This is a genomic window from Nonomuraea sp. NPDC001684, from assembly GCF_053596515.1.
This window is the reverse complement of record NZ_JBSFGJ010000015.1, coordinates 1-54,734: the sequence shown is the minus strand read 5'-3', so window position 1 is coordinate 54,734 and position 54,734 is coordinate 1. Positions and strand designations below refer to the sequence as shown.

The 54,734-nt window shown below is 69.8% G+C and carries 61 protein-coding genes and 2 tRNA genes (1 of these 63 running past the window's edge); 28 read left to right on the top strand and 35 right to left on the bottom strand.

What is annotated here, in order from left to right:
• A protein-coding gene (locus tag ACWCSD_RS05540) for a glycosyltransferase family 4 protein (RefSeq protein ID WP_449913242.1) crosses the window boundary here: on the bottom strand, positions 1-1,617 show its 5' portion. Its footprint begins 57 nt before the window's first position; the window shows 1,617 of its 1,674 coding nt (coding positions 1-1,617); its start codon is at positions 1,615-1,617; its stop codon lies beyond the left edge, outside the window.
• 56 nt (positions 1,618-1,673) lie between these two features.
• Between ACWCSD_RS05540 and wecB the strand changes: the two genes are divergently transcribed.
• A complete protein-coding gene (wecB, locus tag ACWCSD_RS05535) occupies positions 1,674-2,804 on the top strand; it encodes a non-hydrolyzing UDP-N-acetylglucosamine 2-epimerase (protein WP_358290661.1) in 1,131 nt (376 codons plus the stop codon).
• A 54-nt stretch (positions 2,805-2,858) separates the two neighbouring features.
• Positions 2,859-4,895: a glycosyltransferase family protein gene (locus ACWCSD_RS05530; RefSeq protein WP_449913240.1), complete on the top strand. Its 2,037-nt coding sequence runs from the start codon at positions 2,859-2,861 to the stop codon at positions 4,893-4,895.
• Positions 4,896-4,898: 3 nt separating this feature from the next.
• On the opposite strand, the gene ACWCSD_RS05525 is transcribed toward ACWCSD_RS05530, so the two are convergent.
• The 3 genes from ACWCSD_RS05525 to ACWCSD_RS05515 all read right to left on the bottom strand — a co-directional run bounded on the left by ACWCSD_RS05525 (position 4,899) and on the right by ACWCSD_RS05515 (position 7,388).
• Positions 4,899-5,546, bottom strand: a complete 648-nt coding sequence (locus tag ACWCSD_RS05525) for a hypothetical protein (protein ID WP_397154824.1) — start codon at positions 5,544-5,546, stop codon at positions 4,899-4,901.
• Positions 5,547-5,653: 107 nt separating this feature from the next.
• Positions 5,654-7,177 carry an SPFH domain-containing protein gene (locus tag ACWCSD_RS05520; RefSeq protein WP_449913238.1) on the bottom strand — a complete coding sequence of 508 codons (1,524 nt, stop codon included), beginning with the start codon at positions 7,175-7,177 and terminating at the stop codon, positions 5,654-5,656.
• Positions 7,178-7,187: 10 nt separating this feature from the next.
• Complete coding sequence (locus tag ACWCSD_RS05515; protein ID WP_358290673.1) at positions 7,188-7,388, bottom strand: hypothetical protein; 201 nt, start codon at positions 7,386-7,388, stop codon at positions 7,188-7,190.
• A gap of 134 nt (positions 7,389-7,522) precedes the next feature.
• Here ACWCSD_RS05515 and ACWCSD_RS05510 point away from each other — a divergent pair, with 134 nt between their 5' ends.
• The 6 genes from ACWCSD_RS05510 (at position 7,523) to ACWCSD_RS05485 (ending at position 13,429) form a co-directional block, all read left to right on the top strand.
• Positions 7,523-8,983: an NAD(P)-binding protein gene (locus ACWCSD_RS05510; protein ID WP_449913236.1), complete on the top strand. Its 1,461-nt coding sequence runs from the start codon at positions 7,523-7,525 to the stop codon at positions 8,981-8,983.
• Positions 8,980-9,837, top strand: a complete 858-nt coding sequence (locus ACWCSD_RS05505; RefSeq protein ID WP_449913234.1) for a PrsW family intramembrane metalloprotease — start codon at positions 8,980-8,982, stop codon at positions 9,835-9,837. The genes ACWCSD_RS05510 and ACWCSD_RS05505 overlap by 4 nt, the downstream gene beginning before the upstream one ends.
• Before the next feature lie 164 nt (positions 9,838-10,001).
• Positions 10,002-12,113 (top strand): sensor histidine kinase, encoded by a 2,112-nt coding sequence (locus tag ACWCSD_RS05500; protein WP_449913233.1) that lies wholly within the window; start codon positions 10,002-10,004, stop codon positions 12,111-12,113.
• Positions 12,110-12,517 (top strand): roadblock/LC7 domain-containing protein, encoded by a 408-nt coding sequence (locus tag ACWCSD_RS05495; RefSeq protein WP_352318060.1) that lies wholly within the window; start codon positions 12,110-12,112, stop codon positions 12,515-12,517. Before ACWCSD_RS05500 ends, ACWCSD_RS05495 begins: the two co-directional genes overlap by 4 nt.
• Positions 12,514-12,876 carry a DUF742 domain-containing protein gene (locus tag ACWCSD_RS05490; protein WP_352357593.1) on the top strand — a complete coding sequence of 121 codons (363 nt, stop codon included), beginning with the start codon at positions 12,514-12,516 and terminating at the stop codon, positions 12,874-12,876. The genes ACWCSD_RS05495 and ACWCSD_RS05490 overlap by 4 nt, the downstream gene beginning before the upstream one ends.
• Positions 12,857-13,429, top strand: a complete 573-nt coding sequence (locus tag ACWCSD_RS05485; protein WP_352318064.1) for a GTP-binding protein — start codon at positions 12,857-12,859, stop codon at positions 13,427-13,429. The genes ACWCSD_RS05490 and ACWCSD_RS05485 overlap by 20 nt, the downstream gene beginning before the upstream one ends.
• A gap of 47 nt (positions 13,430-13,476) precedes the next feature.
• Here the strand turns inward: ACWCSD_RS05485 and ACWCSD_RS05480 are convergent, their stop codons facing one another.
• From ACWCSD_RS05480 to ACWCSD_RS05450, 7 genes are all read right to left on the bottom strand, one after another.
• A complete protein-coding gene (locus ACWCSD_RS05480) occupies positions 13,477-13,851 on the bottom strand; it encodes a DUF742 domain-containing protein (protein ID WP_358290686.1) in 375 nt (124 codons plus the stop codon).
• Entirely contained in the window at positions 13,848-16,082 is a 2,235-nt protein-coding gene (locus tag ACWCSD_RS05475; protein WP_397154835.1) for a sensor histidine kinase, read from the bottom strand. The genes ACWCSD_RS05480 and ACWCSD_RS05475 overlap by 4 nt, the downstream gene beginning before the upstream one ends.
• A 56-nt stretch (positions 16,083-16,138) precedes the next feature.
• Positions 16,139-16,822 (bottom strand): DUF998 domain-containing protein, encoded by a 684-nt coding sequence (locus ACWCSD_RS05470; RefSeq protein WP_449913230.1) that lies wholly within the window; start codon positions 16,820-16,822, stop codon positions 16,139-16,141.
• 181 nt (positions 16,823-17,003) lie between these two features.
• Positions 17,004-17,813 (bottom strand): hypothetical protein, encoded by an 810-nt coding sequence (locus ACWCSD_RS05465; RefSeq protein WP_397154839.1) that lies wholly within the window; start codon positions 17,811-17,813, stop codon positions 17,004-17,006.
• 178 nt (positions 17,814-17,991) lie between these two features.
• Positions 17,992-19,518, bottom strand: coding sequence for a xylulokinase (locus tag ACWCSD_RS05460; RefSeq protein ID WP_449913229.1), 1,527 nt, complete (start codon positions 19,516-19,518; stop codon positions 17,992-17,994).
• An 84-nt stretch (positions 19,519-19,602) separates the two neighbouring features.
• A complete protein-coding gene (locus tag ACWCSD_RS05455; RefSeq protein WP_357965933.1) occupies positions 19,603-19,791 on the bottom strand; it encodes a hypothetical protein in 189 nt (62 codons plus the stop codon).
• A 130-nt stretch (positions 19,792-19,921) separates the two neighbouring features.
• The gene (locus tag ACWCSD_RS05450; protein ID WP_397154845.1) at positions 19,922-20,371 is read right to left on the bottom strand and encodes a MarR family winged helix-turn-helix transcriptional regulator; all 450 of its coding nucleotides are present in this window, start codon (positions 20,369-20,371) and stop codon (positions 19,922-19,924) included.
• A 63-nt stretch (positions 20,372-20,434) separates the two neighbouring features.
• Here ACWCSD_RS05450 and ACWCSD_RS05445 point away from each other — a divergent pair, with 63 nt between their 5' ends.
• Both ACWCSD_RS05445 and ACWCSD_RS05440 read left to right on the top strand, forming a co-directional pair.
• On the top strand, positions 20,435-20,944 hold the full coding sequence (locus ACWCSD_RS05445; protein WP_358290701.1) for a VOC family protein: 510 nt from the start codon (positions 20,435-20,437) through the stop codon (positions 20,942-20,944).
• Between the two features lie 44 nt (positions 20,945-20,988).
• A complete protein-coding gene (locus tag ACWCSD_RS05440; RefSeq protein WP_352318077.1) occupies positions 20,989-21,219 on the top strand; it encodes a hypothetical protein in 231 nt (76 codons plus the stop codon).
• Positions 21,220-21,344: 125 nt separating this feature from the next.
• On the opposite strand, the gene ACWCSD_RS05435 is transcribed toward ACWCSD_RS05440, so the two are convergent.
• Both ACWCSD_RS05435 and ACWCSD_RS05430 read right to left on the bottom strand, forming a co-directional pair.
• The gene (locus ACWCSD_RS05435) at positions 21,345-22,625 is read right to left on the bottom strand and encodes a TIGR04013 family B12-binding domain/radical SAM domain-containing protein (RefSeq protein WP_397154847.1); all 1,281 of its coding nucleotides are present in this window, start codon (positions 22,623-22,625) and stop codon (positions 21,345-21,347) included.
• A gap of 15 nt (positions 22,626-22,640) precedes the next feature.
• Positions 22,641-23,219 carry an NADPH-dependent FMN reductase gene (locus ACWCSD_RS05430; protein ID WP_397154849.1) on the bottom strand — a complete coding sequence of 193 codons (579 nt, stop codon included), beginning with the start codon at positions 23,217-23,219 and terminating at the stop codon, positions 22,641-22,643.
• A gap of 79 nt (positions 23,220-23,298) precedes the next feature.
• On the opposite strand from ACWCSD_RS05430, the gene ACWCSD_RS05425 reads away from it, so the two are divergent.
• Together ACWCSD_RS05425 and ACWCSD_RS05420 are read left to right on the top strand one after the other, a co-directional pair.
• Positions 23,299-23,637 (top strand): winged helix-turn-helix transcriptional regulator, encoded by a 339-nt coding sequence (locus ACWCSD_RS05425; protein WP_397154851.1) that lies wholly within the window; start codon positions 23,299-23,301, stop codon positions 23,635-23,637.
• Between the two features lie 161 nt (positions 23,638-23,798).
• Complete coding sequence (locus ACWCSD_RS05420; RefSeq protein WP_449913226.1) at positions 23,799-24,992, top strand: MFS transporter; 1,194 nt, start codon at positions 23,799-23,801, stop codon at positions 24,990-24,992.
• Here ACWCSD_RS05420 and ACWCSD_RS05415 read toward each other — a convergent pair.
• Complete coding sequence (locus tag ACWCSD_RS05415) at positions 24,949-25,488, bottom strand: hypothetical protein (RefSeq protein ID WP_449913225.1); 540 nt, start codon at positions 25,486-25,488, stop codon at positions 24,949-24,951. The genes ACWCSD_RS05420 and ACWCSD_RS05415 overlap by 44 nt on opposite strands.
• Positions 25,489-25,652: 164 nt before the next feature.
• Between ACWCSD_RS05415 and ACWCSD_RS05410 the strand changes: the two genes are divergently transcribed.
• From ACWCSD_RS05410 to ACWCSD_RS05395, 4 genes are all read left to right on the top strand, one after another.
• The gene (locus ACWCSD_RS05410; protein WP_449913223.1) at positions 25,653-26,768 is read left to right on the top strand and encodes a S1 family peptidase; all 1,116 of its coding nucleotides are present in this window, start codon (positions 25,653-25,655) and stop codon (positions 26,766-26,768) included.
• Between the two features lie 163 nt (positions 26,769-26,931).
• Positions 26,932-27,309: a VOC family protein gene (locus ACWCSD_RS05405; protein ID WP_352357622.1), complete on the top strand. Its 378-nt coding sequence runs from the start codon at positions 26,932-26,934 to the stop codon at positions 27,307-27,309.
• A 2-nt stretch (positions 27,310-27,311) separates the two neighbouring features.
• The gene (locus ACWCSD_RS05400) at positions 27,312-27,680 is read left to right on the top strand and encodes a VOC family protein (RefSeq protein ID WP_449913220.1); all 369 of its coding nucleotides are present in this window, start codon (positions 27,312-27,314) and stop codon (positions 27,678-27,680) included.
• Between the two features lie 284 nt (positions 27,681-27,964).
• Positions 27,965-28,525: a DoxX family protein gene (locus tag ACWCSD_RS05395; RefSeq protein ID WP_449913219.1), complete on the top strand. Its 561-nt coding sequence runs from the start codon at positions 27,965-27,967 to the stop codon at positions 28,523-28,525.
• Positions 28,526-28,612: 87 nt separating this feature from the next.
• Here ACWCSD_RS05395 and ACWCSD_RS05390 read toward each other — a convergent pair whose 3' ends face one another.
• On the bottom strand, positions 28,613-29,311 hold the full coding sequence (locus ACWCSD_RS05390; protein ID WP_449913218.1) for a hypothetical protein: 699 nt from the start codon (positions 29,309-29,311) through the stop codon (positions 28,613-28,615).
• Between the two features lie 119 nt (positions 29,312-29,430).
• Between ACWCSD_RS05390 and ACWCSD_RS05385 the strand changes: the two genes are divergently transcribed.
• From ACWCSD_RS05385 to ACWCSD_RS05375, 3 genes are all read left to right on the top strand, one after another.
• Positions 29,431-29,748 carry a hypothetical protein gene (locus tag ACWCSD_RS05385; RefSeq protein ID WP_449913216.1) on the top strand — a complete coding sequence of 106 codons (318 nt, stop codon included), beginning with the start codon at positions 29,431-29,433 and terminating at the stop codon, positions 29,746-29,748.
• 1,160 nt (positions 29,749-30,908) lie between these two features.
• Positions 30,909-31,883: a DUF4360 domain-containing protein gene (locus tag ACWCSD_RS05380; RefSeq protein ID WP_449913215.1), complete on the top strand. Its 975-nt coding sequence runs from the start codon at positions 30,909-30,911 to the stop codon at positions 31,881-31,883.
• A gap of 163 nt (positions 31,884-32,046) precedes the next feature.
• Positions 32,047-32,319, top strand: a complete 273-nt coding sequence (locus ACWCSD_RS05375; protein ID WP_397154868.1) for a tyrosine-type recombinase/integrase — start codon at positions 32,047-32,049, stop codon at positions 32,317-32,319.
• Between the two features lie 72 nt (positions 32,320-32,391).
• On the opposite strand, the gene ACWCSD_RS05370 is transcribed toward ACWCSD_RS05375, so the two are convergent.
• Positions 32,392-32,480 (bottom strand) — tRNA-Ser (locus tag ACWCSD_RS05370).
• A 164-nt stretch (positions 32,481-32,644) separates the two neighbouring features.
• Positions 32,645-33,205 carry a YceI family protein gene (locus tag ACWCSD_RS05365; protein ID WP_352318104.1) on the bottom strand — a complete coding sequence of 187 codons (561 nt, stop codon included), beginning with the start codon at positions 33,203-33,205 and terminating at the stop codon, positions 32,645-32,647.
• Between the two features lie 94 nt (positions 33,206-33,299).
• On the opposite strand from ACWCSD_RS05365, the gene ACWCSD_RS05360 reads away from it, so the two are divergent.
• Positions 33,300-33,791 carry a MarR family winged helix-turn-helix transcriptional regulator gene (locus ACWCSD_RS05360; protein ID WP_358290806.1) on the top strand — a complete coding sequence of 164 codons (492 nt, stop codon included), beginning with the start codon at positions 33,300-33,302 and terminating at the stop codon, positions 33,789-33,791.
• A 14-nt stretch (positions 33,792-33,805) separates the two neighbouring features.
• Here the strand turns inward: ACWCSD_RS05360 and ACWCSD_RS05355 are convergent, their stop codons facing one another.
• A complete protein-coding gene (locus tag ACWCSD_RS05355; protein WP_358290809.1) occupies positions 33,806-34,336 on the bottom strand; it encodes a SigE family RNA polymerase sigma factor in 531 nt (176 codons plus the stop codon).
• A 215-nt stretch (positions 34,337-34,551) separates the two neighbouring features.
• Here ACWCSD_RS05355 and ACWCSD_RS05350 point away from each other — a divergent pair, with 215 nt between their 5' ends.
• Entirely contained in the window at positions 34,552-35,499 is a 948-nt protein-coding gene (locus ACWCSD_RS05350; protein ID WP_397154871.1) for a hypothetical protein, read from the top strand.
• Entirely contained in the window at positions 35,496-36,311 is an 816-nt protein-coding gene (locus tag ACWCSD_RS05345; protein ID WP_397154873.1) for a MauE/DoxX family redox-associated membrane protein, read from the top strand. The genes ACWCSD_RS05350 and ACWCSD_RS05345 overlap by 4 nt, the downstream gene beginning before the upstream one ends.
• Before the next feature lie 103 nt (positions 36,312-36,414).
• Here the strand turns inward: ACWCSD_RS05345 and ACWCSD_RS05340 are convergent, their stop codons facing one another.
• The gene (locus ACWCSD_RS05340; protein ID WP_352318114.1) at positions 36,415-37,596 is read right to left on the bottom strand and encodes an ATP-binding protein; all 1,182 of its coding nucleotides are present in this window, start codon (positions 37,594-37,596) and stop codon (positions 36,415-36,417) included.
• 220 nt (positions 37,597-37,816) lie between these two features.
• Between ACWCSD_RS05340 and ACWCSD_RS05335 the strand changes: the two genes are divergently transcribed.
• Genes ACWCSD_RS05335 through ACWCSD_RS05325 form a run of 3 tightly spaced genes read left to right on the top strand, consistent with a single transcriptional unit; the run spans position 37,817 to position 39,932 of the window.
• A complete protein-coding gene (locus ACWCSD_RS05335) occupies positions 37,817-38,302 on the top strand; it encodes a SigE family RNA polymerase sigma factor (RefSeq protein ID WP_449913214.1) in 486 nt (161 codons plus the stop codon).
• Entirely contained in the window at positions 38,299-39,462 is a 1,164-nt protein-coding gene (locus ACWCSD_RS05330; protein WP_449913212.1) for a TolB family protein, read from the top strand. The genes ACWCSD_RS05335 and ACWCSD_RS05330 overlap by 4 nt, the downstream gene beginning before the upstream one ends.
• A gap of 11 nt (positions 39,463-39,473) precedes the next feature.
• Positions 39,474-39,932, top strand: coding sequence for a MaoC family dehydratase (locus ACWCSD_RS05325; protein WP_364327787.1), 459 nt, complete (start codon positions 39,474-39,476; stop codon positions 39,930-39,932).
• Here ACWCSD_RS05325 and ACWCSD_RS05320 read toward each other — a convergent pair whose 3' ends face one another.
• The 7 genes from ACWCSD_RS05320 to ACWCSD_RS05290 all read right to left on the bottom strand — a co-directional run bounded on the left by ACWCSD_RS05320 (position 39,933) and on the right by ACWCSD_RS05290 (position 45,939).
• Positions 39,933-40,142 carry a hypothetical protein gene (locus tag ACWCSD_RS05320; RefSeq protein ID WP_352365768.1) on the bottom strand — a complete coding sequence of 70 codons (210 nt, stop codon included), beginning with the start codon at positions 40,140-40,142 and terminating at the stop codon, positions 39,933-39,935.
• Positions 40,143-40,174: 32 nt separating this feature from the next.
• On the bottom strand, positions 40,175-41,713 hold the full coding sequence (locus ACWCSD_RS05315; protein ID WP_449913209.1) for a radical SAM protein: 1,539 nt from the start codon (positions 41,711-41,713) through the stop codon (positions 40,175-40,177).
• Complete coding sequence (locus ACWCSD_RS05310) at positions 41,710-42,441, bottom strand: prolipoprotein diacylglyceryl transferase (RefSeq protein ID WP_358290828.1); 732 nt, start codon at positions 42,439-42,441, stop codon at positions 41,710-41,712. The genes ACWCSD_RS05315 and ACWCSD_RS05310 overlap by 4 nt, the downstream gene beginning before the upstream one ends.
• Before the next feature lie 3 nt (positions 42,442-42,444).
• Positions 42,445-42,732, bottom strand: coding sequence for a hypothetical protein (locus ACWCSD_RS05305; RefSeq protein ID WP_358290831.1), 288 nt, complete (start codon positions 42,730-42,732; stop codon positions 42,445-42,447).
• A gap of 394 nt (positions 42,733-43,126) precedes the next feature.
• Positions 43,127-43,357 (bottom strand): hypothetical protein, encoded by a 231-nt coding sequence (locus tag ACWCSD_RS05300; protein WP_358290834.1) that lies wholly within the window; start codon positions 43,355-43,357, stop codon positions 43,127-43,129.
• A gap of 492 nt (positions 43,358-43,849) precedes the next feature.
• Positions 43,850-44,476, bottom strand: coding sequence for a response regulator (locus ACWCSD_RS05295; protein ID WP_397154882.1), 627 nt, complete (start codon positions 44,474-44,476; stop codon positions 43,850-43,852).
• Complete coding sequence (locus ACWCSD_RS05290) at positions 44,473-45,939, bottom strand: sensor histidine kinase (protein ID WP_449913206.1); 1,467 nt, start codon at positions 45,937-45,939, stop codon at positions 44,473-44,475. The genes ACWCSD_RS05295 and ACWCSD_RS05290 overlap by 4 nt, the downstream gene beginning before the upstream one ends.
• A gap of 461 nt (positions 45,940-46,400) precedes the next feature.
• Between ACWCSD_RS05290 and ACWCSD_RS05285 the strand changes: the two genes are divergently transcribed.
• The 3 genes from ACWCSD_RS05285 (at position 46,401) to ACWCSD_RS05275 (ending at position 47,924) form a co-directional block, all read left to right on the top strand.
• On the top strand, positions 46,401-46,946 hold the full coding sequence (locus tag ACWCSD_RS05285; RefSeq protein ID WP_449913205.1) for a hypothetical protein: 546 nt from the start codon (positions 46,401-46,403) through the stop codon (positions 46,944-46,946).
• A gap of 57 nt (positions 46,947-47,003) precedes the next feature.
• Positions 47,004-47,076: transfer RNA gene (locus tag ACWCSD_RS05280), tRNA-Arg, on the top strand.
• Positions 47,077-47,465: 389 nt separating this feature from the next.
• Positions 47,466-47,924: a DUF4265 domain-containing protein gene (locus ACWCSD_RS05275; RefSeq protein WP_449913204.1), complete on the top strand. Its 459-nt coding sequence runs from the start codon at positions 47,466-47,468 to the stop codon at positions 47,922-47,924.
• Positions 47,925-47,966: 42 nt separating this feature from the next.
• Here ACWCSD_RS05275 and ACWCSD_RS05270 read toward each other — a convergent pair whose 3' ends face one another.
• The 9 genes from ACWCSD_RS05270 to ACWCSD_RS05230 form a co-directional block, all read right to left on the bottom strand.
• Positions 47,967-48,437, bottom strand: coding sequence for a hypothetical protein (locus tag ACWCSD_RS05270; protein WP_449913202.1), 471 nt, complete (start codon positions 48,435-48,437; stop codon positions 47,967-47,969).
• Between the two features lie 515 nt (positions 48,438-48,952).
• Positions 48,953-50,251, bottom strand: coding sequence for a site-specific integrase (locus ACWCSD_RS05265; RefSeq protein ID WP_449913201.1), 1,299 nt, complete (start codon positions 50,249-50,251; stop codon positions 48,953-48,955).
• Complete coding sequence (locus ACWCSD_RS05260) at positions 50,251-50,433, bottom strand: helix-turn-helix domain-containing protein (protein WP_449913199.1); 183 nt, start codon at positions 50,431-50,433, stop codon at positions 50,251-50,253. Before ACWCSD_RS05260 ends, ACWCSD_RS05265 begins: the two co-directional genes overlap by 1 nt.
• A complete protein-coding gene (locus tag ACWCSD_RS05255; RefSeq protein ID WP_449913198.1) occupies positions 50,423-51,757 on the bottom strand; it encodes a replication initiator in 1,335 nt (444 codons plus the stop codon). Before ACWCSD_RS05255 ends, ACWCSD_RS05260 begins: the two co-directional genes overlap by 11 nt.
• 241 nt (positions 51,758-51,998) lie before the next feature.
• Positions 51,999-52,160: a hypothetical protein gene (locus ACWCSD_RS05250; protein WP_449913197.1), complete on the bottom strand. Its 162-nt coding sequence runs from the start codon at positions 52,158-52,160 to the stop codon at positions 51,999-52,001.
• Positions 52,161-52,162: 2 nt separating this feature from the next.
• Complete coding sequence (locus ACWCSD_RS05245) at positions 52,163-52,501, bottom strand: hypothetical protein (protein ID WP_449913196.1); 339 nt, start codon at positions 52,499-52,501, stop codon at positions 52,163-52,165.
• A 10-nt stretch (positions 52,502-52,511) separates the two neighbouring features.
• Entirely contained in the window at positions 52,512-53,177 is a 666-nt protein-coding gene (locus ACWCSD_RS05240) for a DUF2637 domain-containing protein (RefSeq protein WP_449913194.1), read from the bottom strand.
• Positions 53,178-53,199: 22 nt separating this feature from the next.
• Positions 53,200-54,534 (bottom strand): FtsK/SpoIIIE domain-containing protein, encoded by a 1,335-nt coding sequence (locus ACWCSD_RS05235; protein ID WP_449913192.1) that lies wholly within the window; start codon positions 54,532-54,534, stop codon positions 53,200-53,202.
• Positions 54,527-54,734, bottom strand: a 208-nt coding sequence (locus ACWCSD_RS05230; RefSeq protein WP_449913190.1) for a hypothetical protein, incomplete at its 5' end; no start/stop codon positions are given. The genes ACWCSD_RS05235 and ACWCSD_RS05230, both read right to left, overlap by 8 nt.

Genomic DNA, 54,734 nt, shown 5'->3' with positions numbered 1-54,734 from the left:
GGTCCGCTTCGCGGCGACTTCGGCGCGTCCGGCCTCGCCCATCTCCGCCCGTCTGGCCGGGTCCTCGCGCAGGCCGGCGATCGCCTTGGCCAGCTCGGCCGGGTCGCCGGCGGGCACCAGCAGACCGGCCCCGTCGGAGCCGACGAGCTCGGAGAGCGCGGGCAGATCGCTCAGCACCACCGGCTTGCCGAGCGCCATCGCCTCGACCGGCTTCAGCGGCGTGACGAGCCGGCAGACCCGCAGGTCCTCACGCGGGCAGGCGAAGATGTCGATGGCGTCCTGGGCCTGGAGCGCCTCGTCGGGGCCGACCCGGCCGGGCAGGACGGCGTCGCGCAGCCCCAGCTCCTCGACCAGGGCGAGCAGGTTCTCCCGCTCGGCGCCGTCGCCGACGATGAGCACCCGCACCGGCGTGCGGTCGTCGCGCAGCAGCGCGGCGGCGCGCAGCAGGGTCGCGAAGCCCTCGTAGGCCACGATGCTGGACACCGAGCCGACCACGATCTCACCGGGGGCGATGCCGTACGCGTCGCGGAACGAGGCGCCGTCGTAGTGAGCCGACAGCAGGGTGTCGTCGACGGCGTTGGGCGCCAGGTGGATGCGTTCCCTGGGCACGCCGCGCTCGACGATCTCGGTGGCCATCGTCTCGGCCAGCGTGACGACCGCGTCGGCCTCGCGCATGAGGAACGCCTCGCGCTCGCGCTGGAGCACGTGCCGCTGGCTGCCGACCCGGATGGGGTCGCGGGAGGCCCACGTCTCCTCCAGGAAGCCGCGCACCTCGTAGACGAACGGGGTGCCCGTCCGGTCGCGAACGGCGTGCGCGACCGAGCCGTTGCGGTGGTCGGTGGCGGCGTGCAGGACCTGCGGGCGCAGCTGCTCGACCAGCCGGGTGACGCCCTCGGCGCCCTTGACCATGCGGCCGCGCATCTCGAACGGCACCTCGCCGTGCCCGTCGGGCAGCAGGCGGTAGTACGGGATGCTGTCGATCTCCTCCTGCGCGGGCGCGTCGGCGTGCCCCTGGAGCATGGGCCAGCCCCAGCTCGTCACGACGTGCGGGTCGAGCCCGGCCGCCTTCTGGGAGGTGACGATCCGGTGGGTGCGCACGGTGTAACCGGCCTGCGTGTACGGCAGCGCGTTGGTGACCAGGTGCAGCACGCGGCCCTCGACGCGCCCGGCGACGGCGACCTTCGGTCCCGGCGGGATCGGGTCGGGGCTGATGGCGGCCAGCTCACCGCGGTAGTAGGCGGCCCTGCGCTTGACGAAGGGGTATTTGGTGTACGCGTCGAGCACTTCGGCGGCCTGGGAGACCCGGCCGGCGTCCCAGTGGGCCTTCGCCTCGTTCCACGGCGCCTTGATCATGCGCATGCCGAGCTTGCGGACCATGCGCCGGGCGCCACGGGCGGCCGGCCAGGCCACGCTGCCGACGATCGGGCGCAGCTTGGGCGGGAGCGCGTCGGCGGCGGCCTGCGCCACGCGGACGGGGTCGGACTTGACCTTGGTCACGACGACGCGGGAAACGATGACGGGGTGCTGGACGAAGCCTTTGAGAAGTCCCCCGACGCCGGCCCGGGCGGACTTCGCGGAAACCTTGGAGGAGTCTTGACGACTGGCGTCGGATGCCACGCTGGGACCGTACCATAGGCAGCGTTTTTTCCCTTCCGCTATGAAAGGCGAGGTCAATGAGGGAGAACCCCCTGGTCCTGCACGTTTTGGGTGCTCGTCCCAATTTCGTGAAAGCGGCCCCGGTGGTGCGTGCACTCGGTGAACTCGGCGTGCGGCAGGGCATCATCCACACCGGTCAGCACTACGACGCGCTGATGTCGGACGTCTTCTTCGCCGATCTCGGCCTGCCCGAGCCGGTGGCCAACCTGGCGGTGGGCTCCGGCACGCACGCCAGGCAGACCGCGGCCCTGCTCGTGGGCCTGGAGGACGTCTTCGTCGCCCAGGAGCCCGACCTCGTCGTGGTCTACGGCGACGTGAACTCGACGCTGGCCGCGATCCTGGTCGCCGCCAAGCTGGGCATCAGGACGGCGCACGTCGAGGCCGGGCTGCGCTCGTTCGACCGGGGCATGCCCGAGGAGGTCAACCGGGTCGTCACCGACGCGCTGGCCGACCTGCTGTTCGTCACCTCGCCCGAGGCCCTCGCCTATCTGGCCTCGGAGGGCGTGCCGCCCGCGAAGGTGCACCTGGTGGGCAACCCGATGATCGACAGCCTGTTCGCCGCGCTGCCCTCGCTGGACCCGGCGCCGGTGGTGGCGCGGCTCGGCCTGCCGGCCCGGTACGCCGTGGCGACCCTGCACCGCCCGGCCAACGTGGACACCGCCGAGGCCGCCAGGGAGCTGGTCGAGGCGGTGCTGGAGGTGTCGCGGCGGACGCCGGTCGTGGTGCCGGTGCACCCGCGCGGCAAGGCGCGGCTGGCCGAGGCCGGCCTGGTGGACGGCGACACGATCAAGGTCATCGAGCCGCTGGGTTATGTGGACTTCCTCTCACTCGTCCGGGGCGCGGCGCTGGTCGTCACCGACTCCGGCGGCGTGCAGGAGGAGACGACCATGCTGGGCGTCCCCTGCCTGACGCTGCGGCCCAACACCGAGCGGCCGATCACGATCACGCACGGCACGAACCGCCTGGTCACGCCCGCGCTGCTGCCCGCCGCGGCGGAGAAGGCGCTCGCCGACGGGGCCGCCACGCCGGCCGGCGAGCTGCCGGTGCTGTGGGACGGCAAGGCCGGTCCGCGCATCGCGACGGTGATCGCGGCGTGGCTGAAGGGCGACAACCTGGCCCCCGCTTCCCAGGCCAAACGCCCCGAATAGCGGCTGAATCCGCCGTACTATGACATACCTCCGCTGAGCGATAGGCGTATCACCATGGCCGAAAACCCTGAGCCCCCCGCGTTCCAGCGACTGGGACCCGTCAACTGGCTGCCCGAGGAGCGCAAGCTCATCGAGCGGTACGAGGCCGAGGTCAGGGAGCTGCGGCGGCGGCTGGAGATCGCCGAGGCCAAGGCCGCGTACGCCGGCTGGAAGCTGGAGGCCACCCAGGCCAAGCGCACGTTCAAGCTGGGCGAGGCCCTGGGCTCGAAGAGCCCGGGGAGGATCGTCGAGGCGGTCAGGTCGAAGGACAAGGCGCCCAAGCCGCCCATGCCGGTCACCGAGGCGGTCGAGCTCGCCAACCACCGCCCCCCGCTGGTCGAGGTGCCGACGGCGAAGTGGCCGCTCGGCCCGGTCAACCGGCCCGACCTCAAGGTGGCGGTCATCCTGGACGACTTCTCCAGGATGGCCTTCAGGTACGAGTGGGACCAGATCGAGTTCGGCCTCAAGGACTGGCCGGACATCTTCGCCGACAAGCGCCCCGACCTGCTGTTCTGCGAGTCCGCCTGGCACGGCAACCAGGGCCGCTGGCGCTACCAGATGACCGGCACGAACGCCCCCAAGGAGCCGCTGCGCGACCTGGTCGCCTGGTGCCGCGCCGAGGGCATCCCCACGGTCTTCTGGAACAAGGAGGACCCGCCGAACTTCGACTTCTTCATCGACACGGCCAAGCTGTTCGACCACGTGTTCACCTGCGACGGCGACATGGTGCCGAAGTACCGCGAGGTGCTCGGCCACGACCGGGTCGACGTGCTGCAGTTCGCCGCGCAGCCGCGGGTGCACAACCCGATCCAGCAGAAGCAGGGCCGTCTGCACGACGTGGTGTTCGCCGGCATGTACTTCCGCGACAAGCACCCCGAGCGGCGCGAGCAGATGGAGGTCGTCCTCGACCCGGTGCGCGAGCTGGGCCTGCACATCTTCGCCCGCAACGGCGAGGTGGACGAGAAGTACGCCTGGCCGGAGAAGTACCGCCCGCACATCGTGGGCGAGCTGCCCTACGACCAGATGCTGGCCGCGTACCGGATGTACAAGGTCTTCCTCAACGTCAACTCGGTGCTCGACTCGCCGACCATGTGCGCCCGCCGCGTCTTCGAGCTGTCGGCGTGCGCGACCCCGGTGGTGTCGGGGTGGTCGCGGGCGATCGAGGAGACGTTCGGCGAGCTGGTGCCGATCGCGCGCGAGCCGGTCGAGTCGTACAACCAGGTGCTGCACCTGATCAACAGCCCCGAGCTGCGGGCCAGGATGGGCCACCTGGCGATGCGGGAGGTCTTCGACAAGCACCTGTTCTCGCACCGGGTGGACCAGATCCTGCAGAACCTCGGCCAGGCGACCACGCCCCGGTCGCGCTCGATCTCGGTCGTGCTGCCCACCAACCGGGCCGCGCAGATCGAGCACGCGATCTCGTCGGTGGCCCGGCAGCTCCACCGGCCGCTGCAGCTCGTCATGGTCCTGCACGGGCTGGACATCGACCCGGTGGTGGTCGCCGACAAGGCCCGGATGGCCGGCATCACGGACGTCGTCGTCCTGCCCGCCGCCCCGGAGCTGACCCTCGGCGCCTGCATGAACCTGGGCATCGCCGCCGCCGAGGGCGACCTGATCGCCAAGATGGACGACGACAACCTCTACGGCGAGCACTACCTGTCGGACCTGGTGCGCGCGTTCGACTACTCCGACGCCGAGCTGGTCGGCAAGGGGGCGCACTACGCGTACTTCGAGGGCAGCAACACCACCATGCTCCGGCTGCCCGGCCTGGAGCACCGGTACTCCTTCCTCGTCCAGGGCGGCACGTTCCTCGGCAAGGCGGACATGTTCCGCTCGTACGGCTTCGCGGACATCACGCGGGGGGAGGACACCCAGCTGGTACGCCGGCTGAAGGAGGACTCCGTCAAGATCTACTCGGCCGACCGGTTCAACTTCGTCTACTGGCGCAGCGCCGACACCTCGATGCACACCTGGCAGGCCGACCACATCAAGCTGACCCGCAACGCGCAGTTCTCCTTCGTCGGCCGCCCGGACGACCACGTGCTCATCTGAGCCTCAGCGGGTGACGCGGGCCAGGTTCTGGTCGGCCAGGCGGGCGAGCTCGTACAGGCCGGCCGCCTTCACCTTCTCGCCGACGACGAGCATGCTCATGATCAGGTGGGCCCGCCTGATCACGACCGACCCGATCTGGGCGCGCTTGTCGCCGCCGGAGGCCGTCGTCAGGTACGCCCGCGACTCGTCGCCCCTGGCCGGCATGGCCAGCTTGGCGGTGCGGTAGGTCACGTCCGCGCCCTCGACGGTGGCCTTGTACAGGGCGCACTGCGGCGGCAGCGGCGCCGGCATGGACGCCGACGGCATCGACACGACGGCCTGCGTGATCGAGCCGCGCGCGGCGGAGAAGGCGATGACGGCGGCGGGCGCCCGGGCGACCTCCGGCTTGGCCGCGTCGAGCTGGGCGGCCCCGGCGCACTCCGGACGCTCCAGCTTGGCCTGCTGGATGGCGGCCAGCCCCTCCTGGGTGGACTTGAGCGAGCCGAACGCCCCCATCTCCGGCCCGTACGCGATGCGCATGCCCTTGGGCACGGGCAACAGGGCGGCGCGCAGCCGGGCCGCCTCCACCGCCGAGGAGGACGCGGCGGGCTGCGCCGACCCGGCGGCCTGATTGTCGGCCTCGCCGGCGGAACATCCGGCGACGACCATCATGCTCAGACATACCCCCGAAATAGCCTTAAGCACGAATTCTCCCCTTGCTCTAGCGGCTTTTTCGAAAACGCTAGAGGAAGGGCCGAGCAAGGAGCCGAGTAACGTCGCTATTCACGGAATTCGGCAGGTTCGCGAGGAATTTCAGGCTCGCGAGTGGTTTTGGGCTCGCGCGGGACTTCAGGCTCGCGAGAGGTTTTGGGTCCGCGCGGGGCGTCGGGTTCGGCGCCGTTCCGGCTTCCGCCGTCGAGCAGCGCCCTGGCCAGGCCGATCCCGGTGCCGCCGAGCGTGAGCGCCTTGGCCAGCAGCTCCTCCACGCCTTGGGCGCCGTTCAGCACCACCATGTGGTCCACGTTCCCGAACGCCTTCGCGCCCGCCTCGACGACCTCCGGCCAGCGCTCGGCGAGCTGCTGGGCGATGACGGCCTCCTGGTTCTCCTTCAGCGCCTCGGCCCGCGCCCTGATCGCCTCGGCCTCGGCCAGGCCCAGCGCCCTGGCCGCCTGCGCCTCGGCCAGCCCGCGCGCCTGGGCGGCCTGGGCCTCCGCCTCGCCCGCGATCTTGGTGGCCGCGCCGGCCGCCTCGCCGCGCAGCCGTACGGACTCGGCCTCGGCGGCGGCGGCCAGCTTGACCTGGCTCGCCTGGGCCCCGGCGCGCAGCTCGGTCTCCTGGGCCTCGGCCTGGGCCTGGGCGATCCGGGCGTCCCGGTCGGCCTGCGCGAGCGTGACGGTCTCGTACGCCTTGGCGTCGGCGGGCTTGCGCACCTGCGACTGGAGCCGCTGCTCGGCGAGCTGGGCCTCCAGCTCGGCCGCCCTGGTCTCCTGGACGACGACCTCCTGCCGGGCGGTGGCCTCCGACAGCGGCCCCGCCTGCCGGGTCGTGGCCTGCGCCCGGTCGATCTCGGCCTGGTAGGCCGCCCGCTTGAGCTGCGCGTCGCGCTGGGCGGCGGCCTTGTTGGCGGCGGCGATCTGCTCGGCCTCGGTGGCCTCCTGGTCGCGCTGGGCCTGGGCGATGCGGGCGACGGCGGCCACCCTGGCGGCGTGCGGCTTGCCGAGGTTGGCGATGTAGCCGGTCTCGTCGTCGATCTCCTGGATCTGCAGCGAGTCGACGATCAGCCCGAGCTTGCTCATCTCGTCGGCCGCCGAGGCCCTGGTCTCGCTGGTCAGGCGCTCGCGGTTGAGTATCAGGTCCTCGATGGTGAGGTTGCCGATGATCGAGCGCAGGTGCCCGGTGAACAGCTCGTGGATCGCGCTGGTCATGAAGTCCTGCTGATCGAGGAAGCGGCGGGCGGCGTTGGCGATCGAGGACAGGTCGTCGCCGACCTTGTAGATGACCACGCCACGGATGTGCACGGGGATGCCCTGCTGGGTGACGCAGGAGACCTGGAGGTTGGCCGCCCTGGTGTCCAGGCGCAGCCGCCGGGCGGCCTGGAAGCCGGGCAGCACGGCCGTGCCCTTGCCGGTAATGATCTTGAAGCCCAGGCTGTCGACGCCCTCGCCCCGGCGGCGCGCCCCCAGACCGGAGATGATCAGCGCCTCGTTGGGCTCGGCGACCCGCCAGACGGCTTTGAACAGCAGAATCACGATGACGACCGCGACGACCGCGGCTCCGGCGACGATGAAGACCTCGGGGGACAACCGGCCCTCCCTAGACGAGTGCTCTGGCCACGTAAACCGTCCGCGGGGGGAAGTAGTCCACCACGACCACGATGGTTCCGAGGCCGAACTCCTCGTCGGGCACGCTGGGGTGGGCGTAGAAGGCCTCCACCCCGCCCCTGACCGGGATCATGACCTCGCCGACGAGCCCTGGGCCGATCTTTCCGGTGACTCTGCCCTGCTTGCCGACCACCCTGCTCCCCCCGCTCGCTTGCATTCCGGACGCTACTCCAAACGGGCATTCGCGGTAATAGGCCACGCAAAATGTTTCTCGAACCGCTGCGCGCCCCTGTGGGGCTTTTGGCCGAAGTGCTGATGATCGCCCTCATGAGCAGGAATCCGCGCGACCTCGGGATGGATGTGCCCATTTCCCGCCGTGACTTGTTCGACGGGATTGCGGTGAGCGCTCTGGGCTGCTCGGCGGCGAAGGCCGTTGTCAACGCCGCGGAACCGGCCGGAGGGCTGCGCGGGGACACCGCGCAGGCGGTCGCGGTGCCGCACGCGCTGCGCGACGGCCGCTTCTGGCGGCACGCGGGCCCGCCCGAGCCCACCGGCGAGAGCTACGACCTCGTGATCGTGGGCGGCGGTCGCAGCGGTCTCAGCGCGGCGGCGGAGTGGCTGCGCCGGGAGCCGAGGGCCCGCGTGCTCGTGCTGGACAACCGCGACCCCGGCGAGCACGGCGGCCCTGCGGGGTTCGGCGCGGGGCCGGCTGTGCACGTGATGTGCGACAGGGAGAGCTTCGGCGCCGACACGCTGGTCCCGGCCGGCCGGCTGGAGGAGCTGCCGCTCGCCGCGCGGGCCGTCGACGACCTGCGCATGCTGCGCGACGACCCGCCCGACTGGTTCCCCGGGCTGTCGCAGGAGGACAAGCAGGAGCGCCTGGCCGGGCTGACCTACTCCCGGTTCCTGCTGGAGGTCTGCGGCGCGCATCCCGACGCGGAACGGTTCTGCCGGACGCTGCCGTGCGCCGAGCGCGCCTACGACGGCCGGGCGCTCGGGGCGGTGGACGCCTGGGCCGCCGGCTACCCGGGGTTCGGCGGCCTGGGGCTGGACAAGCCCTCGCGGTACGCCTCAGCGGCCGGGCCCGCGACCGGGAGCCCGCCCGGTGCCGCGCGGGCGGTGCTGCGGCCGTCCAGCCCGGTGGTCTCGGTCCGGCACGGGGACGCGTCCGTGGTGGTCGCGTACTTCGACGGGCATCGGGTCAGGACCGTCGGCGCGGAGTCGGTGATCATGGCCTGCTGGAGCGCGGACGTGCCGCACCTGGTGCCCGACCTGCCCGAGCAGCAGCGGCGGGCGTTGGGCCAGGCGGCTCGGCTGCCGGTCCTGGAGGCCACCGTCCGGCTGCGCGGCGGCCGGGCGCGGATCGGGCGCACCCGCTGGACGGGCGCGTTCTGGTGCCTGAGCGAGCCCGCGCCCGAGGGGTTGCGCCTGCTGGCCACGCCGTGCCGGTCGGAGCTCGGGCCCGTGGCGGGGGCGGCGGCGGGCCGGCGGGAGCTGATGGCGACGCCCTACGACCGGCTGGCGGACGGCGTGCGCGACCAGGTGGCCCGGCTGCTGGGCCCCCGGGCCGGCGTCGAGGCGGTCACCGTCCACCGCTGGGGGCACGGGCTGCCGGTGGCGTACTGCAGGCCCTGGCACCCCTTCTACCCCGACGGCCCCTTCCCCGCCGACGTCGCCCGCAGGCGGTTCGGCCGCATCGCCATCGCCGGGTCGGACACCGAACCGGCGGCCGGCGGCGACGCGGCCGTGGTGGCCGCGCACCGGGCCGTGCGCGAGCTCACCGCATGAGGCCCTGGCTGCGGGTCTTCCTCGGCGGGCTGGTCCTGTGGCTGGCCACGGTCGCCGTCACGGCCTGGACGGCCAACTCCAACCTGGTGCCGACCGTCGTGCTCTTCGGCAGCTTCCTGATCCCGGTGACGTTCGTGCTGTGGGCGCACGGGCGCGACCGCTCGCCGGTGGTCACGGTGGAGCTGCAGTTCCGGGCGTTCGTGGTCGGCGGCGTGCTCGGGGTGCTCGGCGCGTCGCTGCTGGAGAGCTGGCTGATCCGGCCCTCGTTCCTCATGTACGCGCTGGTCGGCCTGATCGAGGAGGGCGTGAAGCTGGCCGCGCTGATGTACGTCACCCGGCACGCGGTCCGGCGCTCGCCCAGGGACGGCGTGGTGCTCGGCGCGACGGTCGGCTTCGGCTTCGCCGCCTTCGAGAGCTCCGGCTACGCCTTCAACGCCCTGTTCACCGCCGACGGCCTGTCGCTGGCGCAGCTCGTCGAGACCGAGATCCTGCGGGGCATCCTGGCGCCGGTGGGCCACGGCCTGTGGACCGCGATACTCGGCGGCGTGCTGTTCGCCGCCCACGGACGCCTCACCGGGCACGTCGTGTGGTGCTACCTCGGCGTCTCGCTGCTGCACGCGCTGTGGGACTCGATGAGCGCCATCGCCATCGCGATCACGCTGGTGCTGACCGGGCGGCCGTGGCAGTTCGAGCTGCTGCGGATCGGCCGGGTGCCGCACGTGACCGAAGGGCAGGTGCACGTGTACACGCTGGTGAACTGGGCCGGACTCATCGTGATCTCGCTGGTCGCGCTGGGGTGGCTCTGGCGGGTGCTGCGCGCGGCCCGCCGGGAGGCCGAGATCATGCCCCAATAATCACGGTAATCATCCTGTTCCTCCCACTGCGCCGGAACCATAAACGATGCTAGTCTCCTGTGCGATCTTCCGGAGGTGTATTTACACAAGGTGTGGAAATGCCCCCGACTCGAGGTTGGGACATGGGCTCGCGAAACCGGTCAATTCGGTTCAAGATCTTTTTATTGCTGCTGCTACCCCTCCTGTCTCTCAGCGCGCTGTGGGGTTTCGTCCTCAACCTGACCATGGGCGACGCACAGTCACTCCTCCGGGCCGACACGCTCTACGAAACACTCGGCGTCACCTCCACCGACCTGGGCGTTCAGCTCCAGTCCGAACGGGTGCGCTCCGCCGAGGCGCTCACTACCCGTGAACTCACCGAGGTCCTGGGCGCGCAGCGGGCCCGTACGGACAAGGCGGCCGCCGACTTCGCGCACGCCGTCACCGAGGCGGGCGACGCGGTCGGCGACGACCTGCGGACGCCGCTCGACGCCCTGACCGCCCACCTCGACCGGCTCGGCTCCATCCGCGCCGACATCGACGGCGGCATCAGCTCCCGCCTGGCCGGCGTGGACGCCTACAACCAGGTGCTGGACGCCGTCTTCGCCCTCTACGACCACCTGATCTCCGTCTCCGACCTGACCGTCTTCCAGCAGGCCACCTCCCTGCACGCCATGGGCAGCGCCCGGGAGTACATCGCCAGGGAGCACGCCCTCATCGTCGGCGCGCTGGTGGACAAGCGGCTGACCGAGCCCGAGCGGGCCGCCTTCACCGAGTACGCGGCCTCCAGGAAGTTCCTGCACGCCCGCGGGCTGGCCGGGCTCGACGTGCCGCTGCGCAGGCCGTTCGAGCAGGTGTTCGCGTCCCAGCCGTTCCTGACCTTCTCCGCGTTGGAGTCCAGGGTCGTCAAGACCGGCTCGCCGCCCGCCGACGCCGAGGCGTGGAAGAGCGCGGTGGACCGGCTCACCACCGAACTGGACCGCGACAGCGCCGCCGCGGCCAAGACGCTGGCCGGCCGGACCTCGCGGGCCGCGACCGGCACGGTCGTCGAGATCGCCGTCGCGGGCGGCCTCGGGTTGATAGCCGTGCTCGCGTCGATCATCATCTCTGTACGCTTCGGTCGCCGCCTGGCGGGCGAGCTGTACGGGCTGCGCACCGCCGCGATCGAGCTGGCGGAGGTGCGCCTGCCCGACGTCGTGGACAGGCTGCGCAAGGGCGAGGACGTTGACGTGCGGAAGGAGGCCAGGGCCATCAGGGTGAGCGGATCGGCGGAGATCACCGACGTGGGCCGGGCCTTCGCGTCCGTGCAGCGCACGGCGGTGACGGCGGCCGTCGGGCAGGCCGCGCTGCGCCGCGGGGTCGGGCAGGTCTTCCTCAACCTCGCCAGGCGCAAGCAGGGCCTGCTGCACCGGCAGCTCGGGCTGCTCGACGGCATGCAGCGCCGCACGCACGACCCCGACCGGCTGGAGGAGCTCTTCCGCCTCGACCACCTGACCACCCGCATGCGGCGGCACGCCGAGAGCCTGATGATCCTGTCGGGCGCGCCTCCGGCGCGGGCCTGGCGCAGGCCGGTGCCGGTGATCGACATCGTCCGGGCCGCGGTCGCCGAGGTCGAGGACTACACGAGGGTCAACGTCGAGGCCATGCCGGTCAGCGCGTTCGACGGCGGCTCCGCGGCCGACCTCACGCACCTCGTGGCCGAGCTGATCGAGAACGCCACCATCTATTCACCGCCGGACACCGTGGTCCAGATCCGCGGCGACGTGGTCAGCAACGGCTACGCCATCGAGATCGAGGACAAGGGGCTCGGCCTGTCGGCCGTCGAGTACGCCGCGATCAACAAGCTGCTGTCCGCCCCGCCCGAGTTCGACCTGGCCGACAGCGACCGGCTGGGCCTGTTCGTGGTGGCCAGGCTGGCCGAACGCCACGGCCTCAAGGTCCAGCTCCGCCGCTCGCCCTACGGCGGCACCGCGGCCATCGTGCTCGTGCCGCGCTCGCTGGTCGCCGACCAGGCCGCGCTGACCTCAGGCGACGACGACGGCCGGCCGGCGGAGCCGCCGAGCCGGACGAAGAAGGCCCTCGCGGTGGTCACCTCGGGCACCCACGCCGGACTGCCCAGGCGCGTGCGCCAGGCGAACCTGGCGCCGCAGCTGAAGGAAGAACCGCCGGAGCCGGAGCCGCAGGCCGAACGCTCTCCCGACGAGGTACGCGATCTGTTCTCCGCGTTCCAGCGGGGAACCCAACGTGCCCGAGAAGAAGCCTCCGAGGAGGAGCCCATGAGCAAGGGGGACGCATGACTGCGCAAACCACCAACACCGGTGAGCTGAACTGGCTGCTCGACGACCTGGCAGGCAGGGTCGCCGCCGTCCGCCAGGCGGTCATCCTTTCCACCGACGGCCTGGCCGTCGGGTACTCCAAGGGATTGACCCGCGAGGACGCCGAGCACCTGTCGGCCGTGGCCGCTGGCTTCCAGAGCCTGGCCCGCGGCACCGGGCGCCATTTCGGCGGCGGCGACGTGCGCCAGACCATCGTGGAGATGGAGAGCGCGTTCCTGTTCGTCACCGCGGCCGGCCAGGGCACCTGCCTGGCCGTGATCGCCGAGGCGAACGTCGACGTCGGGCACATCGCGTACGAGATGGCGATGCTGGTCAAGCGGGTGGGCCAGCACATCACCACCAACCCGCGCGCGGGAACGGCATGACCGACGCCCCCCGCTGGTACGACGAGGAGGCCGGGCCCGTCGTCCGGCCCTTCGCCCTCATCCGAGGCCGGACGCGCTCGTCGGGAGACGCCTTCGACCTCGTCGCGTCCGTGCGCGCGCTCGCCGACCAGGCGGACGACCTCGGGCCGGAACAGCAGCTCATCCTGCGGGCGGCGCGGAGCCCGATCTCGGTGGCCGACCTGGCCGTCGAGCTCGACCTGCCCGTAGGCGTCGTCCGGGTGCTGCTCGGCGACATGCGTGACCACGGCCTCATCTCGGTGACGTCGCCCTCGGCAACGGGGTCGCGTTCGAATGAGCGCATTCTCAAGGAAGTGATCAATGGACTCCGTGCTCTCTGAGGACCCCGTCGCGCTGAAGATCCTCATCGCGGGCGGGTTCGGCGTCGGCAAGACCACCCTGGTCGGGTCGATCAGCGAGATCAAGCCGCTGCGCACGGAAGAGGTGCTCTCCGACCGCGGGATCGGGGTCGACGACCTCGACGGCGTGGAGGCCAAGACCACCACCACCGTGGCGATGGACTTCGGCCGCATCACGATCCGCGACGGACTGGTCGTCTACCTGTTCGGCACCCCCGGCCAGGAACGGTTCTGGTTCATGTGGGACGAGCTGTCCTACGGCGCGCTGGGCGCGGTCGTCATCGCCGACACCCGGCGGCTGACCGACTGCTTCCCGTCGGTGGACTACTTCGAGCAGCGCGGCACGCCGTTCGTGGTGGCCGTCAACTGCTTCGACGGCGCGTCCCAGCACAGCGTGGACGACGTGCGCATCGCGCTCGACCTCGACGACGACGTCCCCGTGATGCTGTGCGACGTGCGGCGCAGGGCCTCGGCCAAGGAAGTGATGATCACCCTGGTCGAGCACTCCCTGCGGACGCTCACCGCCGCCAACTAGGACGCGCGGCCCGTCGCGAACCCGGGCGGGCGCGGCCCGCCGCCGGGCTAGAGCGCGCGCAGCCCGTTGATCACCTCGCGGAGCAGGCTCTCCGTCGGGGTGGCGGTCTTGTCGCGCGGCGGGCGCACGTCGATCAGGTCGTACTCCAGCAGGTCGCCGAGCAGCACCCGGATCACGCCCACGGGCAGCCCGAGCTCCGAGGCGACCTCGGCGACGGGCCTGGAGTGACCGGACAGGCAGCTCATCAGCCGCCGGTGCTGGCCGCTCAGCTCGGCCTTGGCCGGCGCGGGCCGTCCCGTCGAGACGACGGTCGCCAGCAGATCGAGGGCCGGGGACGAGGGCCTGGTGCGCCCCCGCGCCACGGCGTACGGCCGGACGACGGGCCCGGCCTCCTCGTCAACCCACTCGTGCTCGCCGCTCACGCTCGGGAACCCCCATCCTGGTCGCTTTCCTGCCGCCCCCGCTGCCATCCGGACTGGAGTGAGGAGAGCAGCGCCCTGGTCTCCTCAGGAGAACGCTCGTCGGCCACGGGCGCCACGGGCGCCGATGGCGTCGGCGCGGCCAGGGGCGCCTGCCTGAGCCGCTGCCGCTGCGGCAGGCCCGTCTGCCGGTCGCGGCGGGGCAGGTCCTGTCCCTCGCCCGGCGCGGGCCCCGCGCGCTTGCTCGTGCGCACCCGGCGCGGCAGCTCGCCCGGCCCGGTCGCCTCCCCCGCGTCGACCGGCCGCTCGGACCGGAGGACGGAGACGGACACGGGCTCGAACTCCATCGGCCGCACCGGCGTCGCCATGGGCTCGACCAGCGATCCCGGCACGAGCACGATGGCGGTCGTGCCGCCGTACGGGGACAGCTTCAGCGTCACCTTGATGCCGTGCCGGGCGGCCAGCATGCCGACCACCGCGAACCCCAGCCGCTCGGTCTGCGCGGGGTCGAACTCGGGCGGGCTGGCCAGCCGGTCGTTGATGGACTTGCGGGTCTCCTCGTCCATGCCGAGGCCGCGGTCCTCGATCTCGACCGCGAAGCCCCTGCCGACCATCTCGCCGCGCACCGAGACCTCGTTGGCGGGCGAGGAGAACGACGTCGCGTTCTCGATCAGCTCGGCGAACAGGTGCATGAGGTCGGCCACGGCCGAGCCGGACACGCCGCACTCGGGCATCGGGTAGACCCGGACCCGGGTGTACTCCTCGACCTGGGCGGCGGCGCCGCTCAGCACGTCCTCGACCGGGATGACGCCGCGCCACCTGCGGCCCGCCGTGCCGCCCGAGAGCAGCACCAGGCCCTCGGCGTGGCGGCGCATGCGGGTGGTCAGGTGGTCGAGCCGGAACAGGCGCTCCAGGGCCTCGGGCTCCTCGGTCTGGTGCTGCATCTCGTCCAGCATCCTGAGCTGGCGCTGGAGCAGCGACTGGCTGCGCCTGGCCAGGTTCCGCAGCGCCTCGGACACGCCCTCGCGCAGCCTGGCCTGCTCGACGGCGGCGTCCACGGCGGTGCTCTGCACGCTGTCGAAGGCTGCGGCGAGGTCGGCGACCTCGCTGGTGGCGTTGTCGCCGACCTTGATGGGCGGCGCCTCGGCGTCGATGTCCACCCGCTCGCCGGTACGCAGCTTCGTCACCACGTCGGGCAGCCTGACCTCGGCCAGGTCCAGCGCCGTACGGCGGAGGGTGGCCAGCTCCCTGGTGATCCTGCGGCCCACCCGGACGGAGATGAAGATCGAGAAGGCCACCGCGATGAGCCCCAGCGCGCCCGCGATCGCGGCCCTGACCACGATGACCACGCCGGCCGGCTGCATCCGGCCCAGCAGCTTGTCCCCGGTGTCCCAGACGGCCTCGCTGTACTCCTTGAGCACCTGGTCGGCGATGCCGCGCCAGAGATCCATGTCGGCCGGCTGGCCGGCGACGAAGCTCCGCAGGAGGCTCTCCATGGTGATGTACCTGGAGGAGTAGAACAGCTTCTCGAACGGCGCCCGCAGCTCGGTGTCGAGGTTGGCCAGCGCCTTGGGGAACAGGAACGTGCGGGTGCCGTCGATGCCGGCCAGCAGGTGCACGTCGTGCATCGAGGGGCGGCCGTTGGAGGCGACGACCAGGGCGTTCTCGCGGCTGAGCAGCTCGCGCACCTCGTCGGCCGCGATCAGGCCGTGGGCCTGGAGGGACAGTTCGAGGTCGGTGCTGACGGTCAGCCTGGAGTACAGCAGGTGGACCTCGTCGGAGACCTTGGCGTACTCGGTGACCAGGTTGCCGGGGGTGATCCTGCGCTCGTCGACCTTGCGCCGGACCTCCGGCAGCCGGTCGACGGTGTCCAGGACGACCTGGAACTGCTTCCTCATGTCGTCGGTCATCGCCGACTGGGCGTCCTCCGACAGGCCCTGCTCGCGCAGGGTCTTCCTGCTGGCGTCCACCTTGGCGCGGGCCTTGGACAGGGCCGCCTGCTCGGTCGCCGTGCCCGCGAGGCGTTCGGCGGAGGCCAGGCGTTCGGTCTGGAGGCTGGAGACCAGGCCATCGGCGTTGTTGATCACACTCGACCAGATCGCATCGATCTTGAAGAGGTTCAGCGCCTCACCCGTGGTCGTGCTCGCGGCGAAGCCCCAGAGCGCGATCAGGGAGATCAAGGGGATGACGAGCAGCGTCGAGATCTTGAATCGGATGGATCTGCCCGATGCCATGACACCTGCTCCCGCATAGAAGATCGCGGGAGAGAATAGCATCGAAACGGACGAGATTAAGATCGACTAGCGATAAATCTGTGATATGTCGGGAAATTTGCGTCTACTGGGTGCTTCGGGGCACGGGCCGGCGACCACGTCAGCCACAGCGCCCACGCCGCCAGCAGGCCGAGCAACGACACCTCGGCGCCCAGCAGCAGCCGCTCGACCAGGCCGATCATGACCCGCTCCCCCGGCAGGGCCACGTACGTGATCGCCAGCAGCCCGAACCCGCCCGCCAGCGCCACCCACTCCACGGCCCGCGCGACGGGCTTCCAGTGGACGTCCGCGGTCAGCCTGGGCACCAGCAGCGCCCCGGCGGCCGGCAGGCTCACGAACGCCGCGATCGACACGTACCGGTGAACCTGGGCCGCGACGTCGAGATCGAGACCGAGAGGGACGGTCGGGATGACCGCCACCACGACCAGCGCCGCCGACCACACCATGAGCAACTTCTCCGGCAGCCCCCGGACCGGCGCCCCCATCCTCCGCAGCGCGGTCAGCAGCGCGAGCGACCCGAGCCCGAGCACCGCCATCGCGACCTCCGTGACGCCCCCGCGGTCGGTCACGGCGTACTCGCTGATGGTCACGTTCATGGGGTCGAGGTAGGGGTCGGGCCCGAAGTGGCCGACCAGGATCGCGACCACCGAGAACACGATCGATGCACAGGCGATCAGGGGGTAGAGCCTCGTCGGGGTCATGAGGGCCCTCAGACTCACGCTCCAGGGCGCTCTCGCGACTCTCACTCTGCTGTTCGGCACTGCGGTCATGTGCCCAACTCTCGCGCCCACAGGCGTGCCGGCACATCCGGTGGCACCCCCGAGCCGTCCCTGAGTCGACCCCTGAGTCCCCCTCCCCTGCCCCCCGGGTGGACGGTGTCCCTCAGTCGGAGGCGACGAACAGGCGGAGCACGCGATCGGGACGGCCGACGGGCGTCCAGGAATCATCGAATCCATCGTATTGAAATACGCTCATGTCCCGAGCCACTCGGAAAACGGTGTCGTCCGTGACCGCGCAGGACGCACTGTGCTCCCCGATGCGCTGCCAGTTTCCGGCTGCGTCCTGGAATTGATATACGCCACTGAAGTCGGCGGCGGTGGCGAACAGCCCGAAACCTCCGGCGAAGATTTGCAGGACACCTCGGGGAGGGGCGCCGAGGTTGTCCCAGGCGGTTCCGGAGCCGGTGTATCTGAACACCGTGTTGTTGAGCGGGTCCGTACGGTAAACCGTATCCGCGATCGCGTATGCGCCGCCTTTGGGGCCGATGCGTTCCCAGTCGTTCGGATTGCCGCTGTAGAGGAAGGTGTCACCCTGGAAGTCGGGCATCTGGGCCACGACGCTGAACCCACCGACCGCCAGGAAGCCGGAGTCTCCGACCTTGCTCCACAGCGGCGTGTCGCCCTCGAAGCCGTCGAACTGGAGTATCCGGCTGCCGTCCCGAGGCGTCTTGTAGACGGTGTTGTCGGAGACGGCGTAGGTCGCTCCGATCTCGCCGACGGAGAACCAGTCGAAAGGGGTGCCGCTGTAGCCGAACGCGGTGCCCGTCTCGTCGCCGGCGCCCTCGACGAGGGTTCCCCACCCGCCGCCGAAAGGCCCATTGACGGTGACCGGTCCTCTGATCTTGGTCCAGGAAGTGCCGGAGCCGTCGTATCGGAAGACGCCGTTGATATCGTCCGCGGCGTCGATGGTCACGGCATTGAGAGTGAGGGCCACGGATCTCTCCGTTTCTCGCAGGAAGGACACCCGTGGTTCCAGGTATCTCGCTGATCGCAGCATCGCTTCGCACGTCCGCGACCAGCAACTCCGACACGCATCGGATTTCTAATGACTTGTCCACCGCGAGGCTTTTTTCGCCCAATAACAAGAGCCCTCAGTCGAGCACGTGGGACGTGGCCCTGGCGTAGCGGGCGCGGATCTCCGGGACGGCCGGGGCGTCGTAGGTCTCGGTGTCCTCGGTCCGCCAGTCGGGGGTCGTGAGGAGGCCGGCGGCCTGGCGGGCGGCGCCGTCGGCGACGTACTCGCCGGGCGGCGGCACCGCGATCGGCACGCCGAAGACGGTCGGCGCGACGCGGCGTACGGCCTCCGAGCGGGCCGCGCCGCCGATCAGCAGCACCCGCTCCGGGCGGGTGCCGAGCGCGTCGAGGGCGTCGGCGAGGCCGCACAGCATGCCCTCGACGGCCGCGCGGGCCAGGTGGGCCGGGGTCGAGGTGGCCAGCGTGAGCCCGAGGACCGAGCCGGTCGCGGTGGGCCGGTTGGGGGTGCGCTCCCCCTCCAGGTACGGCACCAGCGTCAGGCCGCCGGCCCCCGCCGGGGCCCGGAGCGCGAGGTCGCTCAGCTCGTCGAGGCCGACCCCGGCCAGCCCGGCGGCGGCGTCGAGGACCCGGGCGGCGTTCAGCGTGCACACCAGCGGCAGGAAACGCCCGGTGGCGTCGGCGAACCCGGCGACCGCGCCGGTGGGGTCGGCACTGGGCGTCTCCGCGACCGCGAACACCGTCCCGGACGTGCCGAGCGAGACCACCACGTCACCCGGCCCGGCCCCGACGCCGAGGGCGGCCGCCATGTTGTCGCCCGTGCCCGGCGCGAGCAGCGGCCCGGCCGACGCCGGGTCGCCCGCGCGGTCGGCGGGCCCCAGCACCCGGGGCAGCAGCGGGACGGCGCCGAAGGCGGCCTTGAGCAGGTCGGTGCGGTAGGCGCCGGTGGCCGGGGACCAGTAGCCGGTGCCCGAGGCGTCGCCCCGGTCGGTGGTGAGCAGGTCGAGCGGCGGCGGGGGCGCGTCGTGCCAGGCCGCGAGATCGAAGCCCGAGCCCGAGCCGCCCCGAGGACCCGAGCCGCCGTCCCGGCCGGAGCCGTTGCCGGGCCCGGAGCCGTTGCCGGGCCCGGAGCCACCGCCCCGCCCGGAGCCGTCGCCCAGGGCGAGCGCGCCCGCCAGGCGCCAGGTCAGCCAGTCGTGCGGCAGGCAGACCGCCGCCGTGCGGCGGGCGTTGTCCGGCTCGTGCTCGGCCAGCCATCGCAGCTTGGCCACGGTGAACGCGGCGACGGGCACCGAGCCGACCGCGTCGGCCCAGGCCCCCGGCCCGCCCAGCTCCGCCACCAGGTCGGCGGCGGCCCGGGCGGAGCGGGTGTCGTTCCAGAGCAGGGCGTCGCGCACGACCTCGCCCGCCTCGTCGAGGCAGACCATGCCGTGCTGCTGCCCGGCCACGCTGATGGCGGCGACGTCGGCGAGCCCGCCGGCCTCCTCGATCGCCCGCAGCAGCGCGGTCCACCAGTGGGAGGGGTGGATCTCGGTGCCGGCCGGATGGGCGGCGCGGCCCTGCCTGACCAGCGCGCCCGTCTCGGCCTCGCGAATGACGACCTTGCAGCTCTGCGTGGAGGAATCGACCCCAGCGACCAGCGTCACCCGAACTCCTTATGCGTGTCCCGCGCGAGATGGTTGAGATGGTATCCCCGCTCGGGAGCGACGTTCAGGGGCAATTCGGGTGATTCACAGCCCCGAGGGGTCGCGGCCGACGCTGATCTCCTCCGCGATCTTGCGGATCTCCGCCACCTCGAGACCTGGGGCCTTGGGCAGGTGGCGCAGCAACGCCTCCATGACGACGGGCACGGGCTGGCCCGCCATCAGCCCGGCGATGCCGTGGACCGTCCGGAACAGTGCCTCTTCGGTGTGGTGCATCGGCAATCCCCTCGTTCGGCTACCGGGAGAGGCTACGGCCTGGCCATGACAGTTCGCTCGCTACCGCTCCAGCGTGTCCCGCACAGCCGGGCGTTCCACCGTTCCCGCGCACCCCGCACAGCCGGGCGGTCTACCGTTCCAGCGCGCCCCGGACGGCGGAGCAGATCGCGCCGAGCTCGCGGACCTGCTCGCGGGTGAGGACGTCGAACAGGCTCCTGCGCACCTCCTCCACGTGACCGGGAGCGGTGGCGGCCAGTGTGGCGAACCCCTCGTCCGTCAGGACGGCGATGTTGCCCCTGCCGTCGGCCGGGCAGCGCTCACGGCGCACCCAGCCGCGCTCCTCCAGGCGGGCGACGGCGTGCGACAGGCGGCTCTGGGAGCTCTGGGCCCTGGCGGCCAGCTCGCTCATGCGCATCGACCGGTCCGGCGCCTCCGACAGGGCCACCAGGATCATGTAGTACGTGTGCGGCATGCCCGCCTCGCGCTGGAGCTGCCGGTCCAGCGCCTCGTTGATGAGCTGACCGGCGGCCAGGAAGTCACGCCAGGTCTGCTGCTCGTCCGGATCCAGCCATCGAGTCACCCTCTCATTTTAGTTGAACTCTCATATACTCTGGCCGGGAGAAACAGGTGAAAGGGGACGACCATGCCGGTCCACAGGCTCAACCACGCGGTCCTCTACGTCCGTGACGTGGAGCGCAGCGTGGCCTTCTACCGGGAGGCGCTCGGATTCGAGGTGGTCATGGGCATGCGCGGCGCCGCGTTCCTCCAGGCCCCCGGCTCCAGCAACGACCACGACCTCGGGTTGTTCGAGATCGGCGCGGGCGCCGGCTCCTCGCCCGCCGGACGCACCGCCGTCGGGCTCTACCACCTGGCGTGGGAGGTCGACACGCTCGACGAGCTGGAGCGCATCGCGGTCACCCTGAGCGAGCTCGGCTCCCTCGTCGGCGCCTCCGACCACGGGACGACCAAGGCGCTGTACGCCAAGGACCCCGACGGGCTGGAGTTCGAGGTCTCCTGGCTCGTGCCCGCCGCGCTGATCACGGAGGAGACCCTGGCCGCCCGGTCCGCCATCCGCCCGCTCGACCTGGCCGCCGACAAGGAGCGGTACGGCGCGCAGACCCGGGGCGGGGTAGGGGTGTCGATCCCGGCCTGAAGGTACCGTGGCAGGTATCCGACCGATTTGTTCCGGAGAGGGTCATGCCAAACGATCCGGATCACGTCCTCGACGCCATCGACGGCGTCGTGGACGAATGGGAGACGCTCAGCGCGGACGCCATGCGCTGGGCGCCTCCCGAGCACAAGTCGCCCGACCTGCTGGACGAGGCGACGGAGATCCTCAGGCCGCTGGCCGAGGCGCTCTCCGAGGTTCTGCGGCCGCTCGGCGACTCCATCAACCGCGCACTCGAACGACTCACCGACGACGACTGACCGGGCCGCCGCCGCCGCGCGTGCCGGGTGGACGCAGTCGGGTTGTCCCGCGCGTGCTCGGCTTGCCGTCTCCGCCTCCGTCGGCGTCGGCGTCGGCGTGGCGTGGCGTGGCGTTTCGCGGCCCCTCAGTCCGTTCGGCGACGGCGGGTGCGGCGGGGGTAGGCCTTGGCCGTCTCGGCCAGCCGGGCCGAGTGCTCGGCCTGCCGGCGCCAGTGGCCGTACGCGTCGCCGCGCTGGGCCAGCCGGTCGAGCTCCCGCATGGTCGCGAGCGGGATGAACGCGGGCTCGGCGTCCCGCCAGGGCGTGCCGGGCAGCGGCATGAACGTGTGCGTGTGGATGCGGGCGCCCAGCTCGGCCAGGTCGCCGGCCAGCACGAGCGACTGGCGCTGGTCCTCCTCCGACTCCCCCGGCATGCCGAAGATGAAGTCGACGTTCGGCCTGAAGCCGTGCTCGACGGCGATCCGGACGGCGTCGCGCACGGGCGAGGTGCCGTGCCCCCGGCCAGAGGCGGCCAGCACCCGGTCGGACCCCGACTGGGCGCCGATGATCAGGTTGTCGTTGGCGACGTACCGCTTGAGCAGCCGCATGGCCTCCGGCGTGACGTGCTCGGGCCGCACCTCCGAGGGAAAGCTGCCGAAGAACACCCGGCCGTGCGGCGGCAGCTCCTCCTTGACCCCGGCCAGCAGCTCCTCCACCGCGCCGAGATCGGGGTCGGGACCCGGCGAGCCGTAGGAGAGCGAGGTCGGCGTGATGAACCGCACGTCCCGCAGCCCCTGCTCGACCATGCCCTTGACGTGCTCGCGCACACTGGCCACCGACCGGTGGCGGAACTGGCCGCCGAACATGAACGGCGTCTGGCAGAACCGGCAGGTGTACCGGCAGCCCCGGGTGATCTCGATCGGCCCCTTACGCCCCAGGAACGACGGGAACGCGTCGAGCGGGAGCTGCGGGGCCGGGCGCGTCCTGAGCGCGACGCCGTCGGCGTCCTTGACCGCGAGGCCCGGCACGGTCGTCAGCGGCTCGTCCCGCCGCAGCGCCTCGACCAGGGCGATGATCGTGGACTCGCCCTCGCCGATCGCGGCCAGGTCCCAGCCGGCGTCGAGGACCTGCTGCGGCTCGGCGGTGGCGTGCACGCCGCCGGCGATGTGCAGCCCCCGGCCGTCGCTGAGCGACCTGACGGCGGCCAGCTCGGCGGCCATGGCCTCGGCGTCCGGGGAGTAGAACGACCAGAGCACGAGCACCCGGTCGGCCCGGCTCGCCGCGATGTGGGCCGCCGTCTCCTCCGGGGTGACGCCCAGCAGCTGCCGGTGCTCCACGCCCGAGGTCTCCAGGGCGGCGAGCACCGCGTGCACGCCGTACGTCACGGCCTTGCGGTAACGGACCACCACATCCACTGCCAGCGCCACGACCGGCAGCGTAGCTCAGGCGGAGGCCAGCCGCATGGGACGCAGCGCGCCGGTGAGCTTGGCCAGCTCGGCGAGCATGGCGTCGGCGGCGGCGATCATGATGTCGTTGGGCGCCACGGTGCCGTCCTCGGCGATGAACTGCTGGTAGAAGGGGATGTTGACGGCCTCGACCACGGGGATCATCTTCAGCGTGCTGACGACCTGGCGCAGGCCGTTCACCGCCCGGGTGCCGCCGGAGATCCCGCCGTAGCTGACGAACCCCGCCGCCTTGTGCTGCCACTCGTGGTGCAGGTAGTCCAGGGCGTTCTTCAGCACGGCCGTGAAGCTGTGGTTGTACTCGGGGGTCACGAACACGAAGGCGTCGCCCCGCTCGACGGTGGCGCTCCACTCCTTGGTGTGGGCGTTCACGTACTGCTTGAGCTTGGGGTGGTTCGGCTCGTCGAGGAACGGCAGGCCCACCTCGGCGAGGTCGACCAGCTCGACGTCGAACTGGCCGGCGGCGACGGCCCGGCTCTTGAACCACTCGGCGACCTCGCGCCCGGCACGGCCGGGACGGGTGCTGGCGACGATGATCTGCAGGACTGGCTTGTCCATGGGGTTCCTCCTCAGGTAGTTGATACCTCAACATTATTGAGTAACTAAACATTTCTTAGCAAATGTTAGGATCTGCCCCGTGAGCCCCCATTCCGTCTGCGTCCGGTTCCACGTCGCCCTCGAACTGATCGGCGCCCGGTGGTCGGGAGCCCTGATCCACATGATCTTCAAGGGCGCCCATCGTTACGCCGACCTCAGGGCGGCCATCCCGGGCATCAACGACACGATGCTGGCCCGCCGGCTGCGCGAGCTGGAGACGGCCGGGCTCGTCGAGCGGCGGGTGCTGGCCACGTCGCCGGTGCGGGTCGAATACCACCTGACGGAGATGGGCCAGGAGCTGCGCCCGGTGCTCGACGAGCTGGTCACCTGGGCGCACAAGTGGATCCCGCGGCCCGAGGAGCCGGCCAGATCCGCCTAGCGCGTACGGGCGAGCGCGGGGAGGCGGGCCGGGGTTAGACTCCGGGCATGCACTGGCGACATTGATGAACCACCAGCGGCCGACGCGGCAGGAGCGCGCGCGGGCCTCCGAGGTGCCGAGCACCAGACGGAGTCCCTGTCCGCCCCTTCCGAGAGGGCCGCATGTTCGTCCCCAAGCTTTACGTCTACACGTTCCTCGGCGAGTTCGTCCTGCTCTACCCGGTGTACACGCTGTTGTTCACCGATTCCGGGCTCTCGGTGGCCGAGACGTCCTCGCTGTTCGTCATCTGGTCCGTGACCGGCATGGTGCTGGAGATCCCCTCCGGCGCCTGGGCCGACGCGGTGTCCCGCAGGCTGTTGTTGTTCCTGGGCCCGCTGCTGGCCGGCGTCGGCTTCGGGCTGTGGGTGCTGTTCCCGTCCTACTGGGCCTTCGCGCTGGGCTTCGTGTTGTGGGGGGCCGAGGGCGCGCTCGTCTCGGGCGCCTTCGAGGCGCTCGCGTACGAGGAGCTCGGACGCCGGGGCCTCCAGAGCCGGTACGCCGCCGTCATGGGCCGGGCCCACTCGATCGGCATCGCCGCCGCCGCGTCGGCGATCGCCCTCGCCACGCCCGTCTTCGCGGCCGGCGGATATCCGGCGGTGGGGGCGGCCAGCGTGGCGGCCTGCCTGTTGTGCGCCGCCACCGCGCTGACCCTGCCCGAGCGGCGTCCTGTCCGAGCGGCGTCCACTGAGACGTCCACTGAGACGTCCACTGAGACGTCCACTGATTCGGACGGGCGGTATCTCGCGGTTCTGCGGGCCGGTGTGGCCGAGGCCCGTACCGATCGGAACGTGCTCGAAGCGATCGTCCTGATCTCCGTCGTGACGGCGATCTGGGGCGCTCTGGAGGAGTACGTGCCCTTCCTGGCCGCCGCGACCGGCGCGCCCAGGACGGCCGTTCCGCTGCTCGTCCTGGCCGTCTGGGTCGGGGCGGCGGCGGGCGGCCTGCTGGCGGGGCCCGCCCGCCGCCTGAGCGAGCGGTCGTTCGCGCTGGTCCTGGGGCTGGCCGCGCTGGCCATGGCGGCGGGCGCGCTGGTTCCGCATCCGGCCGGGTTCGTGCTGGTCGCCGGTGCCTTTGGGGCGTTCCAGATGGCCGGCGTGGTGGCCGACACGCGGCTGCAGGAACGCGTCTCGGGCGATCAGCGGGCCACCGTGACGTCGGTGGCCGGGCTCGGCACGAACGTGGTCACCCTGGCCGTCTACACGGCCTACGGCGCGGGATCGCCGTTCCTGTCCCACGGCACGACGTTCGCCCTCCTGGTCCTGCCGTACGTGGTCATCGCCCTGTGGCTGGCCCGGGAGCGGGTCGCGCCGATGTGATCCTCTTCGACGCGAACGGGACGCGCTTGGGCAGCGGCGGCGGCTCCTCCCCCTCCTTCTCCGGAGCCGGCGTCCCGCCCCGGCGCGCCCGCCAGCGGGACGGGAACAGCGAAGCGGTCAGCAGAATGCCGCCGACCACCAACGACCAGGTATTCAGCAATGCCGCGTACGCGTCCAGATAATCGGCGGGCACCAGGTCGAATCCCATTCTCCGGTCGCCTCCCGTGGCGGCCCGCACGACCGTCGCCCCGGCCAGGGCCGTGAAAGCCAGGCCGGGCAGCAGCGAGGCGACCGGAGAAATCCGGGAACCGGCCAGGATTCCGATGAGGACCGCGGTCCCCGTCAGCGGCGCCGTCGCCGTCCAGTCGGGGACGGACGTGGTCGCGCGGGGTCCGTACAGGAGACCGGCCGCGATCAACGGGATCGCGGCGACCCCCACCGCGGCCCCGGCGAAATGACGAACACCATTACCCATAGGGAACACCTCCAGGCCCAATACGATACCGACATACCACCAGTTACAACTTTAGGACGAAAAATCTCCATTTGTGGCCGGTGGCCGGAAGGACGGGCATATCGCCTTAATAGGAAATATTTGGTATCTCCTCATTTGTCTGTCAGCCGTTACCGTGACAGAACCCCCCATCGAGGAGCGGCGGCATGTTTCGCTGTGCAGTGGCAGGCATCACCTTGGTGGCCGCCTGCCTGGCCACCCCCGCCCACGCGGCGTCCGACCCCGTGATCGAGGCGCTCTCGCGCGACCTCGGCCTCTCGGTGCCCGCGGTGGTCACCCGGCTGGCGAACGAGCGGCATGCCGCCGCCCTGGAGGCCGAACTGGCCACCTCGCTGGGCGACTCCTACGGCGGATCGTGGCTGACCGAGGACGCCTCCGCCCTCGTCGTCGCCACCACCGACCCCGATCGGACCGCCGCGATCTCGGCCTGGGGGGCGCGTCCCGTCGTCGTGCGGCACTCGCTGTCGGAGCTGGACGCCGTCGTCCGCCGCCTGGACCGGGCCGCCCGCCGCATCCGGACGGGCACCGCCCTCTGGTACGCCGACCTCCGCGCGAACCGGGTCGTCCTCCAGGTCCCCTCCCCGTCCGGGGCCTTACCGTCTGGGTCCTCAACGTCCGGGGCCTCACCGGCCGCGGCCCTGGTGGCGGCGGCGCGCAGTGCGGCCGTCGTGGTGGCGCCGTCCGCCGAGTTGCCCCGCACGTACGCCGACATCATCGGCGGCGACCCCTTCTACGTCGACTCGATGCGCTGCACGATCGGCTTCTCGGTTACCAAGGGCAGCATTCCGGGCTTCGTCACCGCGGGACACTGCGGGCACACCGGCGACCTGGTCAAGTCACCGGCTGGCACCTTCCAGGGCTCGTCCTTCCCGGGCAACGACTACGCGTGGGTCGCCACCCCCGGGTACACCGCGCAGCCGTACGTCCGCGGTCCCGGCGGGACGCTGGTGACCGTACGCGGCTCCGTCCAGGCGACGGTGGGGGCGTCCGTCTGCCGCGGGGGCCCGACCACCGGCTGGCACTGCGGCACCGTCCAGCAGCACAACGCCACCGTCACCTACGCCCAGGGCACGGTGTACGGCCTGACCCGCACCAACGTGTGCGCCGAACCCGGCGACTCCGGCGGACCGTTCATCTCGGGCGGCCAGGCCCAGGGCGTGACCGTGGGCGGCTCCGGCAACTGCAGCACGGGCGGCACGACGTACTTCCAGCCCGTCAACGAGATCCTGAGCGCGTACGGCCTGACCCTCCGCACCGCCTGACCCCGCCCTCCTCCACAGGGACACCCGGCGCCTTCGCTTCCACAGGGCCACCCGGCGCCTTCGCGAAATTCGTTCGCGCGCCACCGATGAGTTCCCGCGCCCGGCCGAGTCTGCCCTCCCGAAAGCGGATCCCCTCCGCCGCACCGACCACCGGGAGGCACCGATGACGCGCCCCAACCTGAACAGCCTGCTCCTGGCCAGCACCGACCCGGCCCGACTACGCGCCTGGTACGCCACCGTGCTCGACCCCGAGTCCGACACCGACGTCACCCATTACGGCGTGCTCACGTTCGGCGACTTTCACCTGATCATCGACACCAGGGCCGACGTGGCGGACAAGAATCCCGAGCCCGGACGGGTGATACTCAACTTCGACGTCCCCGACGCGCGCGCGATCGTCGCCCGGATGGAGGAGGCGGGCGTGTCGTGGCTGGCCGAGCTGGAAGACCGCGAGGGCAGCCTGTTCGCCACGGCGATCGACCCCGACGGCAACTACGTCCAGATCATCCAGCTCAGCGAGGAACACCGGAAGGCGATGTGACGATGTTCGGCAAGACGAAGGCGTTCAGCGGATTCTCCGTCAACGATCTGGCCGCCGCGAAGGCGTTCTACGGCGACACCCTGGGGCTGGCGGTGTCGGAGTCGAACGGCCTGCTCACCCTGCACATCGCCGGCGGCACCGACATTCTGGTCTACCCCAAACCCGACCACGTCCCCGCAACCTTCACCATCCTCAACTTCCCGGTCGACGACATCGAGCAGGCCGTCGACGCCCTGGCGGCCCGCGGCGTGCACTTCCAGCGCTACGACCAGCTGAAGACCGACGAGAAGGGCATCTTCCGCGGCGGCGGCCCCCTGATCGCCTGGTTCACCGACCCGGCGGGAAACGTCCTCTCGGTCCTCCAGGACTGACGCCCAGAAGCCGGGCCGCGGTTCGGCGCCGCAGGAACACCTTCCCCACCCTGCGGCGCCCGCCCCACCTGGGACCGTCCCATCCCGCGGTCACGGCATGAGTCACGTTTCCGCAGGTAAACCGCCTCCCCCATGTCCCACCCTGTCCCACGGACGATGCGCACGACCTCGCTTCCGTGCTCGGATAAGCCCCGTCAGCACGCACCGCTCACCACGTACTGACGAAGGCACGAAGCGCCGGCGAGTTCCCCCGCGAATCCGATCAGAAAAGGCAGTGACAGGACATGAGCCACCACGTCAGCATCACGGACATCGAGCAGCAGCCCAGGACGCGCAGAATGAGGTTCACCCTCAACGGCGCCCTCTGGTCGCTCCAAGCGCTCTGGGGCTTCTTCTTCGCCGGCAGCGGCTTCGGCAAGGTGCTGCTGTACGACGACGCCCTGTTCGCGACAGCCCCCCGGGCGGTGGCCTGGTACGCGGCGGTGCCGCAGTCCCTGATCGTCTTCATCGGGATCGTCGAGGTGCTCGGCGGCATCGGCCTGATCCTGCCGGCGATGACGAAGGTCAAGCCGATGCTGACGCCGCTCGCCGCCGCCGGCCTGACGCTGACGATGATCCTCGCGGCCGGTTTCCACATCCTGCGCGGCGAGTACGAACTGGTTCCCGCCAACCTCCTCCTGGGCGGCGTCGCGGCCTTCCTCACGGCCGGACGATGGAAGCAGCGCCCCATCTCCCCCGCGCCCCTCACCACCCCGCGCGCACTCGGCGCGCTCGCCGTCCTGGTCGCCCTGGCCCTGCTGACGTTCGCCCCGACCTGGTACACGATGACCAACGTCCAGTTCTGAACACCGCCCCGGCACGCCCGGGCCGTGCCCGCACGGCAGCCGCTGAGAACAAGGTGCCATGGGCTCGAACCCCGGCACCGGCGGAGACTAGATGCCGATCCAGCAATAGATCATCTGCTCTTCCTCCTGCGCCCGTTGAGCAAGGCCTCGCAGCCCGGTAAGGATCTCCAGCAGGTATCCATCGCCCGGTGGGACGAAGGCGAACTCCTCGATCTGCTCCCATTGCTCGACGAGTTCGTCCAACCTGCCGTCCGGGACGCCGGCCAACGTGTCGCGGACGTCCGCAGGGAGCTCTTCGATTCCCGGTCCGTCCTTGTAAGGCGAGTCGTCGGGCAGGGCCTCCCACTCCTCCATCGTCGCCGGAGCGCCCTCGGGGGGCGGATAGACGGTGGTCGTCCGCACCAGGTCCACGCTGTACGGAACGTCTCTGGCAAGAGCTATGAGCCGGCCAAGAATCACGTCGGGGTCGATCCACTTGGCGTCCACGGCGTCGAACGTGGCGACGCCCGGCATGGGTTTCTCAACTGCACGTGGGTAATCAGGCTTCTCCGCAGCGACCTGCCTGTTCGCCGCCCGGTAATAGTCGTAGAAGACCCCCATGCGTCCCTCTCGTTCGATCGCCCGGCTTCCATGCTCGCGACAGATTAGGGGATCGTACGTATGTACGAAAGACGCCCGAACCGCCAGCAGCAGTCCCGGCACTGACGTGCCACCGCCGGAGACGTGGTTCGCTCGGGCAATCGCGACCTGGAGGTAACGCCGAAGGCATGCGATCATCACGCTCATGACTTCGTGCAGAAAGGGCCATGCCCCGTAGGCGCCCGTCAGCGGTTCGCACCCGAGGATTCATGTGCGTAACCCACAGACCTTCGATTCATCAGGTTCCCGGCCTCGGACCGCGCCCCATGGCTGCGGTGATCGCACTGGAGCACACCCGGCTGAGCCCAGGTCATGTGGCCGCGGCGCTGCTGGCCTGGACACGGCAAGTGATCCCCGGCACCTCCACCCGGCTCCTACCCACCTGCACATGCCTGGGCTGTCGCGAGGACGATCCGCGCGAGGAACTGGAACAGGTGCTCATGGCGCTGCCCCGTTGGACGCGACCACATCTCTACAGCCTCGTACTCCCCATCGACAGAAGCTTTCTCGCCCGAACGTCGCCGGATCCGCTCGCATCGCCCGATCGGCCATGGTGGCAGCAGCGGCGGCGCCCAACCGCCTGAGGGCGTGCAAGAAGTGGCACAACATCGTCACGGCCAGCCAGACCTGCCAGGCCAACGACGCTGTTCCGGCAAGCAGGCAGGCAAGCTGTGGGCGTGCATCTTGTCGGCAATGGCGGCGCTGCCGAGTCGGCGGTCCTGGAACCGGAGGTTGTGGAAGGACGCCGGCGACCGCGCGGGCTCGCCCCTCCGGGGCTGACAGGCCAAGTGCAACCCACAAGCCCGCAGAGACCGACAAAGGCCCTCCCCGAAGATCGGAGAAGGGCCTTTCAGCTGCGGAGGATCGGGGATTTGAACCCCGGACGGTGTTGCCACCAAACCGCATCAGCAGCTCGAGTCTTGCGTATCCCTATTGGTTCCACCTGGACCACCTGGCCGCGTCGGTCTTCCTGGACGGGCTACATACGAGACGGGATTACAACTAGAACTGCAACTGGACCAGCCCCACCGCCGCCTGATCACCAAGCGTGGAGTGGCGGACATCAATGTAGCCATCGCTCATCGCCGACCTACCGAGTCGACACGCGTGCTCGCTGCTCGACTCAAGGAGACGGCTTCTCAAACATTCTCCGGGTGCGACGACGACTTTCGGCAAGCCAAAGCGGCTCCCAACGAGCACGAGCTTGTGCGTCAACGGGAGACGAAGCCGAGCAGTGGGATACCGTCTCCCCTCCGAGCCATGAAATCTCGGCAGCGAGATCGCTACAGGTTGTTCGCACTGCTCGCAGGGGGTCATTGACGACCGCTCGGGGTCGCCCGAATATGGCGCGGTTGCTGCTGTGGTTGTTGCCCCCGGTCCGCCGTCGCACGATGGGCCAGATTCTCTAAATCATGGCATATCTGCGCGAATCGGAATTTTCTGGAGCTACACGTCAGAATAATATCCATTTTAATGGCGATATTCGGACATCAAGGACGCACCCTCTTTCGCTCATTGCTGATTGTTTGCCCGCCCATAAAAGCTGCGCACGTCTTTCATGCTTGACCCTGGGGTATCTCCCTTGTCGCGCTATCGCAGCGGTGTGAGCGGATACACAAAAAACAGCTCCGGCATCCGCGCCACCGCGGCGCCATTCACGAGCTCGATCCGACGCGGGTCAACGAGCCCCAGGAAAATACCTAACGTTCTCGCCGGGAATGCTCACCACGGAAAGGAATGACCCATGCCATTCATCATGCGCGACACCCTCACCAAGCTGGCCGCACATACACTCGCCGCCACCGTCCTCACCGCAGCGGTCATGACGCCCGCGGTTGCGGCATCCTCTGCCCCCAACCCGGCCGAGGCATACATCTCGAGCGTCAGTGCGAACGGAAACGGGTGCCCGCCTGGGACATGGGAGGCGGCGATCAGCCCTGACGGGAAGTCGTTCACGGTTACATTCAGCTCATACGAGACGCTCATCGAACCTGGTAGTGATGCTTCCAACAAGGAATGCACGCTCTCGCTGAACGTGCATACGCCGTCGGGGTCCTCGCTTTCCACCGCCAAGTTCTCCTACCAGGGCTACGCGCTCATGGACCAAGCGGGGATGAGCGCGACGCAGAGCGCAAGCTACAACTTCAGCGGTGCTCCCGTCCCGGCTCAGTCGGTTCGCTCGCAGATTTCGGGGCCGCACGACGACTCGTACCTCTTCTCCGACCGGATCTTGCTTCACGACGACGTGGCGTCGGCGCAGGGCGCAACCCGCGCGCTGAACGTGGCAACGGGCCTGGTCCTCACCAACAACCCCGCAGGGACCGGCAGCGGCTACTTCAACACCAGCAGTGTCGACGGGACGCTCCAAAACGGACCGAGCTGCACCATCGACCGGCGCACCGCCACCTCGGGGCAGACCATCGTCGGCACCGCGGGCGCCGATGTCATCTGCGGGTCACCGTTCGCCGACCGCATCGCCGCGTTGGGCGGCGACGACGTCATCCTCTCCTTCGCGGGCAACGACCGGATCTCCGCCGGTTCCGGCAACGACACCGTCTTCGGCGGCAACGGCGACGACGAGATCAGTGGCGACGACGGCAACGACACCCTCGACGGCGAAGCCGGCAACGACCGTATCCTGGGTGGGCCGGGCATCGACACCGCCAACGGCGGGCCGGGCACCGATTCCTGCGTGGCCGAGACGACCACCTCCTGCTGAGTCAGGTCGACGCTCCCGCCACAAGAGATGCCCGATCCACGGACATCAGCCGACCTGCAAGCCGGGCTGCACCGAATCAGGCCATGCCCGCTACAAGCGGGCCCCGCCTCATTGACTGCGCCGGCCATGCGGACAAGTGCCCCAAGCGCACCGTCTCGGCCTGGTGTTCGCGACCAAGCACGGCTCTCCCATCGAGCGCACCGAGGACTGGAAGATCTGGAAGCCCATCCTTCAGCAGGCTGGCGTCCGAGAAGTCCGGATTCACGACGCTCGCCACACCGCCGCGACGCTCCTCATCGAGCACGGTGTGAACATCCGCGTCGTTCAACAGGTCCTCGGCCACACCCGCGTGACGACCACCGAGCGCTACACCCACGTATCCACACCGCTGATGCGCGATGCCGGGGAACGCCTCGCCTCGGCTCTTTGGGGTTAGCCGTTGCAACTACGACGCCCGGAAAGATCGAAAGGCCCTCCCCCCGGATTCGGGGAGAGGGCCTTTCACCTGCGGAGGATCGGGGATTTGAACCCCGGATGGTGTTGCCACCAAACCGCATTAGCAGTGCGGCGCCATAGACCTGACTAGGCGAATCCTCCTGGAAGCCATCGCGGCTCAGCACAGCGTACCGGCCTTCTGCCGAGGCGGCAAAGCGGTTGCGCGTCGTGCCTTCACCAAGAGTTATCAACAGCCTGTGGGTAACCACCTGTGGATGAAGCCCGCCCCATGTCAGGGCGGGCTTCCGGGCTGTGGACAACCCAGCTCAGGCGGGGTTCGCCTCGCCCTCGATCTCGATCTTGACCTTCTTGCCCACGAGCACACCGCCGGCCTCCAGGGTCTGGTTCCAGGTCAGGCCGAACTCCTCGCGGTCGAACTCGGTGTTGATGGAGAAGCCCCAGACCGAGTTGCCCCAGGGGTTGGTGCCGGCGCCGCCGTACTCGACCGTGAGCTCGACCTCCTTGGTGACGTCGCGGATGGTCAGGTCGCCGACGACGGTGAACTCGTCGCCGGAGTGGCCGACCACGCGGGTGCTACGGAAGGTGATCTCGGGGAACTTGTCCACGGCGAGGAAGTCGTCGCTGCGCAGGTGGCCGTCGCGGTCGCCGACGCCGGTGTCGATGCTGGCGGTCTTGATCGTCAGCTCGGCCGTGGACTCCAGCGGGTTCTCCGCGATCGTCACGGTGCCGCTGAAGTCGCCGAAGCGGCCGCGGACCTTGCTCACCATCATGTGCTTGACCACGAACCCGATGCGGGTGTGGGCCACGTCGAGGTTGTACGTGCCGGCGGCGGGGATGGTCAGGGACTCCCAGGTGCGGGTGCTCATCGGGTTCTCCTTGGGAACGTTGCTGTGCGGATGTCTGCGGCAACAAATGTCTACACGAGGAATATTCCGCAAGTCAACTAACGTCGGTTAAGGTATGGACGTGAAGCACATCGATGACCCCAGGCTGACGGCGATGGGCCTGCTCGCCGAGGTTCACGCAGGTCTGACGGCCCGGATGCAGCCCGTCTTCAGCGCGGCCGGGCTGTCGGGCATCGACTTCGAGACCGTCATCCGCCTGGCCCGATCACCGCGGCAGGCGCTGCGGATGACCGACCTGGCCGCCCAGACGGGCCTGTCCACCAGCGGCGTGACCAGGGTCGTCGACCGGCTCGAACGCGAGGGCCTGGTGACCAGGCAGGCGTGCGCCACCGACCGCAGGGCCTCCTACGCCGCGCTCACGGACGAGGGGCGCGACCGGCTGGCGAGCGTCCTCCCCCAGCACCTTCAGGACATCGAGGACACCTTCACCGGCCTCCTGAGCCAGGACGAGCTCGCCGCGTTCCTGCAGACGCTCCGCAAGATCAGAGACGTCGTACGCCCCTGCGCGACCGCCGGCGCCGAGGAGACCACCCCCTCGCTCAACTGATCCTTGGAGCGCTCCTACGAGGACGTCTCCGGAACCCCCGGCCCTCCCGCGTCCGAGGGGATCCCCAAGGCGCTCCTGAGCTTGCCCATCGCCCGTGACACCGTGCTCTTGACCGTGCCGACGCTGATCCCGAGCGTCCTGGCGATCTCCGGCTCGGTCATGTCCTCGTAGTACCGCAGCACGATCGCGGCCCGCATCCGTTCGGGCAGCCCCTCCAGCGCCTGTTCCAGCAGCTCGTGCACCTCCCCGCAGGCCGGCGGGTCCGCCGTGGCCACCTCGGGCAGATCGTCCGAGGGGTACTCCTCCAGCTTGCGCCGCCGCCACTGCGAGATGTTGATGTTGACCATCGCCCGGCGGACGTACCCGTCCAGCGCCCCCCGGTCCTCGATCTTGCCCCACGCCAGGTACGTCTTGGCCAGGGCGCTCTGCAACAGGTCCTCCGCGTCCAGCGGATGCCCGGTGAGCTGACGGGCGGCGCGCAGCAGCGCGGGACCGCGGGCCATGACGTACTCGCGGAACTCCTCTTCCCATCCGGTGGTCTGCATCGTGGCCAGAATCGCAGCCTGATGCCCTTTTGCGACTGAGCCACAATTCAGGTTTCGGCCCGACGAAGACAAAGGTCAGTCAAGGTCGGTGGCAGATTGTTCGAAGGCGGGTGTCAGCTACCTTCCCCGGGGATGCGTATTTTGCTCCCATCTGTTCGCCGCGGCACGAGCCGCTCCGGAGTCATGTGAACCTAGTACCTGACGAGGGAGGGCGGATGGGCTATCCGAACGTCGAGCGCCGCAGACTGCTCGCGGCCGCCGCGCTGGGCCGCGCCCCGGGCATCGCCGGCCCCGACCCGGCCGACGGCGCGCCTTTATGCGCCGTCACCGGCGAGATCCTTGACGTGAGCCCGCATCTCATCGCCATCGAGACCCCAGAAGGCACCGAGGAGCGGCTGGTGATCGCCCCCTGGGCCACGGCCTGGCACGGCGCGGAGATCGCGCCCGCGGACCTCCCGGTGGGCTCCATGGTGCTCATGCGCACGTTGCGCGAAGGCCGCGTGGTCGAGCGGATCTGGGCCGACATCACCCGCCTCACCGGCACGATCGTCTCGATCGAGGGGCGCGGGGAGCTGACGGTCGAGCTCGACTGCGGCCCCCACCGCGGCCCCCGCACGATCGTCATCCCCTACCCGGCCACCGGACGGCTGCAGGTGCGGCATCCGAAGTTCGAGCCGGGTTACCTGTTCGACGCGATCGGGATCAGGCGCGACGGCTCCGCCCTGGCGCTGTTGCCGGCGACCTCGCAGCCCGCCCACCGGTCGGGCAGCGTCCCGGCTCCGCCGCCGGCCTACGCCGGGGCGCAGGCGCGCATCTCCGGCACCGCCACCTGGTCCGACACGTTCGACGAGGAGGAGCGCGGCGCGGCGTACCCGATGCTGGAACGCGTGGACACCGGCTGCCCCGACGCCGGGCTCTCCTGCGCCGGCCTGCCCTACCTCGCCATCGGCTCGCTGCTGCAGATCAGCAACACCTGCGCCGGCCGCACGGCCAACCTGCCGGTGGTCGCCTGCGGATGCCTGGCCGGGCGGTTCTGCGACCGCTGCGTCGAGTGCGAGACCTCGCCGCGCGGCCGGGTCGCCGAGCTGTCGCCGGCCTCGTTCGTCGAGCTGGGCGGCGAGTTGATCAAAGGCTGCTTCAACGCTCAGATCGGATTGGGGTGACGGACGTGCTGGAGACGGGCGTGCTGGAATCGCAGCTGCCGATCCTGATCGTGCTGCTGGTCATGGGCACCGGCGCGAAGGTGGTCACGGTCCGCGGGGGCGGGGAGCCGGGCGCCCTGTCCAGGCTGGGCCCGGCCGTGCTCATGCCCGGCCGGATGCAGGCGCCCTCGCTGCTGGTCTGCGCGGCGGGCGAGCTGGTGCTCGCCGTCGGGCTGCTGGCCACCACCGCGCCGATCTTCAGGTGGGGGACGGTCTGCTTCTTCGCTCTGTCCACGTACGTGCTGATCGAGCTGCGCAGGCGACGTCCGGACGCGGGCTGCGGCTGCTTCGGCGAGGTCAGCTCGGCGCCGGTCGGCATGCGCTCGATCGGCCGGACGGTCGTGCTGACCGGGATGTCGGCGTTGTCGGTGGCCGCGCCGGCGTCGGGCTGGGCGGCGATGACCCATCCGACCTGGTTCACGGCCGCGGGGGTGGCGGTGATCGCGCTGCTCTCCCCCGAGATCGAGGAGCTGATCGATCGGGTACGGTACCGCGCCCCCTGCGAGCAGCGCCCCGGCCCCGCCGAGCAGGTGATGCTCTCCAGGCTCAGGTCCAGCGGCCCGTGGCGGGCGTACCGGGAGGCGCTGACCTCGCCCGAGCCGTACGACAGCTGGCGCGAGCTGTGCTGGCGCTTCTTCGTCTTCACCGGCCACGACCACGACGACGTGGTCTTCGCGGTCTACCTGAGCGGACGGCGTCCGGCGGTGCGCGTGGCGGTCGTGAGCAGCGACGACAGCGACTCTCTGCCGGAATATACGTCAGTATCGGCATGACGCTAGAGAGCCCTAGATTTCTCTATCCGGGCATGGCGATACAGCTCTATTGGGCTGTCTAGCTTCCCCACTAGACAGCCCAATAGAGGTCTAGGGGCGGCGCTCAAATGGGTTGAGCCCGCAGGAACCTTCCGAAGTGCGGCACCGTGAACGCGATCAGACCGCGTTCGGCGCTGTAGATGAGCCCTTTCTTGATCAGACTGTCGCGGGCGGGCGAGAGGCTGGACGGCTTCCGCCCAAGGGCGTCGGCCACGTCGGCGGTGGCGACCGGCTCGTCGCCGATCTGGGCCATGGCGTGCATGTAGTCGCGCTCGGCGGGGGTGGCCCGCTCGTAGCGGCTGCCGAAGAAGCCCACGGCGAGCTCCTCCTCGGCCTCGGGCGCGGACACCTTGACGTCGTCGAGGGTGATCGGGCTGCGCAGCGCGAGGTCCCAGGCGACCTTGCCGTACGCCTGGACGAAGTAGGGATAGCCGTCGGCGGCCTCGTAGAGCGCGTCGAGGGCCTCTTGGGTGAACTCGACCTTCTCCTCCCGCGCGGGCAGGATCAGCGCCAGGTCGGCGGCCTCACGGTCGAGCTTGTCGATGCGCGCGTAGCGGAAGAGCCGTTCGGAATAGCTCTTGCTGGCCGACAGCACGCTCGGCAGGTGCGGCAGCCCGGCGCCCACCACGATCAGCGGCCCGCCCGACTGGGACAGCTCGTGGCAGGCGGCGCAGAGCGCGGAGACGTCGGCGGACTGCACGTCCTGCATCTCGTCGATGAACAGCGCGATGCCCACGCCGAGGTCGGTCGCCACGCCGGCGGCGTCGACGAACAGCTCGGTGAGGTCGATCTCCAGGTCGCCCGAGTCGGCGCGCCCGCGGCTGGCGGGCACCTCGATGCCGGGCGACCAGTGGGAGGTGCCCTTGGCCGCGGACGGGTCGCGCATCGCGAACGCCTTCAGCACGCCGAGGAACTCCTCGATGCGCTCGGGCGCGCGGTGGCGCGGCGCCAGCTCGCGGATGGCCATGTGCAGGGCGGCCGCCACAGGACGCCGGATCGACTGGTCGGGCCGGGCCTCGATCTTGCCCGTGCCCCACAGCCGCTGCATGGCCATGGACTTGAACGTGTTGAGCAGGACGGTCTTGCCGACGCCGCGCAGGCCGGTGACGACCATGCTGCGCTCGGGGCGGCCTCGGGCGACCCGCTCCAGCACCACTTCGAACTGCTGCAGCTCACGGTCACGCCCGGCCAGCTCCGGCGGACGCTGCCCGGCGCCGGGGGCGTAGGGATTGCGCACAGGGTCCACGCTCTCGGACTTTATTGCCGGATATAGCGGCCGTCTTAGATTTGGGAAGAAAGTGCTACGGCGTGTCCGAGCGGGAGCTGTGGCGAGCATCGTCATCGGACACACCCCCTCTCACCAGGCCGAACCCTTGTTCGATTTCGATACCCAGAACTGTAGCGCGGACTCGAACATGCATGCGATGGTTTCGAGTAAAAGATCTTTGCAACAGTCCGGGACGCCCGTGCGTCTGGGTGTTGTGGAGTTCGAGGAGTTCGTGCAAGCGCGTGGCGCCGCCCTGCTCCGGTACGGATACGTGCTCACCGGGAATCCGGACGACGCCGCCGACCTCGTCCAGGAGGCGCTGCTCAAGCTCGGCGACACCTGGCGCAAGGTGCGCAACAAGGACAACCCGGAGTCCTACGTCCGCACGATCAAGGCCCGTCAGCACGTGAGCTGGTGGCGCCGGCGGCGCAGGGAGCAGCTCACGGGCGAGGTGCCCGAGGGGGCGTACACCGACAGCCACTCCTCCGGCGAGCTGTGGCGGGAGCTGGCGACGCTGCCGCGCAGGCAGCGGGTGGTCCTGGTGCTGCGGTACTACGAGGACCTGTCGGACCAGGAGATCGCCGACATCCTCGGCATCTCCCGCGGAACCGTCCGCAGCCAGGCGTTCCGGGCGCTCCAGACGTTGCGCATCAGGCCAGGGCTGTTCGAGAAGGGACGAACATGAGGAGCGAGGACGACCTGGCCGAGGCCCTGCGGGCGGCGGCGGACCGTGCGCCGGAACCGTCCAGGCTGCTCGGCGGGGTGGCGGCGCGCAGACGGCGACGGCGCAGGCGGCGTACACAGGGGCTGGCCGCCGCGACGGCGGTGGCGGCGGTGATCGCGGCCGTCACGCTCACCACCGGGAACGGACGGGAGGAGGCGACGCGGCCCGCCGCCGCCCCGCAGGTCGTGCCCCTGGAACGGGCGTGGCCGCAGGCGGTCACCACGATGCCCGCGCAAGGGCCGGACGGATGGCGGCGCTTCCCGCTCACCGCGTTCGACGCCACGCGGGTCCTGGTCGCCACCGGCCCCAGGGAGGACACGTTCCGCCTGTTCGAGGTGTACGACACGGTCACCCGGACGTTCCGCGAGCTCGCCGGCCTGACGGTCCCTCCCGGCATGAGGACGTACCTGCCACAGCCGCCGGCGTTCGACGGGACGAACCTCGCCTGGTACGTGAAAGCCCTCCGCGACGACGGCACCCCCGTACGCGAGATCTGGACGGCCCCGCTCGCGGGCGGCGCGCCCCGGCGGGTCGCCGCGATGACGGGCGAGCACCTCCGGATCGAGCGCATCGCCGTCAACGGTGACCGGATCATCTGGTCGGAGGGCGGCGGAGGCGTGTGGTGGATGCCGCTCGCAGGCGGCGAAGCGCCGCGGCTGATCCCCGGCAGCGAGGGCCTGCACCTCATCAGGTGGCCGTGGGCCACGGACGCGGACGACTCGCAGAAGGTCCAGACCAAGGTCGTGGACCTGTCCGGCGCCCCCTACACCGTGCGCGTCGTCGCCCCCCGGGACGTCGTGACGCTGCGGTGCGGGCCGTTCTGGTGCTGGGGAGCCCAGGGCGGGCGCTCGTACCTGCAGCGGGCCGACGGGACCGGCGCGATCGAGCCCCAGGGGCTCGGCCTCGCCCCCCGGCTCGCCGACTACCCGGCTCTCGACCGCTTCGCGGTGTCCGACGGCGAGGTGTACGACCTCGCGACCGACGCGCTGGTGACGTTCGAGCGGCCCGGGATCTGGTGGGGCGACGATCGGTCCGCCGAGCCCAGCACGATCGTCTACTGGATGGTCTCGGGGAAGGAGTACCGGTTGCTCAACTTGGCAGCCGTCCCGCCCGCGCAATAGCGTTCGTGGCCATGCGGACCTTCGCGAACGTACAGGAACTCAAGGCGGCCGTGGGCGAGACGTTCAGCCCGACCGAGTGGCGCACCGTCACCCAGGAGCAGGTCGGCCTCTTCGCCGACGCCACCGACGACCACCAGTGGATCCACGTGGACGTGGAGCGCGCCAAGGAGGGGCCCTTCGGCGGCACGATCGCCCACGGCTTCCTGACCCTGTCGCTGCTGCCGACGTTCATGTTCGAGATGGTGCGCGTCGAGGGCATCGCGATGGGCGTCAACTACGGGCTGAACAAGGTCCGTTTCCCCCGGCCGGTGCCCGTGGGCGCGCGGGTCAGGGCCGTGGGCGAGCTCACCGACGTCAAGGGCACCCCGGCCGGCTATCTGGCCAACCTGAAGATGACGATCGAGATCGAGGGCGAGCGCCGGCCCGCCTGCATCGCCGAGTCGCTCATCCTGTACGTTCCCGCGACCTGATCACCGCAGCGACAGGACGATTCCCACCACCGCGGCGAGCCCGATCAGCCCGAGATAGGCCAGCACGAGCCGGGTGTCCCTGAGCAGGCATTTGCTCCGGGTCAGCCCGGCCCGCCGCGCCTTCCAGTACCCGGCGAACCCCAGCGCCGCGAAGCCGAGCACCGCCCACGGCCCGAGCAGCCAGGCCAGCAGCGCCACGGTGGCGTACACACACAACCGGAGCGGATCGTACGGCTGGCTCTTCAGAGGATCACCAGCCCCGGCTTGGCGGCCACCGCGGACAGCCGCTGCCGCGACAACTGCGGCCAGGCCTGCACGGCGCAGAACGGCGCGCACTGGTCCTGCTCGGCACGCGTGCCGACGTGCACGCAGCACTGCGTGAGCCGCTCCTCGATCATGGTCGAGATGTCCATGAACGGCTTGATCGTGATCCGCACCACCCGCTCCCCCAGCATCCTGCGCAGCTTCTTCCGCCGGCCGGGCAGCGCCGAGGAGGCGAGGGTGAGCAGCGTGGCGACGCCGAGGTCGCAGTTCTCGCAGATGTCCCGCCACAGGTCGCCGATCTGCGGGTGGGACAGCGACGACTGCTCCGACAGCAGCCCCAGCAGCGATTCCTGGACGGCCATCCGCAGCTCGCGCGGCAGCTCGGAGTCGGCGATGCGGTTGGAGACCAGGCCCAGGTTCTCCTTGAGGCGGTCGTGGCCGATCAGGGCGACCAGCGAGCGCCACTGCTGGGCGTCGTCGCGGATCAGGTAGCCGACCGAGCAGCAGTGGGGGTGCGAGCAGGGCAGCGCGGTCAGGTCGCGCCAGGTCACCAGGCCGCCGGTCTGCGGGCCGAGCCGCTTGAGCACGCCGGTGTGGGTGAGCCGGTCGGACGGGTCGATGACGCCCGACCTTCCCGAGCCGAACTGGGGTTGCAGCGACACGCCGCCGACGAACGGCGTGTCGAGCGCGAGGCGCACGACGTCGCCGATCTCGCCGTCGTTGACGCCCAGGGCCGCGGTCATGACCAGGGTCGTGAAGATCTCCCGCTCCGACAGCCGCCGTACGGCCTCCGCCTTGATCCGGCGCAGGTCGCCGCCGCGGTGGTGCTTGGACGCCTCGGCCGACGAGCCGTCGTACTGGAGGTAGACCTCCACCCGGTCGCGGTGCTCGGTGAGCAGGTCGAGCAGGGCGTCGTCCCTGGCGATGAGCACGCCGTTGGTGTTGATCAGGATGCGGGTGACCGGCCGGCTCGCCAGCTCGGCGAGGAGGGTCTTCAGCTCGGGGTGGAGCGTGGGCTCGCCGCCGCTCAGCATCAGGACGTCGAGCTTGCCGTTCTCCCTGGCCAGACGCTGGTCCACGTTCGCCAGCACGTCGGCCACCGGGACGACGCCGGTCAGGTCGGGCGAGCTGTCGGCGAAGCAGGTGGGGCAGCGCAGGTTGCACGCCTCGGCGATGTCCTCCAGGAGGATGCAGGTGTGCTGGGTCTGCATCTCGGGCAGGCCGTCGAGGTACGCGCCGGGGATCGGGGCGAAGTTTCCGGACACGTCGGGGATGTGCTGCTTGGTGGGAGCGGTCCACTCCTCCAGGTAGGAGAGGATCTCCGGGTCCTCGTCGTACAGCGTGCGGATCAGGCCGTGTTCGCGGCAGCCGCGTTCCAGCCACACCTTGCCGTCGCGTTCGGCCAGCCAGCCGCTCAGCCGTTCGACCTGGTCGACGTCCCGGCCGTGGCATTTCGGGCAGAACGCGTTGACGTACCGGAGGATGCGGTCTCCCCGTAGCCCCATCCCTGCGCTCATGTCGTGACCTTCCGTTTGAAAAGGGCATCGTAGTGGCCTCGACGCCACCCGTACGCGAGCCTGAGCGCGAGCAGCGTCAGGCCGGGGACCAGGAACCATTGCGGCCCGGTCAGGTCGAGCCACAACGTCTCGTTCGCCCGGGTGAACTCGACCAGGAACCGGAAGGCCGCGTATCCGGCGAGATAGAGCGTGAACAGCTCGCCGGGCTCGGTCAGCCGCTTGCGCGCCCACCGCAGCGCGACGAACGCGGCCAGCTGGAAGACGATCTCGTACACGAACGACGGGTGCATGGCCTGGCCCGTCAGACATCCCGGGCATTCCGGGGTGGACGGCGGCGCGTGCACCCCCCAGGGCAGGTCCGTGGGTCTGCCGGGCGCCTCGGTCAGGTGACAGCCGATGCGGCCGATCGCCATGCCGAGCGCCACCGCCGGGGCGAACAGGTCACCGGTGCGCTCCTTGTAGCCGATGACCTTCTTGGCGACCAGCACGCCGACGTACGCGCCGGTCAGGCCGCCGAGGATGCTGCGGGAGCCGTACAGCCACAGGTCGGCGAGGTCGAGCGTCTCCAGCCAGCCCGCCAGACGCATGCCGATCGCGCCCCCGACCAGGGCTCCGGTGACGGCGACCAGTGACTGCTCGTTGAGCGCGCCCCTGGCCCTGGCCTCGCGGACGAAGACCACCGATGCCACCAGGACGCCCAGGCCGACGAATATCTCGTGGTAAGGCATGGTTCAGCCGTACAGGCTGGGGTTGAGGCCGGTGCAGACTCCGGCCGTCAGCATCGACCACAGTGCCCAACCGATCGCGAGCCCCAGCCCCAGACCTCGGGACCACGACTTGCGGACCAGGCCGAACCCCAGACCGCCGCCGAGACCGACGAGGGCCAGCAGCACCGCGGCGGCGATCACGACCCCCTTGTTCGTGCCGTTGATGGCGGAGAAGAAGGCGAAGAAGCCCACGATGCCGTTGACGACGGTGTAGGTGAACACGCCGACGACCAGCATCGCGCCGAGAAGCATCGCGGAGTTGCGACTGCTGGGTGGTGGTGACGGCGGCAGAGGCGTCGACCGCGACGGTCGCGGTGGTGACGGCGGGGGCGCTGGGAAGTTCCCTGCCCAGGATTGTGACTGTGACGGTGACGGTGACAACGGTGCTGGCCGTGACGACGGCGGGGGCATCGATCCCCCCTGTGACGACGGCGGTGGCAACGGCCCCGGCTGAGATGGTGGCGGGGCCGTCGGCCTCGCCTGTGGCGGTGGCGGCGGCAGCGGTCCCGGCTGTGACGACGGCGGGGGCGACGATGGTGGTGGCCAGTTCTGGTGCGGCCCCGGCGGGCCCTGTGGCGGTGGTGTCGTCATCCCGCTACCTCTGGCCGGCAGGGGATGCTACGTGCCGAACGATCAATGCCTTCACCTATGCGTACAGGCCGGGGTTCAGCCCCGTGCAATATCCGGCCGAGACGATCGACGCCAACGACCATCCGATCATCAACCCGAGCCCCAGGCCGAACGACCACGGCTTGCGCAGGACGACCAGCACGATGCCCAAGCCGAGCCCCAGGAGCAAGAGGAACCCCGCCGCGACGCCGATCCCCGCCGAGGACTGCGTGCTCAACGCGAGCAGCCCGACCACCAGGTTGATCACCAGGTAGGCGAAACTCCCGGCCAGCGCCAACGCAACGGTCAGCCCAGGCTGCCGCCGCGGCTGCGACGGCCCGCCCGGCGGCCCAGGTGGCGGCCCGAACGGAGGCTGCCCGGGAGGAGGAGGCCCAGGTGGACGCTGCCCGGACGAAGGCTGCCCAGAAGCCCTGGACGGAGACTGCTCGAACGGGGGCTGCCCGAACGGCGGCTGTCCAGACGCCTCGAACGGACGCTGCCCAGAGGGCGGCTGCCCAGGCGCGCCGGGTGAACGCTGCCCAGACGGACGCTGCCCGGAGGGCGGCTGCCCAGGTGGAGGCTGGCCACCCGGCGGGCCCGGCGGACGCTGCCCGAGCGGAGGCCCCTCGGGGGATGGCTCCCCAGGTGGAGGCTGGCTGCCGGGCGGCCCGGGCGGACGCTGCCCGGACGGAGGCCCCTCGGGGGGCGGCTCCCCGGCTGGAGGGGGCGGCGGCGTGGTCACGGCGTTCACCCTACGGGGCTAAAGCGACTCTGAGTAGTAAATCGCCGCCTGCACGCGGCTCTTCAGGCCCAGTTTGTTCAGCAGCCGGCTGACATGCGTCTTCGTGGTGGCCTCGGCCATGTCGAGTTCCTTGGCGATCTCGGCGTTGGACAGGCCGCGCCCGATGCAGGCCAGCACCTCACGCTCGCGCGGGGTCAGGGCCTCCGGCTCGGGAGGCTCACGGCGGGGCGGCTGGTCCGCGAAGGCGGCGATCAACCGTCTGGTGACGCCCGGCGCAATCATCCCCTCGCCGCCCGCCACCAGTCTCACCGCTTCCACCAGGGCATCGGCCTCGGTGTTCTTGAGCAGGAAACCGGCCGCCCCCGCCCGGAGAGCGCCGAAGACGTATTCGTCGACGTCGAACGTCGTGAGGATCAGGACGTCACTCACCCCCGCCAGCTCCCTGGTGGCGGAGATGCCGTCGAGACGAGGCATGCGGATGTCCATGAGGACGACGTCAGGGCGCAGATCATGAGCCAACCGAACCGCCTGCTCACCATCGGCGGCCTCACCCACGACCTCGACGTCGTCGGCGCCGTCCAGAATCATCACAATCCCAGCCCGTACGGCCGCATGATCGTCAGCCACCAACACCCTGATGCTCATGCCACGTCCGTTCCGCCATCACCATTCCTGGGACACTCGCCGCTCCTGGGACGTTCACCATCCCTGAGGTGTTCACCGTCGTCGCCAACGCTCTCGTCCGGCGCCAACGCTGCCCCTCCGACCGCCCGCCACCGCACCGCCCGCCCATCCACAGCCCCAGCCTCCGGCACCGGCACACCCGCACCCCGCCCCCTCGAAGCCCGCTCCCCAGAAGCACGCACCTCTGCAGGACGGCCACCCGGGCCACGACCATCCAAAGCACCATCACCCAAGGCACGCCCACCCACAGGACGCCCCCTTGACGCGCTACCGTCCGGCGGGCGGGCGTCGAGCCGCTGTGTGTCCGGGGTGAGCGACGTCGGAAAGGCCGCCGCGATACGCCACCCATCCCCCGACCGCCCCGCCTCGAAGAACCCTCCGACCAGCGAAGCCCGTTCGCGCATGCCGATCAGCCCCGCCCCCGAACCCGGCAGCCGAGCCCCCCGCCGCCCGACTCGGTTCTCGACCGTCAGGAGAACCTCCCGAGGTTCGTAGGTCAGCGAGACGACAACCGGCGCCTCACCATGCTTGAGCGCATTCGTCAGCCCTTCCTGAAGAATGCGATAACCGGCCAGATCCACCGAAGCCGGCACCTCACGCACTTCCCCGTCCACCCGCAGCTCGACGTCCATCCCAGCCCGCCGCGTACGCTCGACCAGGCTCTCCGCGTCGGCCAGCCGCGGCCGGGTGGCCTCAAGCTCCGGCCCGTCCCCCTCACGCCCGCCGTTGGCCTCCCGCAGCAGCCCGATCATGTCCCGCATCTCGGCCATGCCCTTGACGCTGTTCTCCCGTACGGACTCCATGACCTTCCGGACCGTCTCTCGATCCAGGTCCTTACGGGACAGAGCAGCCGTCGACTGGATGGCGATGGCACTGAAATGGTTCGCGATCATGTCATGCAGCTCACGGGCCATCCGCGTACGCTCAGCCGCGATCGCGGCCTGCCGGTCAAGCTCGGCGAGATGCGCGACCTGCTCGGCCCGCGCGCGCTCCGTGGCCGCCCGGTCTCGCTGCTCCCTCAGCACCCAGGCCGTGGTGACCGGCGTGACCAGCACCAGCCCCGCCTGGATCCCCATGACGGCCAGCAACCGCCAGTCCGCCGCGATGAACGCCGCCACGGCCCCGGCCACCACGGCCAGCACCGTCGTGATCCCGAGCAACCACCGAGCGAGCCGCGCCGGCCCATAGAGCGCCGCGGCGTAAAGATTGTCGGTGAACACCAGCACGGTCGCCAGCGACGGCCCCACCAGCCCGTCGATCGTGACTGCCACCACTCCCAGAGCCAGCGACCACAACGGCGCCCGCTGCCGCAGCAACACGGCCGAACAGGTGATCGCCAACGGCACCAGCAACACCCACACCGGCACGCCACGGCGCAGGTATCCACCAGCCAGAATCAGCAACGCCCCCAGAACGAAGGCCACCCCGGCCGCCACCCCAGGCGGCACCCTGCCCTTCTCCTGACCGCCGCCCCCGGACGCCCCTCGCGCCTCGAACCGCCTCAACCACCGTGAACCCGTCCGCACCCCGGCCCCCCACGGCAGCGGCACCGACCGCCACCACTGTGAAACCGACCGTGTCGAGGCCGGCGGCCGGTCAGCGACCCTACGCACCCGGACCACCCGGCCTACTCCGGCCCCGCCCACACTCTGAACAACCGAAGGCGGCCCCCAGCGGCGCCTCGGACAGTGTCGCCCGACCCGCCACCGCCCGCGCCCCGGCGCCACAGCCTTTCACCGCCGCTCGTGTCATGTCCTCATCTCACCACTCCCGGACGCCGCCGCCGTCCTCCGAGGGTCAGCCTGTGGATACACCTTTCGATGTATCCACAGGCTCGTTTTCGCCGACGATGTGCCGGGCCGCGAATCACAGCAAGCTGGTACACGTGATTGTCGCCATCCTCATCGGCTGCGAAATCGGCTTCTGGCTCCTCCTGGGCCTCGGCCTGGCCTGCCGCTACCTCTGGAAGCGCCGACGGCTGAGCACGGCCCTCCTGCTCTGCGTCCCGCTCCTCGACGTGGTCCTCCTGGCCGCGGCGGTCATCGACATGCGCGGCGGCGCCACGGCGGACCTGCGCCACGGCTTGGCCGCGGCCTACCTGGCCTACTCGATCGTCTTCGGCCACCGGACGATGCGCTGGGCCGACGCCCGCTTCCACCACCGCTTCGCCGACGGCCCCCCACCCTGGAAGCCTCCAGCAGGCGGACCCGCCCGGACACGCTACGAGTGGGCGTTCTGGCTGAAACTGCTCCTGGCGTACGGAATCTCGTGCCTCATCCTCTTCGGCCTCATCTGGCTCGTGAACGACCCCTCCCGCACAAAAGCCCTGGTGGACTTCATGCTCAACCTCCTCAAGGTCCCCCTGATCGCCCTGATATGGCCGGTGAGCCACACCCTCTGGCCCAAGAAGGAGGAGCCGGCTCGCCAGTGATCGCGGTATTCGGTTCGATGCACTGCACAGAACCCGCTATGCTTGCTTACGCAGCGAGCGGCCGTAGCTCAATGGATAGAGCATCTGACTACGGATCAGAAGGTTGGGGTTTCGAGTACCTCCGGCCGCACAGCAGGTCAAAGGCCCTCCGGGATTATCCCGGAGGGCCTTTTTCGTGGGCGTACAGCAGCGTTGTACAGCAACGCGGGCTCGCGCAGCCGGTCTTCTTTAGACACCGCGCGAAGACGACGAATCCCGTAGCACCCTCGCGGCGCTTGACGATCTCCAACGCCAGTCGGAGCTTCTGCCTGACCCAGGCCACCAGCGCGCCAGTGCACCCGCTATCGGCCAGATCAGCGTGATCTTCTCGTGCCAACCATGTAGGTGCTCCAACTCGGACCCAGCATCCGCCTCCGGGCATACCCGCGATCAGCTTGTTCAAGGACACTCGGCAGGCTGCGCGATCATGTGGGCATGGTTCTCCCTGCCCCCTCCGAACGTCTCCCCACAGAGCCAGGCTTGATCAAGCTGTGGTTTCAGTTCGTGCCCCGGGAAGGTTGGCTTCCCTACGACACCGAAGGACTTTGGGCCATGCCCTTAACCGAGGACACCGCCCGTGTGGCAAACGTCCCATTTCTGCAGGACGGGGTCGCCGAAGGCGACGTGGTGCGCTTCATCACCAATGATGACGGTCTCCACTGGGCCTGTGAGCGGGTGGAAGCGTCGGGCAATTGCACGATCCGGGTTTTGCCGTCACCCAATGGACCGCTGGGGCGAAGCGCGCAGGCCGTGTACGAGCAGTTGGCACCGTTCGGCCTGGGCGGGGAATCCTTCAGCTCGGAGCTTCCCCTGGTCGCTTTCACTGTGCCGGCGGGCGCAGGGCTCGGGCAGATAAAGACGCTGCTGACGCGTGGCCAAAGGGATGGCTGGTGGCACTTCGAGGAGGCCTGCATCACCGACGCCTGGCGAAGCGCTTAACGATGGGTTCGTTTCACGGGCCGCGGAAGGTGCCAGCCTTGCTCAGGCACCGCCGAGGCCCTCCCGAAGACGGTGAACCCAGTCTGTGGGGAAGACCTGCTCAAGCCTCTCTTTGCTGATCTCCAGCATCCCCTCCTGCGCCAGGGGAAGAAGAGCGCCGTCCTGGACGGCCTTGTGATCCTCAGGTGCCGGGCAGATCAGAACGGCGAGGATCCGGCACGTCCGTTGGAGCTCCTCGATCCCGGTCGTATGGATCATGCTCTTGATGGGCTCCCACGCCGTCCGCACAGCGAGACCCACCAGAGCATTGAGGAGGGCTCCGCGTCCCTCGTTCTGCCGGGACTGCATAATGACCGTCGTCACGTACTCCGGGATTTGGTTCAGAGATTTCGAGAACTTCTCAATGGCCTCGGCCATGGCAATGAGGAGGTCGCACCAGAAGTGATTGGTGAGCTGCCTTCTCGCTTCTCTCGGCTTGCCCTCACCGAAGCTCTTATCGAGCTCCTGAACCACAGGGCCAGCAAGGGTGTCTCCGATTTCTTGGATAAGGTCGATGGCGTCGGGGTTTTTGGATAGCCAGTCAACGAGGTCGACCGTGGCACTATCGGTGGCGGCTGCCTTTCGCTCCTTGGAGGGCTTTCGTCGCCCTATGGGAGGCCGACTTGCGGCCCAGGCCGCGTCGCTAGTGTCTCTCGCCGCTTCACGAGCCGCGGTCGAGGGGTCGCGAGCCAGCGAGAGAGCGTGCGTCCAGCCGTGCTGTGCCCCGCCGCACGCAGAACAGCCGCAGTGATGTCCCTTGGCCCGCTCGCAATTCACAGGGTGCGTCATTCGCCCTCCGCTACGTCTGGCAGGAGATGACCTGGCGCCTCACTGGAAGCCCCCATCCCTTTGAACCACATGCAACGAGAAACGAAATGACCAACGCAGCTAGTGCTGCATATCCCTTGGGCTATGAGACAACCCCATGAACACACTTAGGCCCTTTGGGGATACCCCAAGAGGACCTAAGTTTGGTACCGAGAGATTAGTTATGACTCGCTTGAGCGGTCGAGGCTCTGATTGAGCCTGTCCAACGCCTTACGGGTATCGGGACTGGGAATCTGGGTGTAGACGTCCATGGTCATCGAGATCTGCGAGTGGCGCAGGATGCGCATCGCCACACGCGGGTGAACGTCCAGGGCGGCCAGAAGTGAGGCGCACGTGTGCCGGGTGTCATGCACGCGGATGCGCGGGACGCCCGCTCGGCGGCAGTGGTTCTCGAAGGCCCGATTGAAGTTGCGCGGCTCGATCGGCGTACCGGTACGGGTCGTGAACGTCAGGTCCGAGGTCTTCCATGCGTCCCCGGCCATCTTGCGCGCCTCCTCCTGGACGCGCCGACGGTGCCTGAGTGCGGAGACGCACAGGCCGAAGAGCGGCAGCGAAGCGGTCGAGTCCTCTGTCTTGGTGGTGTGCCTGTGAAGGAGTTGGCCGCCGACCCTGGTGAGCTGGCGGGAGATCCAGAGCTGTTCGCCGACGAGATCCACGCTGTCCCATGTGAGACCGAGAACCTCACCCCTGCGAAGGCCCAGGACGAGAATGAGCACGTACGCCGCGTAGAGAGGGTCTTCAGCCTCTCGTAGGTGTTCCAGGAATCTGCGGGCCTCATCGACGGTCCAGACCGTGTTCTGGCGCTTCTTCTTGGTCTTGCTGGCGCTCGGAAGCGTGGTCAGCGAGGCGACGTTTCTCGTGACCAGTTCTTCCCGCAGGGCGTGACCGAGCGCTGAGCGCAGGACCCTTCGGATGCCCGCGATGCTGCTGCGGGAGAGGTAGCCCTTGCAGCACTTGCCGACCGAGCAGCACCGTCGCTTGTGCTCTGGTCGCTTGTGATCCTTCCGCTGGTCACAGCAGGTACAGAGCGTGGGCAAGGTGTTGAGCCAGGCTTGCACGTCCCGGACGGTGAGCTTGTCGAGGCGCTTCTTGCCCAGGCCGGGGACGATGTACAGCCGGACGAGCGGTTCGTACGCCACGTAGGTCGTGGGCTCACGGCTAGGTTCGATGACTTCTGCGAGCCAGCGCTTGAGGAAGGCGGCCACCGTTTCGTACTTGGTTGCCACCGGTCCCCTGCGGGCTTGCTCATGGAGCTTGAGCCACTTCTCGTGGGTCTCCTCGCGGGTCTTGCCGTAGGCCCACTTACGGGTCTTCTTGCCTTCCGGTGTGGTGACCCAGACGTAGCCTGCCCAGCCGTTCTTGTACGGGAAGATCGAGCCTTCGTTGTTGGCGCGGGTACGGCGGCTCGTACGCGGACGCTTGGGCTCCTCCGGGGAGGCGACCGTGGTCTTGGATGGCATTAGGCGGCCTCCTCACAGAGTCGGGTGATGTAGTCGTCCAGCGCGGTTGCGGGGATGCGGCGGCAGCGGACGCCGACGAGGATCGAGCCCAGTTCGCCGGAGCGGATGAGGTTGTAGAGGGTCCACCGGCTGACCTGCAAGGCGGCCATGGCTTGCGGAACGGTGAGCAGTTCAGGCGTCATGTGGCCCTCCGAGGTTCGGCGCGCGGTGGCCGGTGATGGCAGCGGCGAGGAGTTGGTCGCCAGCGGAAAGCCCTTGTCCGGCGTACTGCCAGTGGGTGATGACCAGGACGGTGTCCTCATCGAAGAGCGGGAGGCGTCCGGTGGTGATGTCTTCTGCGCGCATGTGTTCTTCGCGGGCGGCGCGGAGTTCGCCAAGGGTGGTGGAGTAGTGGCGGCTCTTGGTGGAGAAGTGGCCGCGGAAGCCGAGCATGTGGGCCCATTGGGTGAGCCGCAGGTCGGCCAGGTCGGCGTTCTCGCCGAGGCGCATGCAGGCGGCGATCAGCCGGCGGGCGTGGTCTCGAATGGGCAGGGCGTCGAGGTTGTCGAGGGGTTGGATACGCCGGTCCAGAGTGCCGACGCACTCGGCGGCCTTGGTGGCGTACTTGGCGATGTAGGCGGCGACGGCCTGTTCGGTGAGGTCGCCGTTCATGGTGATGCGGCGGACGTCGAGCTGTGTGCCCCATCGGAACGTTCGGCCCAGCGGCTTGACCTCGGCGGTCACGGCGGCTGACGCGTGCTGGACGGCGTCGGCCAGGGCGTCGGCGGTGGCCCAGGCCGGTGGCGGCGAGTGGGGGCCGTCGGGTCCGTCGAGGCGGATGACGGCGTGGAAGTGGACGACGCCGCGGCGCTGGTATTCGGCTACCTTGGCGAAGGCGATGGTGACTTGGTCGCGTAGGGCTTTGACGGTCAGGCCGTTGAGGCAGGCGAAGCGGCGGCGTAGGGCGAGGGTGAAGCGGCGCCACAGTTCGGGGCTGATGGCGTTGAACAGCACTGAGCCGTCGTAGTCGTAGCAGTCGGGGCACAGCGGTTCGCCGAGACGCGGGTCGGCGGCGTGGTGCCGGGCGGTGCAAGACATGAGCTGTCCGTGCGGGCAGGTCTGGGCGTTGCGGCGAGCATGGCAGGGCTGGACCTTGCCGTTCTTCTCCCGCCGGACGTGGACTGCCCCGAAGGAGGGGGCGGTGAGGGTGACGAACAGGCACGGGTGCGAGCTGACCGTCTCGGGCACGCCCTTGCCGCCGATGAGGCCGGCGCGGACGAGTTGGTAGGTGTCGGCGCGGTAGACCTCGGCGCAGGCTGGGCAGCGGGAGGCGCGTCGGGTCTTGCACGGGACGCGCAGGACGCCGCCCGGTTCGCGGTTGGTGCTGTAGCGGTGGAGCAGCTGGCCGGTGGCCTGGTCGTAGTGTTCGACCTTGCCACGCAGGTGGATGGGCTGGCGGCAGCCGCCGGTGCGCTTGATCTGGCAGGCCCAGCGGTCGTAGTCGGGCTGGTGGAGCCGGTCGATCATCCCGGCTACCGCGTGAGAGCGGGCAAGGTGGGGCAAGATGGGTTCCGTCCTATCCAGTGACGCTGGTGTGGATGGCCCCCGGCCTGGCACGGATCTTGGCGGATGTGTGGCCAGGCGGGGGGCGCTGCGCGTTATGCGCCGTGGTTGTCGATGCCGCTGCCGTGGCAGTCGGCGCAGGTCTGGTCGTCGGTGATGCCAGTGCCGCTGCAGGTGCAGCAGCAGTAGCGCGGGATTGGGATGGTCACCGGTTGTCCCGAGGGATGATGCGGACGTAGACGCGGTACTTGCGCGGGTGGGCGCGGTCGGGGTAGGCCCGCGACATCGCTGTGACGGTGAAGACCTCGCGCAGATGGATCAGTCCGAGGGTGATCTCTGCGCGGTTTCCTTCAAGGCGGATTCGCATGGTCAGTGCTCCTGGGTGGCGTCGGGCTGGATGCAGTCGCGGTAGCTGTTCACCGCTTCATGGCGGGCCTGGGCGGCAGCAAGGATGGCCACGGCCCGGTACTCGACCGGGCCGAAGTGCACGGAGGTCGCGTAGTGGCCGTACGGGGAGTCGTCGAATTCGATGGGAGAGCCGATCCGGGCGGCAATCTGGTCGACCTCGGCGCGCATGTCCTCGTCGGCTTCATGGTCAGGGAAGTGATGGAGGGTGACGCCAGCCGGGGCCGGTACGTCGGGATGGGTCTCCAGGAAGATGGCCAGGTTGAGCAGGCCGTTGATCAGTTCTCGGCGGTGGTCGTGCATGACGTTCCTCTCAAGGGATCTCTGGTGTGGTCCGCAGGGTGCGGAGCAGGGCTGAGGCGAGTTGGTCGGATACGCCCAGGCGGGCGCGCAGTAGGTCGTGGGTGATGGGCTTGCCGTGCTTGGTCTGGTGTTCGTCGGCGATGCGGCGGGCGTAGTCGACCAGCGCAGGGGCGGGAGCAGGACCGTCGTCGTCAGCGGGGACGAGCGCCGGACGGTCCTCGTACGGGACGGCTTGAGACGTCTCTGTGCAGGACGAGGACGGCTGTAGGACGTCCTGGGACGGTTCGGTTCGGGCAGTGGTGGCGCGGCGTTCGAGCATGGAGACCGCGACGAGGAAGGCGCCGGCCGGAGTGGCGGCGGTGATCCAGCCCCAGACCGTCGGGGTGGCTTGTTGCAGGTTCGCGGCCAGGGACAGAACAACTCCGCCGGACAGGACGAGGACGGGCCAGGAGACGGGACCGCGCCGAGCCTTGCCTGTCTTCTTGTCACGCTGGCGTTCGCGTGCGGCCATGACGCAGGTCAGGTCGATGCAGACCGCGATGGCCCAGGCCATCCAGCCGTGCTGGCCGTTCTCGGTGGCGGTGTCGCGGATGTGGGTGAAGGATCCTGCTCCGGCGATGAGGGCCAGGACGACGACGGGGCCGGTGTCGAGCAGCCAGGCGGCGAAGCGTCGCATCTTGTTCCTCCTCTCCGGCGAGTCAGGCGGTCTGGGAGTCGGGTGTCTGGTGAGGTTGTGCGGCCATGACCTCCGCCCACGTCGGTGCTCTGTCGGCGTAGGTGTGGGCGGCGTGTTCGGCGGCTTGCTCGCTGACGTAGAAGGACCGGGCCCGGTACCACTGGCCGTCCTGACCGGCGACGATGGCGACACCCGGCGTCTCCGCGGCGATGGCGCGAGCCGAGTCGAGCGCGGCCGGGTCGAGGTCGCCGAGGGTCATGGTGGCGGTCTCGGGATCGTTGACCCGGTGGCAGATCCGTCCGGAGCACTGAGCCCGAAGGGCGGTGACACCGGGACCGAGGTCAGAGCCGATGCGCTGACCACAGCAGAACAGATAGATGCCGAACGCCCTACCGAGCTGCGCCACCCGAAGCAGCGCGGTCGAGGTCTTGGCGATCTCGTCCTTCTCCGACTTGTCGGCCATCAGGTAGAGCTCGGCCAACTCGTCGACCAGGACCACGACCGGGACCGGGCGCATGCCCGGCGGGAGCTGCCAGATGTTGCGGGCCGAGGCCATCCGGCACAAGCCCATCCGGTCGGTCATGAGCTCCACCAGGTCATCGAGCAGTCCCCCGCACTCGGCACGGCTCGTGGCCAGTGCGGACAACCGCGGCGCGTACGGCGTGAACTCGACTCCGCCCTTGAGGTCGAACCCGACCAGGGCGACGGGTTGCGGGGCCAGGCCGACGATGAGCGCGTTGGCCAGGTTGGACTTGCCGGACTGGGTGGCGCCGGCGTTCAGCCAGTGCGGGACCGTCCGGAAGTCGACGGTCCAGGGCTTACCGGTCTCCAGCCGACCGACGGTGACCTTGAGCAGTTCCGTCGAGGGCGGCAGGTCATCAACCTGGACCAGCGGATCGCGCAGAGTGACGGCGATCCGTACCCGGCCAGGCTTGTCAGAGGAGACGCGCACGGCGTGCACGCCCCATGAGTGCGCCAGCCGTTCGGCGGCGTCGGAGTAGTCCGCCGGAATCTGACCTTCAAGGGTGTGCAGCGTGACCCGCCAGCCATAACGGGTCGGCCGCGGCAGCCACATGAACGGCTTGGTGTCCACGGCGACGCGCTGGAACTTGCGCCGGACGCGGACGACGCCGGTCGAGGCCACCATGCCAGGAACGGTGGTGAACCAGAACCGCTGCCGCTTCTTGGTCAGCCCGCAGCCGAGGGCGACCTTGCGCCAGGACGCCCGAATGCTGATCGCGGTCAGCGGATAGCCGACGACGAGCCAGAACGACGGGTGGTGCCAGCGGCGCCAGGCCCAGAGCCCGGCCGCGACAGCGGCCAGGACTCCGAGCAGGGTGTAGAGCTGATCAGACACTGGCGGCCTCCTGCTGGGGGAGCAGGGCGGCGGCCCGGTAGGCGATCCCCCAACGGCCGGCGATCTCCCAGACGTAACCGAGAAGGCCGACCGCGTTGACGGCGTCACCGGCCTTGATAGGCGGTTCACCGCTGATACCGATCTTCACGAGCTCGATCCGGCCGAACTCGTCCTCTACCGACACGGTCACCTCGTAGACG

Bases quoted from the DNA above. Each gene is read 5' to 3' on its own strand.
- ACWCSD_RS05410 (WP_449913223.1), top strand. From the start codon at position 25,653: ATGTTTCGCTGTGCAGTGGCAGGCATCACCTTGGTGGCCGCCTGCCTG.
- ACWCSD_RS05255 (WP_449913198.1), bottom strand. From the start codon at position 51,757: ATGATCGACCGGCTCCACCAGCCCGACTACGACCGCTGGGCCTGCCAG.
- ACWCSD_RS05245 (WP_449913196.1), bottom strand. From the start codon at position 52,501: ATGCACGACCACCGCCGAGAACTGATCAACGGCCTGCTCAACCTGGCC.
- ACWCSD_RS05360 (WP_358290806.1), top strand. From the start codon at position 33,300: ATGGACGTGAAGCACATCGATGACCCCAGGCTGACGGCGATGGGCCTG.
- ACWCSD_RS05315 (WP_449913209.1), bottom strand. From the start codon at position 41,713: ATGAGCGCAGGGATGGGGCTACGGGGAGACCGCATCCTCCGGTACGTC.
- ACWCSD_RS05530 (WP_449913240.1), top strand. From the start codon at position 2,859: ATGGCCGAAAACCCTGAGCCCCCCGCGTTCCAGCGACTGGGACCCGTC.
- wecB (WP_358290661.1), top strand. From the start codon at position 1,674: ATGAGGGAGAACCCCCTGGTCCTGCACGTTTTGGGTGCTCGTCCCAAT.
- ACWCSD_RS05365 (WP_352318104.1), bottom strand. From the start codon at position 33,205: ATGAGCACCCGCACCTGGGAGTCCCTGACCATCCCCGCCGCCGGCACG.
- ACWCSD_RS05250 (WP_449913197.1), bottom strand. From the start codon at position 52,160: ATGCGAATCCGCCTTGAAGGAAACCGCGCAGAGATCACCCTCGGACTG.
- ACWCSD_RS05310 (WP_358290828.1), bottom strand. From the start codon at position 42,441: ATGCCTTACCACGAGATATTCGTCGGCCTGGGCGTCCTGGTGGCATCG.
- ACWCSD_RS05420 (WP_449913226.1), top strand. From the start codon at position 23,799: ATGTTCGTCCCCAAGCTTTACGTCTACACGTTCCTCGGCGAGTTCGTC.
- ACWCSD_RS05475 (WP_397154835.1), bottom strand. From the start codon at position 16,082: ATGGCATCGGGCAGATCCATCCGATTCAAGATCTCGACGCTGCTCGTC.
- ACWCSD_RS05395 (WP_449913219.1), top strand. From the start codon at position 27,965: ATGAGCCACCACGTCAGCATCACGGACATCGAGCAGCAGCCCAGGACG.
- ACWCSD_RS05400 (WP_449913220.1), top strand. From the start codon at position 27,312: ATGTTCGGCAAGACGAAGGCGTTCAGCGGATTCTCCGTCAACGATCTG.
- ACWCSD_RS05390 (WP_449913218.1), bottom strand. From the start codon at position 29,311: ATGAGCGTGATGATCGCATGCCTTCGGCGTTACCTCCAGGTCGCGATT.
- ACWCSD_RS05510 (WP_449913236.1), top strand. From the start codon at position 7,523: ATGAGCAGGAATCCGCGCGACCTCGGGATGGATGTGCCCATTTCCCGC.
- ACWCSD_RS05455 (WP_357965933.1), bottom strand. From the start codon at position 19,791: ATGCACCACACCGAAGAGGCACTGTTCCGGACGGTCCACGGCATCGCC.
- ACWCSD_RS05330 (WP_449913212.1), top strand. From the start codon at position 38,299: ATGAGGAGCGAGGACGACCTGGCCGAGGCCCTGCGGGCGGCGGCGGAC.
- ACWCSD_RS05440 (WP_352318077.1), top strand. From the start codon at position 20,989: ATGCCAAACGATCCGGATCACGTCCTCGACGCCATCGACGGCGTCGTG.
- ACWCSD_RS05505 (WP_449913234.1), top strand. From the start codon at position 8,980: ATGAGGCCCTGGCTGCGGGTCTTCCTCGGCGGGCTGGTCCTGTGGCTG.
- ACWCSD_RS05265 (WP_449913201.1), bottom strand. From the start codon at position 50,251: ATGCCATCCAAGACCACGGTCGCCTCCCCGGAGGAGCCCAAGCGTCCG.
- ACWCSD_RS05445 (WP_358290701.1), top strand. From the start codon at position 20,435: ATGCCGGTCCACAGGCTCAACCACGCGGTCCTCTACGTCCGTGACGTG.
- ACWCSD_RS05295 (WP_397154882.1), bottom strand. From the start codon at position 44,476: ATGAGCATCAGGGTGTTGGTGGCTGACGATCATGCGGCCGTACGGGCT.
- ACWCSD_RS05525 (WP_397154824.1), bottom strand. From the start codon at position 5,546: ATGATGGTCGTCGCCGGATGTTCCGCCGGCGAGGCCGACAATCAGGCC.
- ACWCSD_RS05490 (WP_352357593.1), top strand. From the start codon at position 12,514: ATGACCGACGCCCCCCGCTGGTACGACGAGGAGGCCGGGCCCGTCGTC.
- ACWCSD_RS05260 (WP_449913199.1), bottom strand. From the start codon at position 50,433: ATGACGCCTGAACTGCTCACCGTTCCGCAAGCCATGGCCGCCTTGCAG.
- ACWCSD_RS05325 (WP_364327787.1), top strand. From the start codon at position 39,474: ATGCGGACCTTCGCGAACGTACAGGAACTCAAGGCGGCCGTGGGCGAG.
- ACWCSD_RS05380 (WP_449913215.1), top strand. From the start codon at position 30,909: ATGCCATTCATCATGCGCGACACCCTCACCAAGCTGGCCGCACATACA.
- ACWCSD_RS05470 (WP_449913230.1), bottom strand. From the start codon at position 16,822: ATGACCCCGACGAGGCTCTACCCCCTGATCGCCTGTGCATCGATCGTG.
- ACWCSD_RS05405 (WP_352357622.1), top strand. From the start codon at position 26,932: ATGACGCGCCCCAACCTGAACAGCCTGCTCCTGGCCAGCACCGACCCG.
- ACWCSD_RS05305 (WP_358290831.1), bottom strand. From the start codon at position 42,732: ATGCTTCTCGGCGCGATGCTGGTCGTCGGCGTGTTCACCTACACCGTC.
- ACWCSD_RS05240 (WP_449913194.1), bottom strand. From the start codon at position 53,177: ATGCGACGCTTCGCCGCCTGGCTGCTCGACACCGGCCCCGTCGTCGTC.
- ACWCSD_RS05485 (WP_352318064.1), top strand. From the start codon at position 12,857: ATGGACTCCGTGCTCTCTGAGGACCCCGTCGCGCTGAAGATCCTCATC.
- ACWCSD_RS05385 (WP_449913216.1), top strand. From the start codon at position 29,431: ATGGCTGCGGTGATCGCACTGGAGCACACCCGGCTGAGCCCAGGTCAT.
- ACWCSD_RS05355 (WP_358290809.1), bottom strand. From the start codon at position 34,336: ATGCAGACCACCGGATGGGAAGAGGAGTTCCGCGAGTACGTCATGGCC.
- ACWCSD_RS05350 (WP_397154871.1), top strand. From the start codon at position 34,552: ATGGGCTATCCGAACGTCGAGCGCCGCAGACTGCTCGCGGCCGCCGCG.
- ACWCSD_RS05430 (WP_397154849.1), bottom strand. From the start codon at position 23,219: ATGGACAAGCCAGTCCTGCAGATCATCGTCGCCAGCACCCGTCCCGGC.
- ACWCSD_RS05495 (WP_352318060.1), top strand. From the start codon at position 12,110: ATGACTGCGCAAACCACCAACACCGGTGAGCTGAACTGGCTGCTCGAC.